This window comes from Streptomyces clavifer, from assembly GCF_036345975.1.
Taxonomy (GTDB): Bacteria; Actinomycetota; Actinomycetes; order Streptomycetales; family Streptomycetaceae; genus Streptomyces; species Streptomyces clavifer.
On the sequence record NZ_CP107793.1, the window covers coordinates 5664921 to 5722591 of the forward strand.

Genomic DNA, 57671 nt, shown 5'->3' on the forward strand with positions numbered 1-57671 from the left:
AGCTCCGAGGGCACCAGCGGCATCCGGTGGGTCATCGACCCGCTCGACGGCACGGTGAACTACCTCTACGGGCTGCCCACCTGGGCCGTCTCCATCGCCGCCGAGCGCGACGGCGAGCGGGTCGTCGGCGTGGTCGAGGCCCCGATGCGCCGCGAGACCTTCCACGCGGTGCTCGGCGGCGGCGCGTTCGGCAACGGGGAGGCACTGCACTGCCGCCCCGCGGCACCGCTCGACCAGGCCCTCGTGTCGACCGGCTTCAACTACGTCACCGAGGTACGCACCCACCAGGCCGCCGTCGCCGAGCGGATGATCCCGCGGCTGCGCGACATCCGGCGCGGCGGATCGGCCGCCGTCGACCTCTGCGACGTCGCGGCGGGACGGCTCGACGGCTACTACGAGCGGGGACTCCACCCGTGGGACCTGGCCGCCGGCGACCTCATCGCCCGGGAGGCCGGAGCGCTCACGGGAGGCCGCCCCGGACTGCCCGCGGACCGGGATCTGGCCGTCGCCGCGACACCCGGGGTCTTCGAGCCGCTCCAGGTACTCCTGGAGGAGCTCGGAGCCTGGCACGACTGACCGCCTTCGCGAGCCCCTGACGGGGGCTGCGGGGCACGGGCACGCGAAGAGGGCCCCGGATGCCGATGCCGGCATCCGGGGCCCTCTCGTGGCGGCTCAGACGCTTGCGGCGCTGATTTCGACACCGTGTTCGGCAGCGAGGCGGCGCAGGTCGTCCAGCTCTCCCTGCTCGACGTCCGCGAGGAAGTCGTCGCCCGTCTCACGTGCCTTCGTGAGATCGGATTCGGTGGTCCTGATTCGTTGCAGCAGACCTGCGGTGAAAGCGTCCATGGAGCGCCCCCTCATCGTGGGTCGGTGGCACGGGGGTGTGCCCGGATTCCCCCGGCCGGTGACCGGAGGGCGGGTGATCACGCAGTCCCTCTGTGAGTAGAGCGGGCTGTCGAACGCCACAGGCATGGCGTGATCGCGGGTGTGAAATCGTCCTCCCCTGGCCGGGTGCGGGGGAAACCTCAACTGGCCCGGGAATCCGATGTCTTCTCCGGGCCCGCGGGCCCGGCCGCGTCGTCTTACCGCCGGTTTATGCGCGTTACGGGCAGGATGGACGCGCACAGTCGGTGCCGCCGACGTGCAGCGAGCGGCCGCAACAGGGCCGCTCGCCGTATTTCTGGAGATCTAGGGAAGGACTGCGCCGTGCGCGTACTCGTCGTCGAGGACGAGCAGCTGCTCGCCGATGCGGTGGCCACCGGACTGCGCCGGGAGGCCATGGCCGTCGACGTCGTCTACGACGGAGCGGCGGCCCTCGAGCGCGTCGGAGTCAACGACTACGACGTCGTCGTACTGGACCGGGACCTCCCGCTGGTGCACGGCGACGACGTCTGCCGCAAGATCGTCGAGCTCGGCATGCCCACCCGGGTGCTCATGCTCACCGCGTCCGGGGACGTCAGCGACCGGGTCGAGGGCCTGGAGCTCGGCGCGGACGACTACCTGCCCAAGCCCTTCGCCTTCAGCGAGCTCACCGCCCGGGTGCGGGCCCTGGGGCGCCGCACCACGGTCGCACTGCCGCCCGTGCTGGAGCGGGCCGGCATCAAGCTGGACCCCAACCGACGCGAGGTCTTCCGGAACGAGCAGGAGATCCAGCTCGCACCGAAGGAATTCGCCGTGCTGGAGGTCCTGATGCGCAGCGAGGGCGCGGTCGTCTCGGCCGAGCAGCTCCTGGAGAAGGCCTGGGACGAGAACACCGACCCGTTCACGAACGTCGTGCGGGTGACGGTCATGACCCTGCGCCGCAAGCTCGGCGAGCCGCCCGTCATCGTCACGGTACCCGGCTCCGGCTACCGGATCTGAGGGCGGGATGGCAGCCTCGCCGGGGCCGGTGACCGTGCCCCCGAAGCCCACCTGGGAGCCCAAACAGCAGGAGGCCCCTTACCCGTGGCTGCGTCCGACCATCCGGATACGGCTCACGCTGCTCTACGGGGGCATGTTCCTCATCGCGGGCATCCTGCTGCTCTCGATCATCTACATGCTGGCCGCGCAGGCCCTCAACGACGCCGGCGGCCTCGTCTTCCAGGTCTCCGGGACCAACGTCCGGATCTCCAGCGACACGTGTGCCCAGCTCGGCTCCGCGCAGAACAACGGCCAGCTCAACGAGGCGATCAAGGAGTGCACCGCGGCCCAGCGGCAGCACGCCCTCGACAGCCTGCTGAACCGGGCGCTGCTGGCTCTCGTGGGCCTCAGCATCATCGCCTTCGCCTTCGGTTACGCCATGGCGGGCCGTGTCCTGTCCCCGCTGGGCCGGATCAACCGCACCGCCCGCAGGGTGGCCGGCACGGACCTGTCCCGCCGCATCGAGCTGGACGGCCCGGACGACGAGCTGAAGGAGCTCGCGGACACCTTCGACGAGATGCTGGACCGCCTGGAACGCGCCTTCACGGCCCAGCAGCGGTTCGTGGGCAACGCCTCGCACGAACTGCGCACACCGCTCGCGATCAACCGCACGCTGCTGGAGGTCCACCTCTCCGATCCGGACGCTCCGCCGGAGCTCCAGCAGCTGGGCAAGACCCTCCTGGCCACCAACGAGCGCAGCGAGCAGCTGGTCGAGGGGCTGCTGCTGCTCGCCCGCAGCGACAACCAGATCATCGAACGCAAACCCGTGGATCTGGCCGAGGTCGCCGACCGCGCCATCGACCAGGCCCGTGCGGAGGCGGCGGCGAAGGGCGTGGAAGTGCGTGGGGAGCGCGCTCCCGCCGTCGTGCAGGGCAACGGTGTCCTCCTGGAGCGGATCGCCCTCAACCTCGTGCAGAACGCCGTGCGCTACAACGTGCCGGAGGACGGCTGGGTGGAGGTCACCACGGAGCTCCAGCCCGGACAGGCGCTCCTGGTGGTGTCGAACACAGGTCCTGTGGTGCCCGCCTACGAGATCGACAACCTCTTCGAGCCGTTCAGGCGGCTGCGTACGGAACGCACAGGCAGCGACAAGGGGGTGGGGCTCGGCCTGTCGATCGCGCGGTCCGTAGCGCGGGCCCACGGAGGCCGTATCATCGCGGAGCCCCGCGAGGGCGGTGGTCTCGTGATGCGCGTCACCCTTCCGATCTGAGAGGCTTCGCCTGTGAAGCCGTATTGGATCGCTCTGTTCGCTTTGGGCGGAATTTTCAAGGCCAGTTTCCGTTCTGTCCCTGTGTGATCGATCACAGGAGCGATTTTCGGTCCTTCCACTCTCCGTGATCACGATTCTGCCTGAAAGCCGGGAAACGTCCGGGTTTTCAGGGGGCAATATCACGGGAAGTACACGGGGTGGCACCTGTGAAGCACCACAATCGGACCGTGTACGGTCCCCAACGCCACCCAAGCTGATCGCTCTCGAGAGGTCCGGTTGGGTGTCGATTGAGTAACAGACCTTGATGTGAGGCAAGATCTCCGCCTCAGGTCGGGCACAAGTCCGGCCTCTCACGCGTTACGTGCGCTGAGACACCGCAGCAACCCATGAGGGGGAGAGCGACATGGCAACGGATTACGACACCCCACGGAAGACCGACGACGACGTCGATCAGGACAGCCTCGAAGAGCTCAAGGCTCGTCGGAGCGACAAGACGGCATCCGCCGTCGACGTGGACGAGTTCGACGCGGCAGAAGGACTGGAGCTGCCCGGCGCAGACCTGTCCAACGAAGAGCTGGCCGTACGGGTTCTGCCCAAGCAGGCCGATGAGTTCACCTGCATGAGCTGCTTCCTCGTGCACCACCGGAGCCAGCTGGCGCGCGAGAAGAACGGCCAGCCCATCTGCCGCGACTGCGACTGAGGCAGGCCGGCCGTGGCAGGCGATACACCGTTCCGGAAGCGGCGCTTGCGGCGCACGAAGTCGTCGGAGGCGCATCAGGGCGGCGCAGGCCCGGCAGAGGGCGCAAGCCCCACTGCCGAGCATCAGGCCGCCCTGTCGGCCTCCGGCACGTCCGACGACGAGCGGGGCCTGGCGGCCTCGCTCGAAGCAGTCGGGGCAGCGGGCCCGCCACAGGGGCCCGGGCAGGACGGCCCGACGGGATCCGCGACAGGGTCAGGCCGTCTGCACACCGTGGGACGAGGCGTGCGCAAGGGCGGGGAGAGCGCCAGAGCCCTGGCCGGCCGGCTGGCCGACCGGATCATCGACGTGGCTCCCCGCATCCCTGTGCGCGACCTCGCGACCCTGCGCGGACAATTCCCGGGACTCGGTCCCGAAGAGCTCGCCGACAAGCTCGTCGCCGGGGCGTGCAACGCCACCGCGACCGTCGGCGCGGGTATCGGGGCGGCGGCCATGATGCCCGTACCCCCGGCCATGCTGGCCGAGCTCGCCGCCGAGATCACCGGCGTGGCCGCCATCGAGATGAAGCTCGTCGCCGAGCTCCACGAGGTCTACGGGCGGCGCCCGCCCGGCAACATCGGGCAGCGCAGCACCGCGTACCTGACGTCCTGGACGGAGGAGCGCGGCATCGACGTCACGCGCCCCACCACACTCAACGCCGCGCTCGGCGGGCAGATGAAGCGCGAGCTGCGCCAGCAGATCATGAAGCGCATGGTCCGCGACCTGCCGAACCTCATCCCGTTCATGGTCGGCGCCGTGGTCGGCGCGATGATGAACCGCCGGGACACCAGAAAGCTCGCCGACCGGGTCAGGAGCGACCTGCGGCGCCACCGGGTCGACTGGGACCGGCTCCCGGAGCTTCCGCCGCTGGAGCAGCCCGCGGTACCCGCCGAGGAGCTGCCCAAGGGCCTGGAGGGCCCCGGCCTCTAGACGGTCGGACGGTCAGGGGCGGATACGGCCGCGAGGGCCGCCACCAGGGCCTGCGGCTCCCTGGTCGACAGGTAGACGTACGGCGTCGGGTCGGCCGGGTCCGTGACCTTCACCCGCACCGCGGTGGGGATGTAGCTCCGCAGCACCATGAAGGCGCGGGCGTCCGCCTTGTACGAGCGCCAGGCGCGCGCTTCCTCCCCGTCCAGTGCCTCGGCGTCCCCGAGCGCCGAGAGCGGGATCCGGGCATCGCCCGCGACGAGGGCGCCCGACACGACCCGGATGCGCGCGGAGCCGTACGAACTCACGGCCACGGCCGCTGCCGCCGTGCCGCCCGCCAGGCCGCCGATCATGGGCAGGACGCCGAGCGGCAGGAGCATCAGGGCGCAGGCGATGCCCACCCCGAAAGCGATGAACCACCACGAACGGGGTGCGGTGAGACGTTCGTCGAAGGGCGCTGCGGAAGGCTGCATGGGAGCAAGCTTGGCACGGCGCGCCCCGCGGTCGGCCGCGCGGGTAAGGTCTGCGGCTGTGAGTGGAACATCTACACGTCTGACACCCCCGGCCGACGCCGTGGGGCCGGTCCGGCATCCCGACGCCCCGGCACCCGGTGAGCTCCTCGGCTCGCACTACGAACACTGTTTCGGCTGCGGCAACGGGCAGCCGCACGGGCTGCACCTCCAGGCGCGTGCCGGAGAAGGGGTGAGCGTCACCGCGGAGTTCACCGTGAAGCCCGCCCACCAGGGCGCTCCGGGACTCGCGCACGGCGGTGTCCTGGCCACGGCGATGGACGAGACGCTCGGCGCGCTGAGCTGGCTGCTGCGGGTGATCGCGGTGACCGGCCGGCTGGAGACCGACTACGTCCTGCCGGTGCCGGTCGACACGGTGCTCTTCCTGGAGGCCGAGGTCACCGCCGTGCACAACCGGAAGATCTACTGCCGTGCGACCGGCAGGACCGGAGGCCCCGAGGGGCCCGTCGCGGTCCGCGCCGAAGCCCTCTTCATCGAGGTCAAGGTGGACCACTTCATCGAGAACGGCCGGCCCGAGGAGATCGAGGCGGCGATGTCCGATCCCGACCAGGTCAGGCGGACCCGCGCCTTCGAGGTGAACCCCTGATGCGGCACCCCGTCGACGTACTGATCCGCCGTGTCGATCCGGACGTGCCGATCCCGGCGTACGGTCATCCGGGCGACGCCGGTGCCGACCTGGTGACCACCGAGGCCGCCGAACTCGCGCCCGGCGAACGGGCGGTGCTCCCCACCGGGGTGTCGATCGCACTGCCCGACGGGTACGCGGCCTTCGTGCACCCCCGTTCCGGCCTCGCAGCCCGCTGTGGAGTGGCCCTCGTGAATGCCCCGGGGACGGTTGATGCCGGGTACCGTGGGGAGATCAAGGTAATCGTGGTCAATCTCGACCCACGCGAGACCGTGCGATTCGAGCGGTTCGACCGGATTGCCCAACTGGTCGTCCAGCAGGTCGAGAAGGTCCGTTTCCACGAGGTGGCGGAGCTCCCCGGTTCGGCTCGGGCCGAGGGGGGCTTCGGGTCCACCGGCGGTCACGCCGCGGTGGATGGCGTCACGGGCGGTAACACCCAGGGTGGTAACAGCTACGCTTCGGTCGTTTCCGACCGGGAAGGACAGTGACGTGTTCGGACGTCGCAAGAACAGTGGTTCCGCCGAGGACAAGGCGGACGAGACGCGCGAGGCCGAGCAGGTCGCCGACGAGCTCGAAGGCACCGACGGAGCCGCAGGCAGCGGTCCGCGCCGGAGCAACCTCCCGCCGGCCCCCCGGCCGGACGGGCCGTGGGACATCTCCGAGGTCTCCCTGCCCGGCGAGGGCAGGGTGGACCTGGGCGGCATCTTCGTGCCCGGGGTCGAGGGCATGGAGCTGCGTGTGGAGGTGGCCGGGGACGCGATCGTCGCCGCCACCGTCGTGCTGCGCGACAGCGCGGTCCAGCTGCAGGCCTTCGCCGCTCCCAAGAAGCAGGGCATCTGGGGCGAGGTGCGCGAGGAGATCGCCTCGGGCATCACCCAGCAGGGCGGGGTCATCGACGAGGTCGAGGGCCCGCTGGGCTGGGAACTGCGTGCCCAGGTCCCCGTACAGCTCCCCGACGGGACGAACGGCGTCCAGCTCGTGCGCTTCATCGGAGTCGACGGGCCGCGCTGGTTCCTGCGTGGCGTGATCTCCGGTCAGGGCGCCGTGCAGCCGGAGGCCGCCGGACTGCTGGAGACGATCTTCCGGGACACCGTCGTCGTCCGTGGCGACGGTCCGATGGCCCCGCGCGACCCGATCGTCCTCAAGCTCCCCAACGACGCCCAGATGGTGCCGGAGGGTGTGCAGCAGGAGGACCAGGAGAGCTCGAAGTTCTCCGGTGGCATGGGCCAGCTCCAGCGCGGCCCCGAGATCACCGAGATCCGCTGACCGCTCGGACCGGTACGTTCCGGCCGGTGGGCCGTACCCCTGGACAGGGGTACGGCCCACCGGCCGTTCCGCGGCCCGCACGATGTGCCGGTCCGGGGGTACGGCCACCGGCGTCCCTGCGACCCGCGCCCCACCGCCCCGGCGGCTGCCCGGCCCCGCCGGCAGGGGGCCGGAGCCTGTCGGCGGCACCCCGTGGCACCGCCGTGACCTGCCGCATCGCGTCAGAATCCCGTCAATACGGACCACAGGTGCCCCCTCCGACCCATATGCCGGAAATTCTCGGGGTAGCTTCGGGGGTGGCTCCCCGAACGGCGGGAGCCGGTTCAGAGAAGACAATGGGGCCATGGCGCGCGGCAAGCTTCGGATCTACCTGGGTGCGGCACCCGGCGTCGGCAAGACGCACGCGATGCTGTCCGAGGCCCACCGCCGGGTGGAGCGGGGCACCGACTGCGTCGTCGCGTTCGTCGAGCACCACGACCGGCCCCGCACCGAGGTCCTGCTGCACGGCCTGGAGCAGATCCGCCGGCGCGACATCGAACACCGCTCCGCCGTCTTCCCCGAGATGGACGTCGACGCCGTCCTGGAACGGGCTCCGGCCGTCGCCCTCGTCGACGAGCTGGCCCACACCAACGTGCCCGGGTCCCGCAACGCCAAGCGCTGGCAGGACGTCGAGGAACTCCTGCGGGCCGGCATCGACGTCATATCCACCGTCAACATCCAGCACCTGGAGTCCCTCGGCGACGTCGTCGAGTCGATAACCGGCGTACGGCAGCAGGAGACCATCCCCGACGAGGTCGCCCGCCGGGCCGACCAGATCGAGCTCGTCGACATGTCGCCCCAGGCGCTGCGCCGGCGCATGGCCCACGGCAACATCTACCAGTCCGACAAGGTCGACGCGGCCCTGTCCAACTACTTCCGCCCCGGCAACCTCACCGCCCTGCGCGAGCTGGCCCTCCTCTGGGTCGCCGACCGCGTGGACGAGTACCTCCAGCAGTACCGCGGCGAGCACGACATCCGCACCACCTGGCAGGCCCGCGAACGCATCGTCGTCGGACTCACGGGCGGCGCCGAGGGCCGTACGCTCATCCGCCGCGCGTCCCGGATGGCCGCCAAGGGGTCCGGCAGCGAGATCCTCGCCGTGTACATCGCCCGCAGCGACGGCCTGACCTCCGCCTCGCCCAAGGAGCTCGCCGTCCAGCGCACCCTCGTCGAGGACCTGGGCGGGACGTTCCACCACGTCATCGGCGACGACATACCCACGGCGCTCCTCGCCTTCGCCCGGGGCGTCAATGCCACCCAGGTCGTCCTCGGCTCCAGCCGGCGCAAGACCTGGCAGTACATCTACGGGCCGGGCGTCGGCGCCACCGTCGCCCGCGAGTCCGGACCCGACCTCGACGTCCACATCGTCACGCACGAGGCGGTGGCCAAGGGGCGCGGACTGCCCATCGCCCGCGGCGCCCGGCTCGGCCGCACCCGGATCATCTGGGGCTGGGCGGTGGGCGTCGGCGGGCCGGCGCTCCTGACGCTGCTCCTGCACGGCATGGAGAACGGGCCGGGGCTCGCCAACGACGTGCTGCTCTTCCTGTTCATGACCGTCACCGCGGCGCTGCTCGGCGGTCTGGCCCCCGCGCTCGCCTCCGCGGCCGTCGGCTCCATGCTCCTCAACTACTGGTTCACCCCGCCCACCCACACCCTGACCGTGCAGGACCCGGAGAACTTCGTCGCCATCGTGATCTTCTTCGCGGTCGCGGTGGCCGTCGCCTCCGTCGTGGACCTGGCGGCCCGGCGCACCCATCAGGCCGCCCGGCTGCGCGCCGAGTCGGAGATCCTCTCCGCCCTGGCCGGGAGCGTCCTGCGCGGCGAGACGGCGCTGGACGCCCTGCTGGAGCGGGTCCGGGAGACGTTCGGCATGGAGTCCGTCGCGCTGTTGGAGCGGCAGAGTGACGTCGACCCGTGGACCTGCGCCGGATCCGTGGGGCCCGCCCCGGTGGCGCGGCCCGACGACGCGGACGTGGACATGCCCGTCGGTGACCACATGGCGCTGGCGCTGTCCGGGCGGGTACTGCCCGCCGAGGACCGCCGGGTGCTCGGCGCCTTCGCCGCGCAGGCGGCCGTCGTGCTCGACCGGCAGCGCCTGGTGGGGGAGGCGGAGGCCGCCCGACGGCTCGCCGAGGGCAACCGGATCCGGACCGCGCTGCTCGCCGCCGTCAGCCACGACCTGCGTACGCCGCTGGCCGCCATCAAGGCCGCGGTCAGCTCCCTGCGCTCCGACGACGTCTCCTGGTCCGAGGAGGACGAGGCCGAACTCCTCGAGGGCATCGAGGACGGTGCCGACCGGCTGGACCACCTGGTCGGCAACCTGCTCGACATGTCCCGCCTGCAGACCGGGACCGTCACCCCGCTGATCCGTGAGATCGACCTCGACGAGGTCGTCCCGATGGCCCTGGGCGGGGTGCCGGAAGGCAGCGTAGACCTGGACATCCCCGAGACGCTGCCGATGGTCGCCGTCGACCCGGGGCTGCTGGAGCGGGCCGTCGCCAACATCGTCGAGAACGCGGTCAAGTACAGCCCCGGCGGGGAACGCGTCACCGTCGCCGCCAGCACGCTGGGCGAACGCGTCGAGCTGCGGGTGGCCGACCGCGGCCGCGGAGTCCCGGACGAGGGCAAGGAACGCATCTTCGAGCCCTTCCAGCGGTACGGCGACGCCCCGCGCGGAGCCGGAGTGGGCCTCGGCCTTGCCGTCGCCCGCGGCTTCGTGGAGTCCATGGGCGGCACCCTGGGCGCCGAGGACACCCCCGGCGGCGGCCTCACCATGGTCCTCACGCTCAGGGCCGTACCGGGACAGGTACGGGACGGCCCCGGAGCGCCGGCGCAGGTCGTCTCCTGAGGTCCCCGGGGCGGGAGTCCCCTCCCCCGTACACATTCTCCGGAAAGGAAGGTCCGCGATGACCCGGGTGCTTGTGGTCGACGACGAGCCGCAGATCGTTCGCGCCCTCGTGATCAATTTGAAGGCGCGCAGGTACGAGGTGGACGCCGCGCCCGACGGCGCGACCGCCCTCCAGCTCGCCGCCGCGCGCCACCCCGACGTCGTCGTCCTGGACCTCGGTCTGCCCGACATGGACGGCGTCGAGGTGATCAGGGGGCTGCGCGGCTGGACCCGCGTACCGATCCTCGTGCTCTCCGCACGTCACACCTCCGACGAGAAGGTCGAGGCCCTGGACGCCGGGGCGGACGACTACGTCACCAAGCCCTTCGGGATGGACGAGCTCCTGGCCCGGCTGCGGGCCGCCGTGCGCCGGGCCGAACCGGTCGGCCCGGACGGCGCCGACGACCTCGTGATCGTCGAGGCCGAGGGATTCACGGTGGACCTCGCGGCGAAGAAGGTCCACCGGGAGGGCCGCGACGTGCGGCTCACGCCCACCGAGTGGCACCTGCTGGAGGTGCTCGTCCGCAACGCGGGCCGCCTCGTCAGCCAGAAGCAGCTTCTCCAGGAGGTCTGGGGCCCGTCCTACGGCACCGAGACGAACTACCTCCGGGTCTACATGGCGCAGCTGCGCCGCAAGCTGGAGACCGACCCCGCGCACCCCCGGCACTTCGTCACCGAACCCGGCATGGGATACCGCTTCGAGCGCGGATGACCCGCTTCCCGCTCATCGGATGACCCGCTTCCCCGTTCATCGGGGTCACCCGTTCGAGTGACACCCTCGGGGTCCGGCCCGTACCACAGGAGACCGGTACCCTTCGGGTATGAGCGCTGTTCCCCGATTCGAGAAGGCCGGCAAGGCGGACAAGCCCTCCGGGCGCTTCCGCCGCATGCTCGACCGGCTGTCCAGCTCCCAGGAGGACCTGGAGTCCGAGGAGCTGCAGGAGGACACGCACGCGTCGGGCTGCACGCGCATCTCCGAGTGCAGCGACCGCCAGATCGTCAAGGTGGCTGGTACCTTGCGGACCGTCACCCTGCGCCCGCGCGCCGGAGTGCCCGCCCTGGAGGCGGAGCTCTTCGACGGCACCGCGCCGCTCGACGTGGTCTGGCTGGGCCGTCGTTCCATCGTCGGCATAGAACCGGGCCGTAGGATCATCGCCTCCGGCCGCGTCGCCATGAGTCACGGGCGCCGGGTGCTGTTCAACCCCACATACGAACTCCGACCGCTCGGCAAGGAGTAGCCGGTGACGTCTCTCGACAAGCCGACACCCGACATGGACCACCCCCAGCGCACCGACCAGCAGGACGCCGAGGCGAAGGCGGTCACCGAAGCCGCGCTCTTCGAGGCCTTCGGCGGCGTGCGCGGGATGGTGGAGACAGTCCTGCCCGGGCTGCTCTTCGTCACGATCTTCACCATCAAGAAGGACCTCGGGACCTCGGCCATCGCCGCACTGGCGGTGTCCCTGGCCCTCGTCGTCGTGCGGCTGATCCGCAAGGACACCGTCAAGCACGCCTTCAGCGGCGTCTTCGGCGTCGCCTTCGGTGTGGTCTTCGCGAAGATGACGGGCAACGCCAAGGACTTCTACCTGCCGGGCATGCTCTACACGCTCGGCCTGGCGGTGGCCTATCTGGGCACGACCCTCGCCGGGGTGCCGCTGATCGGCCTGATCCTCGGCCCGGTCTTCAAGGAGAACCTCTCCTGGCGCACCAGGAACCCGGGGCGCAAGAAGGCCTACGCCAAGGCCAGTTACGCGTGGGGTCTGATCCTGCTCGCCAAGTGCGCGATCCTCTTCCCGCTGTACTGGTGGGCCGACACCACGCAGCTCGGCTGGGTGCTGGTCTCGCTGAAGATCCCGCCGTTCCTGCTGGCGGTCTACCTGACCTGGGTCTTCCTCGCCAAGGCACCGCCGCCCATCGACGTGTTCGCGGAGATGGAGGCGGAGGAGGAGGCCGAGAAGGCCCGCAAGGCCGCGCAGAGTGCCCGGGCGGCCGAAGTCCGCGACTACGACGCCTGACGGCGGCCACCGCGCCGGCACACGGCAGGACGGCAGCCACCGCGCCGGCACACGTCGGCACGCGGACAGCGGAGGGGCCCGGAACCGTGACACACGGTTCCGGGCCCCTCGCCGTGTCCCGTCTCAGCTGTCCGCGGGATCGCGGCGGACCGACAGCAGGTCCTCCAGCTGTTCCTCGCGCGCCTGGGCGGCCACGAACAGCAGCTCGTCGCCGGCCTCCAGGGTCTCCTCGGGGCTCGGCGTCAGGACGCGCGTACCCCGGATGATGGTGACCAGCGAGGTGTCCTCGGGCCAGGCCACATCGCCGATCCGGGTACCGGCCAGGGCCGACTCCGGGGGCAGCGTCAGCTCGACCAGGTTGGCGTCGCCGTGGCTGAAGCGCAGCAGCCGGACGAGATCGCCGACGCTCACGGCCTCCTCGACCAGGGCGGACATGAGACGCGGCGTGGAGACCGCGACGTCCACCCCCCACGACTCGTTGAACAACCATTCGTTCTTCGGGTTGTTCACCCGGGCGACCACCCGCGGAACGCCGTACTCGGTCTTCGCGAGCAGCGAGACGACCAGGTTGACCTTGTCGTCCCCGGTCGCGGCGATCACGACGTTGCACCGCTGCAGCGCCGCCTCGTCGAGCGAGGTGATCTCACAGGCGTCCGCGAGCAGCCATTCGGCCATCGGGACCCGCTCCACCGAGATGGCGGTCGGCGCCTTGTCGATCAGCAGCACCTCGTGCCCGTTCTCCAGGAGCTCGGCAGCGATGGAACGGCCCACCGCACCCGCCCCGGCAATCGACACGCGCATCAGTGACCGCCCTCCTCAGGACCTTCGGCAAAGGCCTCCTCGACCTTCGCGATCTCGTCCGTCCGCATCATCACGTGGACGAGGTCGCCCTCCTGCAGCACCGTCTGCGACGTCGGCAGTATGGCCTCGCCCAACCGGGTGAGGAAGGCGACGCGAACGCCCGTCTCCTCCTGCAGCGTGCTGATCTTGTGGCCGATCCAGGACGGCGTCGTGTGCACCTCCGCGAGCTGCACACCTCCGCTCGGGTCGCGCCACAGCGGTTCGGCGCCCGACGGCAGCAGCCGCCGCAGCATCTGGTCCGCGGTCCAGCGCACCGTCGCGACGGTGGGAATGCCGAGACGCTGGTAGACCTCGGCACGCCGGGGGTCGTAGATGCGGGCGGCGACGTTGTCGATGGAGAACATCTCGCGGGCCACCCGGGCCGCGATGATGTTGGAGTTGTCACCGCTGCTCACCGCGGCGAACGCCCCCGCCTCCTCGATCCCGGCCTCGCGCAGGGTGTCCTGGTCGAAACCGACCCCGTTGACCCGCCGGCCGCCGAAACCGGCACCGAGACGGCGGAACGCCGTGGGGTCCTGGTCGATCACGGCGACCGTGTGTCCCTGCTGCTCCAGGGTCTGTGCGAGAGCGGCGCCGACACGCCCGCAGCCCATGATGACGATGTGCACCGTGCGCCTACCTCGCCGTCCTGGTCGTCCGGATGACCTGCGAAAACACCCTGCTCACACTTCTTTCTCCGCTTGCGGGGCAGACCGATGGGGCAATGACCCCCGGCGTCGCCCGGGGATGAGCTTATGCGGCCGGGCATCCGCCGCCTCATCCGAGTGTGCGCATCCCCCGCGGCATCGGGCAAAGGGGGGCCCGGGAGGGGGCCACCGCCCGCTCGGCCCGCAAGGATTTCGTTAAGGATTCCATGGACTTTCGCGGTCGGCGCGGGTAAATATGAAGGTTTTCCCGCTCCCGAGCGGGTGGTGCCTCGGTAGCCCGTCACGCCAGCGCTTACGATCCTCAGCGTGTCCAAACTGACCGACCTGCCCAAACGGATCCTGATCGGCCGGGCGCTGCGCAGCGACAAGCTGGGGGAAACACTCCTCCCCAAGCGCATCGCGCTGCCCGTCTTCGCGTCCGACCCGCTGTCCTCGGTGGCGTACGCACCCGGTGAAGTCCTCCTCGTGCTGTCCGTCGCGGGTGTGTCGGCGTACCACTTCAGCCCCTGGATCGCGGCCGCCGTCGTGGTCCTCATGTTCACCGTCGTCGCCTCCTACCGGCAGAACGTGCGCGCCTACCCGAGCGGTGGCGGGGACTACGAGGTCGCCACCACCAACCTCGGGCCGAGGGCCGGTCTGACCGTCGCCAGCGCCCTCCTCGTCGACTACGTCCTCACCGTCGCCGTGTCCATCGCCTCCGGGGTGGAGAACCTCGGCTCCGCGATCCCCTTCGTCGTCGAACACAAGACGTTCTTCGCGATCGGGGCCATCGTGCTGCTGACGCTGATGAACCTGCGCGGTGTGAAGGAGTCCGGCAAGCTCTTCGCCATCCCGACGTACCTGTTCGTGGCCGGGGTCTTCCTCATGATCCTCTGGGGCGCGTTCCGGGGGCTGGTCCTCGGCGAGACGATGCACGCACCGACCTCGGACTACGAGATCAGGCCCGAGCACCAGGGGCTGGCCGGTTTCGCCCTCGTCTTCCTGCTCCTGCGGGCCTTCTCCTCCGGTTGCGCCGCGCTCACCGGCGTCGAGGCGATCAGCAACGGCGTGCCCGCCTTCCGCAAGCCGAAGAGCAGGAACGCGGCCACCACCCTCGCCGCGATGGGCCTGCTGGCCACCACCATGTTCTGCGGCATCATCGGCCTGGCCATGGCCACCGACGTCAAGATGGCCGAGAACCCCGCGAAGGACCTCATCCACAACGGCGCAGCGGTCGGCACGGGCTTCGTCCAGGACCCGGTGATCTCGCAGGTCGCCGCGGCGGTCTTCGGTGACGGCACCTTCTTCTTCGTGGTGCTGGCCGCGGCCACCGCCCTCGTGCTCTTCCTCGCCGCGAACACCGCGTACAACGGCTTCCCGCTGCTCGGCTCGATCCTGGCCCAGGACCGCTACCTGCCGCGTCAGCTGCACACCCGCGGCGACCGGCTGGCCTTCTCCAACGGCATCGTGCTGCTGGCCGGAGCCGCGATCCTCCTCGTCTGGATCTACGGGGCCGACTCGACCCGGCTCATCCAGCTCTACATCGTCGGCGTCTTCGTCTCCTTCACGCTCAGCCAGACCGGCATGGTGCGGCACTGGAACCGTCACCTGCGCAGCGAGCGGGACCCGGCCGCGCGGCGGCACATGGTCCGCTCGCGGGCGATCAACACCTTCGGGGCGTTCTTCACCGGCCTGGTGCTCGTCGTCGTCCTGGCCACCAAATTCACCCACGGGGCCTGGGTCGCGCTGCTCGGCATGGTGATCTTCTACGGCACGATGACCGCGATCCGTAAGCACTACGACCGGGTCGCCGAGGAGATCGCGGCGACCGACGCCCCGACCGACGACACCGTGCGGCCCTCGCGGGTCCACTCGATCGTCCTGGTCTCCAAGCTCCACCGGCCCACGCTGCGCGCGCTCGCGTACGCCAAGCTGGTGCGCTCGGACCAGCTGGAGGCGCTCTCCATCAGCGTCGACCACACCGAGACCAAGGCGCTGAAGGACGAGTGGGAGCGGCGCGGCATCGACATCCCGCTGAAGATCCTCGACTCGCCCTACCGCGAGGTGACCCGGCCGGTCATCGAGTACGTGAAGGGCCTGCGGAAGGACCGGCCGCGCACGGTGATCAGCGTCTACATCCCCGAGTACGTCGTGGGTCACTGGTACGAACACCTGCTGCACAACCAGAGCGCCCTGCGGCTCAAGGGACGACTGCTGTTCACCCCGGGTGTGATGGTGACCTCCGTGCCGTACCAGCTGGAGTCCTCGGAGGCCGCGAAGCTGCGGGCCAGGAAGCGCGCCGACTGGACCGCACCCGGGTCGGTCCGCCGCGGCCCCGTGGAGCGGCGGCACAAGGAACACGGCAACCGGCGCTGACCGGGCACACCCCGCATGTGGTGAGCGGCCGGCCGGCATCCACGTAGACTCGTGGGTTGTTGTCCGGCCGCTTTCCCTTTGATCTCTGGAGCCACCCCCTCATGCAGAACGAATCCACATCGTCGTCATCGGGGGAGTCGCTGATCGGCCGGGAGTACGAGGTCGAGGTCGGCCCCGTCGCACACGGCGGCCACTGCATCGCGCGTACCGCCGAGGGCCAGGTGCTCTTCGTGCGGCACACCCTTCCCGGCGAGAAGGTCGTCGCCCGCGTCACCGACGGCGAGAGCGACTCGCGCTTCCTGCGTGCCGACGCCGTACGGGTCATCGACGCGTCCAAGGACCGCGTCGAGGCCCCCTGCCCCTACGCGGGCCCCGGCAAGTGCGGCGGCTGCGACTGGCAGCACGCCAAGCCGGGCGCGCAGCGCCGCCTCAAGGGCGAGGTCATCGCCGAGCAGCTGCAGCGCCTCGCGGGACTCACCCCCGAAGAGGCCGGCTGGGACGGCACCGTCATGCCGGCCGAGGGCGACAAGCTCCCGCCGGGCGAGGTCCCGGCCTGGCGCACCCGCGTCCAGTACGCCGTCGACGCGGACGGTCTGGTCGGGCTGCGCAAGCACCGCTCGCACGAGGTCCAGCCGATCGACCACTGCATGATCGCCGCCCCCGGCGTCTCCGAGCTCGGCATCGAGAAGCAGGACTGGCCGCAGATGGCGACGGTGGAGGCCATCTCCGCCACCGGCTCCCACGACCGCCAGGTCATCCTGACCCCGCGAGAGGGCGGCCGGCTGCCCCTGGTCGAGCTCGACAAGCCGGTCTCCGTGCTCCGCGTCGACGAGAAGGACGGCGGCGTCCACCGGGTCCACGGCCGCGCCTTCGTGCGCGAGCGCGCCGACGACCGCACGTACCGCGTCGGCTCCGGCGGCTTCTGGCAGGTTCACCCCCAGGCGGCGAACACCCTCGTCCGCGCGGTCATGCAGGGGCTGCTGCCCCGCAAGAACGACACGGCGCTCGACCTCTACTGCGGCGTGGGCCTGTTCGCCGGCGCGATCGGCCAGCGCATCGGCGAGAAGGGCGCGGTGCTCGGCATCGAGTCCGGCAAGCGCGCCGTCGAGGACGCCCGCCACAACCTCAAGGACCTGGACCGGGTCCGCATCGAGCACGGCAAGGTCGACCAGGTCCTGCCGCGCACGGGCATCACGGAGTGCGACCTGATCGTCCTGGACCCGCCGCGCGCGGGCGCGGGCAAGGCCACGGTCAAGCAACTGGTCACCCTGGGCGCCCGCCGCATCGCGTACGTGGCGTGCGACCCGGCGGCACTGGCGCGGGACATCGCGTACTTCCGGGAGGGCGGGTACCGGGTGCGGACGCTGCGGGCGTTCGACCTGTTCCCGATGACGCATCATGTGGAGTGCGTCGCGATCCTTGAGCCTGCGGACAAGGGTGCCTGACCTGCAGTTTTCCCGGCGTTCTCAGGCATGGCGGGATGCGCTCGACATGTTTCCCACCGGACACGACGTGGAGCGCGCGGTCGTCCAGGCACTCTGCTCTGACCTGCGGTTTCACCCGAGAGCGCACTCACGCTCCGGGTTCTGGGCCGCGTCGTCGAGACCGGCCCAGCCGCGGGGGTCCGGAACCCGCGCCATCAGCGCGATGACATCAAGGACCCAGTCCTCGTGTCGGCGTGGGCCGGTGGCGTCGTACGGGTATGCGTCCTCGTACAGGTGGCGTACCGCGGCTTCCCAGGACTTCTGGTCGACGGGCATGTCGTGCTGGCCTTTCTCGGCGGAGCTAGGGCTTGTAGGGCATCGACGTCATGACGGTGAACGGTGGGTTGCGGTCGCTGTCGTACTGGATTCGCGTGTCGATACCGGTGACGTCGGACCCCGTGGCTTTCAGGCCACCCTGCTTGTATCCGGACATCGGGTCTTCCGGGTCCACCGGTTGCTAGCTCACGCTGCGGCCACTGGTCTCACCGTTGGGTGCTGTCGAGTGGAACGGCTCGACGATCGGAGAGTTTTGACGCTCATATGACGCTCGAATAGGACACCTTGACCGCCCGGAACTCGGCTTCACTTTCTTGCCCTGCTCGACGGCAAGTCCGACGGGCTGTCCGAGCGTTTTCCCGTCCTCGACACAGAGGTGGCCCCAGGTGCCGCTGGGCATCTGAGTGTCTCCCGTACCTCGGATATATGGCCCCGTGGCCCGCCCGGCCCACGGCTTCCTCACGGGACGGCCATGCGGCCTCGGCGGTAAGACGGGACCGGGTGTGCTGGGCGAGGCAGCGGTGGACGGCCTGCTCGTTCGCGGTCACCACCTGCTGGGTGGCCCATTGGGCGGTCTCCCGATCGGGACAGGAGGCGGAACGGGTCAGCGCGGGGGGATCCTCTCGAATCACCGGGGCGGGACCTTCGCGCGTGCAGACTCACTAGTCGGCGAAGCTCCAGAACAGGCCCACTTCGGTGTCCGAGACGATGACGAGGCCACAGTCTTCCACGTAGACACCCAGCGGGCTGTACCCGAAGCTCTCCAGAGTGAAGGCGATTGTGCCGGGGCGGCTGCCCTGTTTTTTTTACGTTCGTGTAGTACCTGGCCCCGTCCCCGTACCGAGCGAGGATCGTGCGCGCCATGGCCCGCAGTTCGTACGGGGATTCGGCGAAGTACTGGAGGTTGGCAAGGGTGCACCCGGACTCCGTGAGGGCCAGGAGCAGGTTCTCGGCGCTGCCCCGGTCGATCTCCTTGAGGCGCGGCGCGACGTACTCCGGGGGGTGGTCGGCGAATGGGTACTTGGGGTCTCCCTCACGCTCCGGGCTCTGCGCCGCGTCATCGACGCCGGCCCAGTCCCTCGGGTCCGGAACCCGGGCCATCACGGTGAGGACGTCGAGGGCCCAGTCCTCGTGGTGCCGGGGTCCTGTGGCGACGCATGCGTACGCGCCCCCGTACAGGTGGCGTACCGCGGCGTCCCAGGACGTCTGGTCGACGGGCGGCATGTGGTGCGGCCTTCCTCGGAAGACAATGAGGGCTCGTAGGGCATGGAGGTCATGACGTGAACGGTGGCTTGCGGTTGCTGTCGTACTTGCGAAGGCAGGGAGCACTGCGACGCAGGACTCATCGAGGCCAGGACTTCCTCGGCCGCCTTACCTGATCCGGCCCCGAAGCTCGGTCCCCCGGGCGGCACGTGGACCGGGCCGGTCGCCACCGGCCGCCCCCCTCAGGTGTTCTCCTCAGGTGTTCTCCTCGGTGGGGCGGACGTCAAGGCCCCTCAGCCCGTCGCGTGCCATTCCGTTCTGCCGGGGGTGGTCACCGGCTCCGGGCAGGGAGAGGGCGGTCCGGAATTCGTGCTGTGCCTCCGCGCGACGGCCCGCCGCGGCGTAGGTGGTGCCGAGACGCATGCGGACCTCCATCTCCAGCCATGTACTCGCGCTCGGCGTGAGCGTGGACAGGGCTTCCTGGTGGATGTCGACGGCAGAGCGCAGACTGCCCCGGAGGTGTTCCACGGTGGCGAGACGGGACAGACTCGCCGCGCGCAGCGGAAGGTCATCGGCGTCACGGGCAAGTTCGACGGCCCGCCGCAGCAGGTCGGTGGCCTCCGTGTGCCGGCCGAGGGCCAGGTGGGCATCGGCGGCGAAGGACAGTGCGTTGCTGATCGTTCTGGGGCGGCCGTTCTTCTCGGCGATGGCGAGGGCTGCGGAGTAGTACTCGAATCCCTGCTCGTGCCGCCCTTGCTGGGAGCAGATCGCACCGAGGTTGCAGAGCGCGATCCCGGTCAGCCAGTCGTCGCCGAGTCGGGTCGCCAGCTCCACCGCCTCGCCCAGGTGAGCAACCGCGTCCTCGACGCTGCCCAGCATCCACTCCGCTGCGCCCATCCCGGCGACGGTACGAGCCTGGTTCCGCAGATCGTCGTGACCGCAGCCGTGGCGTCCCGCCTCGGTGAAGGACCTCTGCGCCTGCTGGAACCGCCCCTGGTAGATGTCGACCATTCCCATGCAGTTGTGCAGAGAGGAGGGCATCCGCCGGTCGGCCGCCCGGTCCGCGCACGGCAGAGCAAGCTCCAGGGCGGCGCGGCACTCGTGGAACCGGCCCTGGTGGGCCAAGTGGTCGACCAGGGCTTCGGCGATCCGGCAGGCGTGGTCGAACTGGCCGGCGGCGGCCGCGTAGGCCACCACGTCGACCAGTTCGCCGCCCGCTGCCTTCAGCCATGCCGAGGCTTCCCGCCAACTCGGGAACGCGGAGCGACCAGAGACGTCTGAGCAACCAGACCCGTCGGAGTCGGCTGCGAAGCCTTCGGGGCCCCAGTCACTGGCGATGCGGCCCGCGGCCGTATAGAGGTTCAGGACGGCGGCCCGGTCCGCGGCGGCCTCCTCGGGTGTTTCGGTGGCGAGGCGTCGTGCGTGGGCCCGTACGAGATCGTGCAGTCTGTAGCGGCCGGGGTGCGGCTGTTGCAGCAGGCTCGCGTCGACCAGGTCTTCCAAGAGGTCCTCGGTGTCCTCACGGGAATTGCCCAGCATGGCGGCGAGGGTGAGCACGTCGAAGCGCGCGGTCGGAGCCAGGCCCAATGCGCGGAAGGCGCGCTGCAGTTCGGGCGTGAGCTGGTCGTACGACATGCGGAAGGCGGCCTCCACGCTGCGGTCCTCGGCACGCAGCTCGCCCAGGCTGCGCGCGTCGTCGGACATCCGGCCGGCCAGAAGGGCCAGGGTCCAGGACGGGCGGTTCTGCAGCCGGGCGCTCGTGATGCGCAACGCCAGGGGCAGCCCGCCACAACGCCGGGCAAGCTCAAGTGCCGCCTTTGGTTCGTGGTCCGCCCGGGACTTGCCGATGAGCTCCCGGAGCAGGCTGACCGCATCGCCGGTGCCCAGTGGCTCCACGGTGAGCCGCAGATCGGCGTCAAGGCCGGGCAGGCGCTGTCGGCCTGTCACCAGGACCCGGCTCCCCGGTCCGGCGGGCAGGAGCGGACGCACCTGCTCGGCGCTGCGGGCATCGTCGACGACAAGCAGCAGCCGCAGTGCACTGGTTGCCGCTCGCCAGGCCGTGACCAGGTCCGCCACATCACTCAGGTCGTCCGGGATCTCATCACCGCTGCCGCGGACGGCGCGCAGCAGCCGACGCAGAGCCCGCTGCGGGCCGACGCTCTCGTGGGCGGCGCCGTGCGAGTGAAGATCCACGAACAGACAACCGTCGGGGTAGGCGTCGCCGAGCGCCCAAGCGGCGCGCACCACCAAGGCGGTCTTGCCGACGCCCGCCGTGCCGTCGACTGCCACCACGGACACACTCCCTGCGGGCACGGGGGCGGTGAGCAGGGAGAGTTCCCGTTCACGGCCGACCAGACAGGCGGTGTCGCCGGGGAGGTCGTTGCGACGGGGGCGGGGACCGCCGGGGCGATCGGATGCGCCGGGGAGGCACTGCTCGGGCGGGGGTTCCTCGGACCGAGTGCCGTGGAGGGTCGGGGTGCCGGCCGCGGGCGGCCTCGCCGAACGGTCTGCCGGCAGTCGGCCGTCTCCTCGCAGGACTGCCTGGTGCACGCGGCGCAGTTCCTCCCCGGGCTCCATGCCCAGTTCGTCGAGGAGCCGGTGCCGCATCTCCTGGTAGACGGCCAGTGCCTCGGCCTGTCGCCCGCTGCCGTGGAGCGCGCGCATCCGCAGGGCGGCTGCCGGCTCGTCGAGCGGCCGCATCAGGGGCGCCGCCATGAGGGCGTCCAGGGCCTCCGGGTAGCGCCCGAGCAGCACCAGGCACTCCGCCCGGTCCTGGTGCAACACTCGCCGCTGCCGGGCGAGGCGTTGCCGCTCGGTGTCGGCGAGCGGCCCCGGCAGGCCTGGCAGTGGCTCGCCGCGGAGCAGCCCCAGGGCTCTACTGCCGTGGTCGAGCGCCGCGTCGTGGTCACCGGCGGCCATCGCACGCTGGGTGCGGGCGACCTGCTCGGCGAAGTCGGCGAGGTCGGTGCGGGCTCCGTCGGGCACGAAACGGTAGCCGCCGCTCCCCCCTTGAATCACCGACCGGGCCGTCCCGGCGCCCGCCCCGCTCAGCGTCCTGCGCAGCGCATAGACGTAGCTCGACAGGACCCGGTGGCCCGTCGCGGGAGGCTCGGTTCCCCATACGTCGTCCAGGAGTTGTCGGTACGTCACGAAATCCGGCGCCCTCAGAATCAGAGCGGCGAGAACCGCCTGCCGGCGAACCGGGCCGAGCGCGAGTGGCGATTCTCCGCGGCGGGCCCTGACCGGCCCGAGCAGGTCGATCCGCACGTGCCCGCTCGAATCGGCCGCACTCGCGCCCGGGGCCACTGCGTCTACGCCCACTTAGAAGTCCCCACGTCCCCGTTCGCCCCGGGCCCGCCGCTCCCAAGGCCCTGCTTCAGCAGGATTTCACCGGCATTTCAGTGCGTCGGGCCAGAGTTTGCCAGGTTGCGTCGGTGCAGACGACCTGGACGGGCAGTGAGCTGCCCCATGCGTGTGACCGGACAGTGGGGCCGTGGCGACACGGCAGCACCCCGACACACGGACGAGGCTACGGACAGGTGGCGCACGCGCGAACACCGTCGGTGCAGCCGTGGGCGATGCCCGCGGGCGGGGCTCCGCCACGCCGTCGGCAAGGAACCGTCAACCGTTCATCGAGAGAGGAAGAACACCATGTCGCAGGGCAATCGCATCCCCGGCACACAGCCCACCCGCCGCGGTGGGCGATGGGAACGCTACCGGGTCGCCCACCCCTTCTCCGCCCAGGACCAGGCGGGCCTGTGGGGGGCGATCGTGGGTGTCGTGGCACTGGCCCTACTGCTCGGCTGGGCACTCGACATGAAGGGCGGTGCTGTCATCGTCCTGGCAACGCCCTTCATCATCTCCTGGTTCGAGAAGCGACGCACCGCGTTCCAGTTCGACGCGGCCGGGGCCCGGTTCGGCCGGGTGCTGTTGCCGTGGACGGACGTCACCCAGTTCGTCGTGGCCACTCCGCCCAACGCCCCGCATGCGCTGATCGGGGCACGGCTGCGTCCCGGTGCAATCCTGCCGGCGGGTGCGACCGGCCCGTCGCCGGACCCGGCCATGCCCGCACCGATCCATGTCGCCGTCCCCCGTTCCAAGTTCGATCTGGCGAAGATGGTGCGCAAAGCAGGCAAGTACGCCCCGCCGCACATCGAGATCGTGGTCGCCGATCCGTCCGGTGAGCGTGCCGCAGCCCAGCGTGATCGCTGATCGTGGACATACCTGCGCGACGCGAGAAGAAGGAGGAGCGCGACGCTCCGAGCGCGGCGGCGCCGCCTGCCCGTGCCGTTGAACACCGCGGCAAGAGGCTCAGCGAGGACTCACCAAGCACCCCGGACGGGTTCGGACCTGCCAGGAGAGAAGAGCACTGATGCCGCGCACGCGACAGCCCTGGGACTTGCCACCTCCGGAGCAGCGACCGGTGCCGGGCAACCCTTACGCGACGGAGGGCTACGGCCCTCCGCTGCCGCCGAGCCGCCGCAGGCGCTTCGGCAGGAGGCCGACGATCGCCACGGCCGCCATCCTTCCTCTCCTGGTGGCTTGCGCAGGAGTGTATGCCGTCACCGTCGGCCGCTCGGACGGCTCCGTCGCGCCCGAGGCGGAGGCGACACCGCGCCCTTCCGGGACGCCGACCGCTCCCCGTACCCCCGCGGTCCGCACGCCTGAGCAGAAGGAGATCCCGACGTCGGAGCAGATCAACGCCGGGCGCAAACCGGGTGATGCCAAGGCGTGGGTCGTCGACGACCGGACGGATCTGCCTCGGCGCAACTTCAAGGTCCACGATCTGTGGACCGTCGGCGACACGGTCGTCCAGGCCGCGTACAGGAAAGTCACCGCCTACCGCCTCTCGGACGGCGCCGAGGTGTGGAGCGTGCCGTTGCCCGCCCCCGTCTGCGAGACACCGGTCAACCCGACCCCTGACGGCAAGGTCGTCCTGGTGTACAAGAGCAGCCAGGCCCGGAGAGGGGCCCGGTGCAACCAGCTCCGGATGATCGACCTCCGGACCGGGAAGGCCGGGTGGCAGAAGGAGCTCGTCGAGACCGGTTCCGCGGACGACACCTTCATCGTGAACAGCGCCATCAGCGGCGGCGTCCTCGCGATCGGCCAGAGCATGAGAGCCGCCGCGTACCGGGTCGAGGACGGCGTCAAGCTCTATGACATCCCCATGGAGAATCCCGGGAAGTGCTACCCCGACGACGTTGCGGGCGGCACCCGGCTCCTGGTGGCCTCCACCTGCGCGATGAGCGTCGACGGCAGCAAGTCCTACAGCCAACTCCGCGAGATCGACCCGCGCACCGGGAAGGTTCTCTGGCGCTTCCGGACCCAGCCGGGATGGCAGGTCGGCAAGGTGCTCTCCGTCGCCCCGGTCGTCTTCACCACGCTCCACAACGAGGAGCGCACCGACAACTGGCGGATCGTCGCCCTGGGGCCCGGCGGAGCGCTCCGCACCACTGTCGACCCCCGGTCGAAGGGCTTCACGCACTGCGCCGACGCGGGGGAATCGGGCGAGAACATCCAGAACTGCAAGGGCACCCTGGTCGGCAGGAACACCGTCTTTCTGGGGGGTACCAACCAGGCCGGTGCCTATGACCTCGGCACCGGGAAACTTGCCTGGGGCGTGAAGTCCGAGGACAGCACACTCAACCCCCTTCAGGCGCAGAGCGGCTCGTCCGCGCTCGTCTACGAAGCGGCCACGCCCAGCCGGCCGGGCAGGATCATCCGGTTCGGCCCGGGTGGCGTGGACACGGACAAGCAGGTGTTGCAGCATCCGGAATCGGCCACGGCCACGGAGTACGGAATGCTCGCCGGACACCTGGCCTACGCGAACGGCCGGATCGTCATCACGTCGGCCGACGTGAGCGGCGACGACACGAACCGACAGGCCCGCATGCTGTCCTTCGCCCCCGAGAGACCGCGTGCTCAGCGAGCCCGTGAGCCCCACGCGCTCTTGAGCCACGCGAGCCCCTGAGCCCGGAATCCGACGCCACTCCCTGGCCAGGTCCTCCGGTTTCCACCGGGAGAACGCGTCATCCCGTCGCGCAGATACCAGCCTGGTGTCATCGCTGTATGGCGATGACACTCCGACTCCCCGATGACCTTGACGCCAAGCTCACCGAGCGTGCTCGTCGGGAGCGCCGCAGCAAGCAGGAGCTTGCGATCGAGGCGATTCGTGACGCCCAGGACCGGGCCGAGCTGAAGGTCGATGACGTTCTGGCCGAGCTGATGGACAGCGATGCGGAGATCCTGGATTACCTGAAGTGACCGAGGTGCGCTACATCCAGATCGACGAGATCCTGGCCATAGCTCGTAAGGTCAACGGCACGGAGCACAGCGTGCGTGACATGGGGCTTCTGGTGTCTGCGATCGAACGGCCCCGGACCAACGTGTTCGGGGCCGAGCTCTCTCCCGCACTGCACGAGAAGGCGGCGGCGCTGCTGCACTCCGTTGCCCGCAATCACGCGTTGATCGACGGCAACAAGCCCACTGCCTGGCTCGCCATGCGTGTCTTCCTGCGGCTCAACGGCGTCAGCGCTCGTACTGCCCCGCCGCCTGTCTCCACTGCCGGACCGTTCGTCGAGGACATCGCGCAGGACGACATCGATGTCCCGGTCATCGCCAAGTGCCTCTCGGTCTGGTTCCCGATTCCTGACGCACGGTGACGGATGGGCTGGGCGCACGCGTGCCCTGCCCTCGCGCATTTCCGGCTGCCATTGCCGATCCCTGCCGTCCGGCCCAGGTCTACGTGATGCGACGTCTCCACACACTTCTGTCCGATACGGGCGGCCCACGGTGACGGCCTTCGGAGAAGGTCAGTCCGCGCGGCAGAACGTGTCCTTCGCGGGCATCTCGCCCTCGACGAGGTAGCGCGTGGCGGTGTTCAACGCGCAGGGGTTCTTGCCCAGGACGTAGACGCCGTGCCCGCTGTCGTCGACAGTGACCAACCGCGCCCGGTCGCCGAACTTCTCGCGCAGCATCTTCCCGCCCCGATGCGGGGTCGACGCGTCCCGCCGGTTCTGCAGGAGCAGCACGTTGCGAGGGCCTTCGGTGTCGACCTCCACGGGCGGTTCGGCGGGGGCGTACGGCCAGAAGGCACATGGTGTGATGTTGGCGGTGGCGGCGCCGAACAACGGGTAGCGTTCGCGGTCCTCGGTGACGCCCCGCCGGTAGGTATTGACGTCCTCGGGCCACTCGACGTCGTTGCAGGTGACGGAGAGGAACACGGTCAGGGCGTTGTCGGCCGGTGACAATGCCCTGTCCGCCGATTTCTTGGGAACGGGTGACAGGCTGCGGGCCGCCGCCTGGTCGCCTGCGAGCAGCGCCTGCCAGGTCTGCGCCAGCTCGGGGTACTGCGTCTGCTTGAACAGGTGGCCGAATGTCAGGAGCCGGAAGAGGCTGCCATCGATCCCGGCGACTGGAGCCTTGTCGAGTGTGCCGGCAATGGTGAGGTAGGTCGCCCGGACCTGTTCGGGGGTGCGGCCCAGGCCGTAGCTGTCGTGCCGGCGGGTGGCCCACCGTGCGAAGTCCGGCAGGGTCTGCTCCATGCCGAGCGCGTAGCGGCGCATGCTGTCGCGGTCGAGGTGGGTGTCTCCGATGTTGCTGTCGAGCACAATCCGGTCGGAGCGCTCGGGAAACATCGACGCGTAGGCGGCGCCAAGTGCCGTGCCGTAGGAGTAGCCCAGGTAGCTGGTCTTCTCCTCGCCGAGCGCGGCCCGGATCCGGTCCAGGTCGCGGGCGGTGTTCGCGGTGGTGAGGTGGCGCAGTCGGCCGTCGTCGTCGTTGTCAGCGCACTGCTCGGCCGCCCGCTCGGCGATCTTCGCCTGTGCGGTGACCGCGGCGTCGTCGACCGCGTAGGGCGGGATGTTGGAGTAGTAGGGGCTGTCCGTGGTGAAGCCGCAGCTGACGGGTGTGGAATGACCGATCCCGCGGGTGTCCATCCCGATCAGGTCGTAGCGGTCGGTGACGCTGTTGGGCAGGCCCTGGGCCACCAGCAGCGCGGACAGCGCCAGCCCGGACCCGCCGGGGCCGCCCGGGTTGAGCATGAGGACGCCGCGCCTCTTGCCCGGGTCGGAGGCCAGCCGGGAGACGGTGAGGTCGATCTGCTCGCCCCGCGGGGCGGCGTAGTCCAGCGGCACGGGCACGGTGGCACACTGCAGCTCGGTCGGAGCGGCTTCTGCCACGACGTCTTCGGGGCACTGGCCCCACTTCACCTGCGGCGTCTTGGGCTCCTCGGCGGCGGCGGGCACGGTGGCCAGCGAGCCGCCCAGGCCGAGGACCGCCAGGAGGGCCAGGCTCTGGCCGACGCTGCTTTGTCGTTTCATGTCAAAGTCTCCGCATGCCGGTTCGTGGTCGTGGTCGCGACCATCCCACTCCGTGCCCTTGGGGCAGGGTCAACAAGGGCCGGCGCGGAACCGGCCGGTGGTTGACCGTGCCCCAGGGGCACGGTTTTGAATGGCTGCCGGGAACGAGGCTGGAGAAAGGGATCCTGGTGGCGTGGAGTACGCGTCAGTTGGCGGAACTCGCGGGCACGACGACCAAGGCCGTCCGGTACTACCATGAGATCGGCCTGCTGGACGAGCCGGAACGGGCGTCCAACGGCTACAAACGGTACGGCGTCAGCCACCTGGTCCGCCTGCTGCGCATCCGGCGACTGACCGACCTCGGCGTGGCCCTCGCGGACGTCCCCTCTGTCGAGAGCGGCGACGAGAAGGCGCGGCAGGTCCTCCGGGGCCTGGACGCCGAACTCGCGGCGGACATCGAACGCCGTCAGCGGATGCGGCGGGAACTGGCGGCAGTCATGGAGAACCGGGCCGCGCTCGACATGCCCCAGCACTTCAGGACACTCGCCGACGACCTGCCCGAGACCCAGCGTTCCTTGTTGATGGCCTACTCCAGCATCCTGACACCCGTGGCGATGACCGCCCTCCAGGAACAGCTCGCAGGACCTCGCGGGGATCTCGACGCGGAATTCGCGGCGCTCGAGGAGGACGCTTCCGACGAGGTGCGGCAGCGGCTGGCGGAACGAATGGTGCCTGATGTCCGCCAACAGCACCGGGACCACCCCGGCCTGGCCGACCTGGCGTCGTCCTCGCACCGGGAAACGGCGGTCGCCGAGTCGGTCGTCGTGCACGCGCTGGTCGAGTACTACAACCGCGCCCACCTCGACGTGCTGCAACGCGTCCACGCGATCCTCTTCGAGGGCGACACCACGGAGAGCGAAAGCAACGACGCCCGGGGGTGAGCGGGTGAGCCGGTGTGCCGGTCTCTGGACGCGGGTCCCTGGGGCCTCGCCCCATCCCGATCCCACCCGGCGCGGCATCGGGATGGGCGGTTGCCCATACTCGCGCCAGCACGACCTGCCCGGTCGGACCGCGGCCGAGTCAGCACCCCTTCCGGCAACTCCGGTCAGGCCGACCTCTGGCGAAGCGCCTCGGCGTGGGTGGCAGAGCCGTTCCGGCACACGTACTCGCACCGGGACGCTCGCGCAGCCAGGTGGTCGGGGGAGGGGCTGAACGCGCGGCCCGGGGGTGCGCGGTTCCCGTGCAGGTCGCCGGGGCCCTTCGCCGGTGCGAGCATGGGACCAGGCGTCCGCGGTCGCTCACCCCGCCCGGCGGTGCCGGTCCACGCCTCCTGACCGGGAGAGGAGCAGCCCTCGTGGCCGACCATCCGACGCAGAGACCGGACGGGGAGCCGCGCAGGTCCGAGGACGTGGCGTTCGCGCGCCGGATGCGCATGGACTTCCAGCGCATCGAGATGGAGTACGAGTTCGCCGTCGACGAGGTGCTGACCAAGGTGTCGATCCTGCGCAGGGAATTCCTCCACCTGCACCGGTACAACCCGATCGAGCACGTCGGGTCCCGGGTCAAGTCCACCGGGAGCATCCTGCGGAAAGTGGCACGCCTCAACATCGCCCCCACGCCCGAGGCGATCCGGGCCGGCATCCAGGACATCGCCGGCGTGCGTATCACGTGCAGTTTCATCGCCGACACCTACCAGGTCCTGGAGGCGCTCATCTCGCAGGACGATGTGCGCGTACTCCAGGTCAAGGACTACATCGCCGCCCCGAAGCCCAACGGCTACAAGAGTCTGCACGCGCTCATCGAGATTCCGGTGTTCCTCAGTACGGGTCCGGTCCCCGTGACCGTGGAGGTACAGATCCGGACGATCGCCATGGACTTCTGGGCCAGCCTGGAGCACAAGATCTATTACAAGTACGAGGGTCAGGTGCCGCCCGGCCTCGTCGCCAGCCTGACCGAGGCCGCGCACCTCGCCGAGCAGCTCGACCAGCGCATGGAGGAACTGCACACGGAGGTGCGCGAGGGCGAGCGCTTCGAGGACGCCACGCCGGACATGGAGGAGCAGTTGCTCATGCGGCTGTGGGAGAGCACCCGCTCGGGGGACGCGACCGAGGGGCCGTCGGCGGGCTGACGTCGGTTCCCGCGACGCGGTGAAGGCGGCCGTGGACGCGCTCGCCGTGTCCGACGCCGCCGGGCCGGCCCGCTTCGACGTCGAGATGTCGATCATCGTCCCAGGCTCCTTCACCCGCGGCCACAGCCACTTCGCCACCGGCGGCCATCCCGGCGACCAGAGCTTCGTCCCCGACTACGGGGCGCACTACGCCGCGCTGGTGGACCAGGTTTCCCAGCGCCTGGCGGCGCTCGCCCCGGCCGACGCCGGCGTTTCCCAGGTAGCCGATGGTCACACCCTGCCCGCGATCATGGCCATCGCCCTCGACGCCGCCAACGCCCACGACTCCGACGGGTTTTCGGCCGGATCCGGCCGTGCCCCGTCGGGGTACGGGCCGCTGCGGGCCTCCATCCGCCGATCCGATACCGAGGCGGCGGACCGTGAACAGCAGGACGTGACGGAGTACCAGGTCGGTCTCGTCGTGGCGCAGTTCATGCAGGCGGCCCTCGACCGAGAGGTGCGAGCTGGCGTCCGCCGTGACGCGCGTGGCGAGGCGGCGGCCGGCCCGGGGGTCGGTCAAGGTGTCCGCGGTGCCGTGCGCGATGAGACACGGTGCCTGCCATCGCGGGGCGTCCGCCCAGACGTCTGCCGCGATGTCGAGGGACCTGGCGGCCACGAGCAGAGCGAGTCGCCGGTGTGCCACCAGCGGGTCCTGCCGCGTCTGCTCTACCACGTCCTGGTGACCGCTCACCGTGCCCGCCAACGCACCTGACCGGCGTTGCTGCTTCGGACCGTGGACGACCCGCTCAAGGAGCGAACGCGTTGCCCCTCGGTGCCGCACCGGCGGCGGCCGGAGACCCGGGGACGACCAACCGGCTCTCGTATGCGAGTACGACGAGCTGGGATCTCCTCGACACCGCGAGTTTGTGCATGATCCGGTTGACATGTGACTTGACGGTGAGCGGGCTCACGCCGAGTGCGTCAGCGATGGCGGAGTTGTCGGGCCGGGTGGCGACAAGGGCAAGCACTTCGCGTTCACGCCGGGTCAGTGGCGTCAGCGCGTTGTGCGGGGCCGGCGTCAAGGGTGCTTGGGCGGGTGCGGGCGAGATGACCATCGCCCCTCGGCAGATGACATCGAGTGCCGTGAGGAACTCACCGGCTTCGAGGTGGGGACCGAGCACGCCGCTGACTCCTGCGCCCGTCAGGGACGGCAGTTCGCTCGGAGGGATCTTTCCGAGCACGACGACTCGGGTCCGCGCGGCGGCCTGATGCAGCCGCACCTGGGCTGCCGCGGATGTGGGGCGATCGAGTTCCTGAGCCTCGACAATCAGAAGGTCGCAGGTCGTCGCGGTCAGAGTGGTGACGGCTTCGGAGAGGCTCGCGGTCTGGGCCGGGCGGGCGAAGGCCGGCGATGCGGCGATGATGTGCCGGTAGGCGTCTCGGACGAGTGCGGGGCCGCCCGCGAGGATTACACGGTGCATGGGCGTCCTTCGGGCAGGGGGGTGGGCCCGCGGTGCCGTGGCGACCGCGGGCCCCTGGGGCGAAGGCTGTCAGCGCTGGTGGTCCGCCGGGCCGGCGTAGCTCGGTTCGAGGACTGCGGGAGCGGCGGGGGCGTGCGTGGCGAGTTTCTCGCCTTCGATGTCGACGTTGGGCAGGATGCGGTCGATCCAGGCGGGCAGGGACCAGGCGCGCTTGCCGAGGAGGGCGAGGGCTGCCGGGACGATCGTCATGCGGACGACGAACGCGTCGAGGGCGACGGCGATGGCCAGGCCGACGCCGAGTGCCTTGATCATGGCGTCGTGGGAGCCGACGAAGCCGACGAAGACGCTGATCATGATGAGGGCCGCGGCGGTGACGACGGTGGCGCTGTGCTTGAAGCCCGTCTCGACCGCGGTGCGGGCGTCGGCTCCGTGGACGTATGCCTCGCGCATGCGGGTCACCAGGAACACCTGGTAGTCCATCGCGAGGCCGAACATGATGCCGACCATGAGGATGGGCATCAGGCTCATGATGGGGCCCGTCTGTTCGAGGCCGACGAGGTCCTTCAGCCAGCCCCACTGGAAGACGGCGACGAGGGCGCCGAGGGAAGCCAGTACGGAGAGCAGGAATCCGAGGGCGGCCTTGACGGGTACCAGGATGGACCGGAAGACGAGGATCAGCACGAGGACGGCGAGGCCGACGACGAGGGCCAGGTAGGGCACGATCGCCGCGCTGAACCTGTCGGAGATGTCGATGTTGAGTGCCGTGGTGCCGGTCACGAGGGAACGGGCGCCGGTGTCCGACCGGAGGTCGCCCGCCTCGGCCCGGATGTCGGCGACGAGGGCCTTGGTCGCTTCGCTGCCCGGTGCGCTGTCGGGGATGACGGTGATGATGGCGGTGTCGCCGGCCTCGTTGAAGACGGCCGGGACGACGGCGGCCACGTCCGGCAGGTCGGCGAGGGACGTGCCGAGGCTTTCGGCGCCGGCGCGGGCGACAGCCGGGTCCTGGTCGTCGACGGTCACGGTGAGGGGGCCGTTGAATCCGGGCCCGAAGGACTCGGACAGCATGTCGTACGCCATGCGCTGGGTGGACGAGGCGGCCTTGGAGCCGTCGTCCGGCAGCCCGAGTTCGAGCTGGGTGGCCGGCAGGGCGACCACGCCGAGGGCGACCACGGCCAGCAGGAGCATCCGGGCCGGCTTGCGCAGGACGTAGGAGATCCAGCGCTGCCCCAGCCCCGGCTTGGTGGTGTCGGCGGGGGCGGCCTTCTTGCGGTTCCTGCCCCGGACACGTTCGCCGGCGAAGCCGAGGAGTGCGGGAACCAGGGTGGTGGCGACGAGGACGGCGATGACGACGGCGCCGGCGGCGGCGAGTCCCATCGCGGTGAGGATGGGCAGGTTCACCACCGCGAGGCCCGCGAGGGCGATGACGACGGTCAGTCCCGCGAAGACGACGGCGGAGCCGGCGGTGCCGTTGGCGCGGGCGGCGGCCTCGCGGGCGTCGTGGCCGTCCGCGCGTTCGGAGCGGTAGCGGGACACGATGAAGAGGGCGTAGTCGATGCCGACCGCGATGCCCAGCATCGTGGCGAGAGCGGAGGCGTTGCTGTTGAGATCGAGCGGGCCGCTGAGAGCGGTGATGGCGGCGATGCTCACACCCACTCCGACGAGTGCGGTCAGCAGGGGCAGTCCTGCTGCGGCGAGAGAGCCGAAGGTGATGAGGAGGATGACGGCTGCCAGGGCGAAGCCGATGGCCTCGGCCGTGTGGCTCTCCTCCGGCGCGGCCAGCGCGTTGCCGGTGGCTTCGACCGTCAGCCCTTGGTCGCGGCCGGATTCGAGGGCCCCGTCCAGGCCCGCGTGGTCGCCGTCGGTGAGGTCGGCGTCCTTGGCGGTGTAGGTGACCTCGGCGTACGCGGTGGTGCCGTCCGCACTCAGTGCCTTGCCGACGAAGGGATCGCTGATCTGTGCGACACGGGCGGAGGAGCCCTTGACGTCGGCCAGAGTGGCTTCGAGGGCGGCCTTGTTCTCCGGGCTGCTGATCTTCTCGCCGTCGGGTGCGCGCAGCACGACGCGGGCGGTGGCTCCGTCGGCGTTGGCCGCGGGGAACTTCTCGCCCAGGAGGTCGAAGGCACGCTGGGCCTCCGTGCCGGGCAGAGTGATGCTGGAACTGGCGGGGCCCGAGCTGTTGGCGGCGCCGAAGCCCACGGCGCCCAGGACGAGCGCCCAGAGAAGAAGGACCAGTCGGCGCCGCGTGAACGCGGCTCCGCCGATCTTGTGGAGGAAGGTGGCCATGAGGGAGACGCTCCGGATCGATGGTGTTTTTGGACGTGCGGTGCCTTCGGCCCGGCATGTGGCCGGCGCGGGCCGTAGGAAGGCATGCGGACGTGGACGAGCGGCGCTACGCCGTTGTCAGGGTGTGCGGGGTCGCCGGCGCGACGGGAAGGAGCGGCCGGAGGGCGGTGAGGGCTGGGGTCGGGTCAGACGGTGGCGGGCCGTGCGGTGAGAGCCGGCAGGAGCACCTGCTCGACGACGTTCTCCATCAGTTCCTGGGTCGCCGGCATCCCGTGGAGAATGGTCTGTGCGAGCCACGGGCCGAGCAGGATCTGGTCAGCCAGGTCGATGACCGGGTGTCCGGCTTCGATCTCTCCCCTGGCCACCGCGCGCTCGAACAGCTGGGCCAGATCGCGCAGGATCGGGTGGATCAGGATTTCGCGCACGATGTCCATGAGGCCCTCGTCCTTGACGATGGCGGCCGGCACCGAGGTGAAGGTGTCCTTGACCAGATCATCGGCCACCAGGTACTGCGCGAACTCCATCAGGTCGCCACGCAGACTGCCGGTATCGATGCTGGACAAGTCCTTCCCCGTCTCCGCTGCAAGGGCGTTCCACGCTGAGATCACCAGACGCGGCTTGCTCTCCCACTGCCGGTAGAGCGTCGCCGTGCTGCACTTCGCCCGCTGCGCGACCGCGGCCATGGTCACCTGCTCGTAACCGACCTCGCCGACGAGCTCGGCGGTCACCGCCAGCAGCTCACGCTCCCGCTCCGCGGTGAGCTTGCGGCGGCGCGATGCCGCGGGTGCCTCTGCCATGACTGCTCCTGATCGGATCCTCGGCTGACACCAGAACTTTAGCCACTCGGCGAAGCGAAAATCAAGTTTTCGAAACTGTGGTTTTCGATACTGTGGTTTTCGATGTTGGTCCGGATCTCGCGCCGGTTTGACCGCTTCGTCATGCGATGCGCTCCGTGGCGTCGCATCTGCTGCCCCGCGCGGATGCTGCTTGCGTCCTCGCTCTTCCAGCGGATCTCGGTGTTGGCTCGTCGGGTTGCGTACGGGGCGGGGCGCGTGGAGTCGGATTGTTCCGGACCGGCTGCGGGAGATCACTGAGCCACTGGTCCCCCCGCCGCAGGGCGACCGCAGGGCGGGGGGACGCAGGGGCGGGCTCCACGAGGATCCTGCACCGCCTGGACGACGTCACCCTCCTCCACCTCACCCGGGCAGTCCTCGACTCCGCCCACGTGAGGGCTGAAAAGGGAGGAGAACTCGCAGGTCCAAGACCCGTGGAAGGGCTTGAGTTCTAGTGATGGTCGCAACACCTCGCTTCGAGAGCGAGATGTGCGAGATCCGCAAAGGGCGGGCCCAGGCGTTGGGGGCCGTAGGCAGCTGGTCCGCGAGCGGGAGGAGTGCTTCCGGCTCGTGGACCGGGCCGCATGCGCGGTCCAGTCGTCGAGCGAGTGGCGGGATGCATAGCCATCGACAGTGACACCCCGTTCAGAACGAGAGCGAGTGCGTCACCCTGTCCTTGTGCATCTCCCCGTCGCTGTCGATGACTTCAGTGGTGTCTCCTTCGTGGCTTCGCCGGCCCCGCGATCTGTCGGATCACCGATCACCGCAGCGAGCATGCCGATCGCGAGGGTCGCCGCCATTACGGCGACGACCCTGGACCATCAGCGATGTCCTCCTGGAGGGGCGGGCGAAGCCACACCGTAGGCCGTCATTGATTCGCCCTTCCGTTAGTGGCAGGTCTCCTCAGGTGCGGTTCCAGCGTTGGTTGCTGCCGTTCGAGCAGGAGTACAGCTGGATCAGGGTTCCGTTGGCGGTGCCGTTGCCGACGGCGTCGAGGCAGAGGCCGGACTGGACGCCGACGATGGATCCGTCGGAGTTGAGGCGCCATTTCTGGTTGTCGCCGCCCCAGCAGCTGTAGATCTGGACTTTGGCGCCGTTGGCGGTGCCGGCGGCGTCCAGGCACTTGTTGCCGTAGACCCGGAGCTCGCCTCCGGCGGGGGAAGTCCACTGTTGGTTGGTGTTGCTGTTGCAGTCCCACAGCTGCAGCTGTGTGCCGTCGGTGGTGCCGGCGCTCGGCACGTCCAGGCACCGGCCTGAACCGACGCCCTTGATCGCTCCGGAACCGGTCGGGGGTGTGGACGAGCCGCCGTTGAGTGCGTTGAGGACGGAGGTGTAGGCGGCCTTCTTGCTGCCGTCGTTGTTGAACAGCAGCGGCGACTGCTCCGATCGCCAGGAGTCGCTGTCGCGCACGCCCCAGACGGTGATGCCGAGGCAGCGCGGGACGGCCAGGCAGTCGTTGGTCACGCTGGCGTAGGTCGAGGCCGGGGCGCCCTGGATGTCGAGTTCGGTGATGGCCACGTCTACACCGAGGGCGGCGAAGTTCTGCAGAGTGGTGCGGAAGTTGCTGTTGTAGGGACTGCCACTGTTGAAGTGCGACTGGAAGCCGACGCAGTCGATCGGCACGCCGCGCTGCTTGAAGTCCCGGACCATGGAGTACATGGCCTGGGTCTTGGCCCAGGTCCAGTCCTCGACGTTGTAGTCGTTGTAGCAGAGCTTGGCCGCCGGGTCGGCGGCGCGCGCGGTGCGGAAGGCGACCTCGATCCAGTCGTTGCCGGAGCGCTGCAGGTTGGAGTCCCGCCGGGCTCCCGAGCTGCCGTCGGCGAAGGCCTCGTTCACCACGTCCCACTGGGCGATCTTGCCCTTGTAGTGGGCCATCACGCCGTTGATGTGGTCATTCATCGCCTGGCGCAGGGAGCTGCCGCTGAGGCTCTGCATCCAGCCGGGCTGCTGGGAGTGCCAGGCCAGGGTGTGGCCGCGCACCTGCTTGCCGTTCTGCACCGCCCAGTTGTAGACGCGGTCGGCGGAGGTGAAGTTGAACTGGCCCCGCTGCGGTTCGGTGGCGTCGATCTTCATCTCGTTCTCGGCCGTCACCGAGTTGAACTCACGGCCGGCGATCGTCGTGTACGCCGAGTCGCCCAGCTTGCCCGAGGCGATGGCGGTGCCGAAGTACCGGCCGCTCTGCGCCGCCGCGGCGCCGAGCGTGTTCTCTGCGGCGTGCGAGGTCGGCGGGGCCACCAGTGTGGCGACCGCACCGAGGACGCCGACGACCAGCGCCAACAACAGGTTACGGATCTTCCGGCGGATAACGGGTCTGGGAAGGACGTACGAGCCCATGACTATGCCTCCAAGGTAGAAATCACGGAAGGGCTGGAGCGCAGGGGAATGCGTCGTTCGCTCCCGTTCGGCAGACGGACGGGGCGGGGCGGAGCCCGGGCGGCACGGCTTCACCGGACGCCGCGGTCATGGGACGGGACGAAGTTCGGCACGGGCACGGGTACTCCATCGCGGCTCAGCCGGGGGACCGCCACGCTGCGTCGCTTACCTCATCGACTGCGTGCCGAAGAGCCAGGATGCGCTGGTGCGAACCTCACCGGAACGGGGTGACGCAGGTGCTTCGGTGCGCGGATCTGTGGTGCCTTTCTGTGTGGAGGTGCCGTGCCGCACGGACTGCCCAAGGCTGCTGCGGTCCGAAGTGTCGAGCTGTGGCCGGTGTCTCCGACAGGAATGATTGAGGTCTTGACGATGCATCGTCAAGACTCCTCACGGGAAAAAGTTTCTGCGCTTCGATCGAAACTTTCGAACGCGGACCAGGGTCGGGGGCTCGCGAACATGTCGCCCCGCACCGGGCCTTGGCCCGAAGGGCAGCGGATTCGCCAGCCGTGTGGCGTGGTCGGCGGGCCGGCGGGCCGCGCACGTCGTCGATCAGCTGATCCGCGGTGTCGCACCGGGTGGGTGGGTCTCGCGGTCGCGGCTGGGCGGCAGTGCGGCGGTGCGGTGCAGTGCGGTGTCGAAGCCCTGCTCGCCGATTCGTCACTTCGGCGCGCGTGTCAACGCCTTGGTGTGCGAGCCGCGCTGGACCGCCCCATTCCTGGCGCCGAGCGTGGTGACTCGGCCGTCACCGGTGCGGCGTGCGGCATTTCGGGCACGGGAGTCTCCTAATGTTTCGGCATCCTTGGCGACACATGCGAGAGGTATTGACGCCGTTCGCCGACTCCGTAACATGGAGGACGCTCGACATCCCGACCCTTGTTCGATATTGCGAACGTGCGCAGACGTTCCATCGCGCAGTGGGGGAAGCGCCGGTTGCTCCGCCCGTACGAGGTGCCGCAAGAAGCCGTGCGACACGTGTGTCATGACCTCGACAATTCGGTCGCCCTGTTCGTCGTGCCACCTGGGCGCTCGACCGTCTGGGCCTCCACCCCGGGCACCCCATGCCGTCCCGCAGGTTCCGGGGGCCACCGGTCTCTCAGGAGGTCGGGAAGGACGGGGGAGTCACAAGCGGTAAGCCGTGGTGCTCACCGACCGCAGCCCGCCGCACCACACCGACAGTCCGGGCGACCTTTGACGAGGTGAACCGGAGCCGTCTACTCAAGGTTGAGGAAGTCCCCATGCATGGAGGAAGTTTCAGCCGCAGGCATCCGTCTGCGGTGCTCGCCGCCGTGGTCGCGGCCCTGGCCGCGCTGGCTGCGATGCTCGTCGCCACCCCGGCCCAGGCGGCTGCCAGTGGCGCCTTGCGCGGTGTCGGTTCGGACCGGTGTCTCGATGTGTCGGGCGCCGTCCAGACCGACGGCGCGTCCCTGCAGCTCTACGACTGCTGGAGCGGAACCAACCAGCAGTGGACGTTGACGGACGCCAACCAGCTCACCGTGTACGGCGGCAAGTGCCTGGATGTTCCGGGCCACGCCACCACGGCAGGTACCCGGGTGCAGATCTGGAGCTGTTCAGGCGGTGCGAACCAGCAGTGGCGGGTGAACTCCGACGGCGCGGTCGTCGGCGTGGAGTCCGGGCTGTGCCTGGAGGCCGCGGGTGCCGGTACGGCCAACGGCACGGCGGTGCAGCTGTGGACGTGCAACGGCGGCGGCAACCAGAAGTGGACCGGTCTCACCGGGACGCCGCCGACGGACGGCACGTGTTCTCTTCCGTCGACGTACCGCTGGACGTCGACGGGTGTGCTGGCGCAGCCGGCGAACGGTTGGGCCGCGGTGAAGGACTTCACCACCGTGACGCACAACGGCAGGCACCTGGTCTACGCGTCGAACGTGTCGGGATCGTCCTACGGCTCGATGATGTTCAGTCCCTTCACGAACTGGTCGGACATGGCGACGGCCGGCCAGAGCGGGATGAGTCAGGCCGCGGTGGCGCCCACGCTGTTCTACTTCGCACCCAAGAACATCTGGGTGCTGGCGTACCAGTGGGGTGCGTGGCCCTTCATCTACCGCACGTCGAGCGACCCCACCAACCCCAACGGCTGGTCCGCCCCGCAACCCCTGTTCACCGGGAGCATCTCCGGCTCCGACACCGGCCCGATCGACCAGACGCTGATCGCCGACGGTCAGAACATCTATCTGTTCTTCGGGGGTGACAACGGCAAGATCTACCGCGCGAGCATGCCGATCGGGAACTTCCCGGGCAACTTCGGATCGTCGTACACGACGATCATGAGCGACACGAAGGCCAACCTCTTCGAGGGTGTGCAGGTCTACAAGGTCCAAGGCCAGAGCCGGTACCTCATGATCGTCGAGGCGATGGGCGCGAACGGGCGTTACTTCCGCTCCTTCACGGCCTCCAGCCTGAACGGGTCGTGGACCCCGCAGGCCGCCAGTGAGAGCAACCCCTTCGCGGGCAGGGCCAACAGCGGCGCCACCTGGACCAATGACATCAGCCATGGTGACTTGGTCCGCGACAACCCCGACCAGACCATGACCATCGATCCCTGCAAGCTGCAGTTCCTCTACCAGGGCAAGGCCCCGGACGCGGGCGGTGAGTACAACCGACTGCCGTGGCGGCCGGGCGTCCTCACCCTGCAACGCTGACCTTCCCGATTCACGGCGACCGTGCTGTGGTGCGGTCTGCAGGCGTGTATGCGAGCGGTCGACGGCGGGTTCGATTCCGCCTGCCGGCCCGCATCGAGGAACCCCAGCCGTGCGGCGGCGGGGGTTCCTCGTCTGTGCCTGATCGACCTGGCCGAGGAGCAGCCGGGCCGTCGCCCCTGACCGCCCCGGGCCTCTGCCGCTTTCCGGCCTTCTGCGAGAGCCGGACAGCACCCGCCGTCCGGACTCTGTTCAACATCCGTCTCTGCTGGTTACGTTACCTCTGGTAACAGTAGCGGGCGCGCCTGCCGGCGCCCCGCCCCTCTGCCTCAGGAGTTCACCGTGACGCGTTCCTCCGCCCGTCGTCCTCGCCGCCGTCGCCCCTTCTGCACGGCCGCTCTCGTCGCCGCCGGACTCACCGCGGGCGTGCTGCCTTCCGTACCGGGCTCGGCCGGCGCCACCGAGGCGTCGAAGCAGACACGGCAAGCCGCCTCGGGGGAGCTCAAGGAGGTGTTCTTCGTGGGCAACAACTGGGAGGGCACCGCCGACGTCATCAACTCCCGCGGCGACTACGCCAAGATCGGCCGGATCGACATGATCCCCGACAAGGAGGAGCGCCTGTGGGAGATCTACCTCAACCCCGTCAAGCTCGCCTTCTTCCTCGGTATCCGGCTCGGCCCGGGCGAGGGCCACGACCAGTACGTCGACGACATGTACACCACGAAGGACGGCAAGTCCGTCGTCGCCTCCCGGCCGAGCTTCGCCGACGTGGTCTCCATCGACGTGGAGAGCGGGAAGATCAACTGGCGCTTCCCGGTGTCCGGCTTCCGCTCCGACCACATGGCGGTCTCACCCGACGGCACCCAGGTCGCCGTCTCCTCGTCCACCTCCAACACCGTGCACGTCCTCGACATGGTGACGGGCAAGGAGGCGGGTAACTTCAAGACGGGCGACAAGCCGCACGAGAACGTGTACACCGACGGCGGCAAGTACCTCTGGAACATGGCCATCGGCGAGGTCAACACCGACATGGACGCGCCCTGGCAGGACTTCACCAAGGGCGACCGCCGCATCACCGTCGCCGACGCGAAGACCTTCGAGGTCAAGAAGATCATCGACATGCGCGAGCGGCTCGACGCCTTCGGCCGCAAGGACCTGTCCGACGCGCTGCGGCCCGTCGCCTTCACGCCCGACGAGTCGAAGATGTACTTCCAGGTCTCCTTCTTCAACGGTTTCGTCGAGTACGACGTGCGCAACGACAGGATCACCCGGGTGAAGACGCTGCCGAAGAACCCGGACACCAGCGACGAACGCACCACCTACGTCAACGACTCCCGGCACCACGGCATGTCCATGAGCCCTCGGGGGGACAAGCTCTGCATCGCCGGGACCATGGACGACTACGTCACCGTCGTGAACCGCGAGACGCTGCAGGAGGGCCCGCTCGTCGCCGCCTCCAAGCCCTACTGGGCCACAGTCAGCGGAGACGGCAAGCACTGCGTGGTGTCCGAGAGCGGTGCCGACCAGGTGACGGCGATCGACTTCGCCACCGGCAGGAAGGTCGTCTCGATCCCCGTCGGAGACCACCCGCAGCGGGTCCGCCTCGGCCACGTCCCCGCGGACTGGACCGGCCCCTCCGGCAGCTGAGATCCCTCGGGCCCCGCCTCTCTCCCGATCGCGTTCTGTCGGGCCACGGCCTCCAGGGCGTCGAGAGGCGGGTTCGTCCGGAGACCCGATCTCCGGAGCGCAGCCCTGCGGGCTCGCGTGCTCCGGGGCGGAGTCGCTCGATTTCCCCTGGGACCGACCTCGTGGAGGGCTGCGTGCCTGGCCGGTGCACAGCCGCCCTGGGTTCATATCCCGGCGAAGAGGTACACAGGGCTTCATGAGCAGTATCGACGAACGGGCTTGGTTCACGAGCAGCTGGGCACCGCTTGGTGTCTCCAGCCGCGCTCACGGCCGGACCAACTCGCAAGCCCTGCCGGTCTGGATCCGCGATCACAATGACCGATGAGAGGGATACGGGGCACCCGTCTGCTGTACGTTCCTGGCATGGTCACGGGACAAGTGAGCGAGAACTCGGAGTCGCGCTTCTCCGCTCTTCTGGTCGGCGCAGCAAGGCTTCCTGGCGTGCGAATCGACAGGGAGGCGTACCTCCGGACGGCGCTGGCCCGTCATTGCTCGGAGGATCAACTGCGCCAAGCGATGGAAGAGAACCCCGCGGCAGCGGGTATTCCTCTGGATGTTCTGGACAGGGTGGCCGACGCCGCCATTCGCTACGAGACCGCCAAGGTGAGCGCGCTCTCCGCGGCTGCCGGGATTCCCGGATTCATCGCCATGCCCGCCACGGTGCCGGCCGATCTTGCCCAGTACGTCGCCCACATGCTGCGCATCGCGCAGAAGCTCGCCTACCTCTACAGCTGGCCCGATCTGTTCTCCACCGACAACGACGACCTTGATGACGCCACCAAGGGAGTGCTCACGCTCTTCTTCGGAGTGATGTTCGGGACCCAGTCCGCGAACGCCGCCTTGGGGAAGGTGGCGGAGGCGATGGCCGAGCAGGTCGCCAGGAAGTTGCCTCAGCAGGCACTGACCAAGGGTGTCGTCTACCCCATCGTGAAGAAGGTCGCCGGGTACCTCGGCGTCAAGATGACGAAGGAGACCTTCGCCAAGTCCGTCTCGAAGGCGATTCCCCTCGTCGGGGCCGCGGTGTCCGGCGGGCTCACCTATGCGACCTTCCGCCCCATGTCCAAGAGGCTCAAGACGCATCTCTCCGGCCTGGAACTCGCCAAGCCGGTCGGGGGCCAGGTCATCATCGGTGAAGTCATCCAGGACGAGGACCGCCAGACCGCAGACGAGGTGAAGATCCCGAAGCCGGGCCGTGAATGGCGTGTCCTGAAGCATCGGTAGGTCGCGACTCGGGTCCTCGTCGAGGACGGTCAGGTGTCGTCGGGTTCACCGCGACGCCGTCGTGGTGGTGCGGTCGCCGTTCCGGCGCTCGGGTCTCGAATCTCGGGGTCCGAGCGTCGTGGAGCCCTGCTCACTCGTTCGGGGGGCCGGTGCGGGGTCCGGGGCCGACGCTTGAGCTTCGGGTCCCGAGGGCCAGGCGTTGGGCTCCGGGATTCGAGCCGTGTTGTTCATCCGGGAGGTAGGTAAGGGTTTTCGGGGAAACCGAACCTCCCCTCCCTCCCCACCCCGTCACGGCCAGCAAGTATGACTAATCGTGATCGAGTTGCAGCGGAGAGTCGTGACTGCTTACGGTGCCCACAACGAGACGACCCCGACACGGTGTTTGGCGCACCGGCCGGGGTCTGACCCAAGATCGATACCCAAGAAAGACGATCTCGTGGCTATCCAGCACCCTAACTCCGCGCTGCCCGCCCCCGCAGCCTCACGCCCGTACCGCACGGCCCGTACCGGTTACGGCAAGCAGTCCCTCCCCGGCCAAGGCCAAGCCCACCGCGCCGACTTCACCCTCCTGCCCGCACGCGAGCGGTATGTCGCCGGGTATGTCGACCACCTGCCCGACGGCGCCGCCATGGACATCAAGTCGCTGGCCAAGGACCTGCCCCTGTACGGCCAGATGGCCATCGGCACCGCCCTGCGCGCCCTCGCCGTGGCCGGGCATCTCCGCCGTGTGCGCTGCCGGGTCGAAGGGGACGGCCAGTGCCGGTGGGTGACGCTCACCTACTGGTCGCGCGCCGCCCACGACAACGAGTGGTGGACGGCCAGGCTCGCAGGGGAAGCAGCCGCCCCGGAGCAGGCACCCGCGCCCTCCGCCCGGCCGGTCGTGCCCCAACAGCGCGCCGCACGGGCGGACATCATGGTGCACCCCTTCCCGAACCCGCCGCAGCCTCCCCCGGCACCGGCAGGTGAGCCGGGCACAGACTCCCCACAGCCCGCCGAGGCCCCTTCCCCCGCCTACCGGGCCCTCGCCGAACTCGGCCGCCGCGAACCGCGCCTGGCGCTCTCCGCCGCCGACTGCGCCGCGCTGGAGCCACTCGCCGCCGCCTGGTTCGCGCGCGGTGTGAGCGCCGACTACCTGACCTCGGCGCTCACCGCCGGGCTTCCCGAACAGGTCGGATCACCCATCGGCCTGGTACGCCGCCGCCTCACGGACAAGATGCCGCCCCGGCTCCCTGCGGCAACCGCACCGACCCAGGGCCCGTCCGGCACTCCCGTGCGCGGTCTCCTGGTCGAGTGCACCGAATGCGGCCGCCCCGGCCCGGCCGAGGCGCTCCCGGACGGCCTCTGCCGCCCCTGCCGTACCAAGCACCAGAAGCAGGAATCACCCGAAACGGCGGCCCCGGAGCAGGGCGGACGCGACGTTCCGGCCCTCATCGCCAGCCTCCACAACCTGATGCGCAGCCCTTGAAGGGTCCACGGGCTCCTCGCGGTCCGAGATCCATCACGTGGTCGGTGAAGGCCCGTCCGCCGGCGGGGTCACCGACGAGGAAGCCCGGCGAGGCGGAGGTCCGGGCCCGGCCGGAGGAAGTACGGAGTCGGCGTCGGCACCGAACCGGCCTGGCTTGACTCTGTCGGGGGTCTTGGACGGTCCGGCCTGCGCCAGAGGCACCGTCCGGCCCTCTGACGTCGGCAATGCCGCAGGGGTAGCGGACTGGCTCAGGCGCCAGAGGTCTCCAGTCCGGGCGCATCGGAGCAGTCGTCGAGTCATCGCTCGGCAGTGGTCCCCGACGCGGCGGAGGCATCGGCGAGGTCTGCGCCGGTGTCGGCGTCCCGCCGGGATTGGTCGACGCCGTGCCAGTCCAGGCATATGACGGTCGCGTCGTCCTTCAGGTGACCGCCGTTGGCGTCAACGACCGCTGCGATGAGGGTACGGGCGGCCTCACGGGGATGCAGGGTGCGGGTGCGGACGATCAGGTTCGACAGATCGAGGCTGTCTGCGTTGTGCTCCAGCATTCCGTCGGTCAGCATCACCAACCGGTCCCCCGGCCGCAGGTCCAGCGACTGGACTCGGTAGCTGTGAGGGATTGCCAGGCCGAACGGCATATCGACACGCGGACGGATCTCCCGCACCGCTCCGTCCCGCATCCGCAGCGGCCAGGGGTGCCCGGCGTTGATGAACTCGGTCTTGCCGTCGTTCAGGTCGATGCGGAGCAGCTGGCCGGTCACGTAGCCCTGGAAGCCGTGCTCGCGGACGGCCTGGTCGGCCTCATAGGCCTGTACGGCGAGGTCGGCTCCGGCCCGCCGCGCCCGGCGCAGGGCGCCCACCAGGAGAGTAGCCAGTAGCGCTGCGCCGACATCGTGACCCATGGCATCTGTGACGGAGAGATGGACCCTGTCCCGGTCGATCGCGTAGTCGAATGTGTCACCCCCGACGTGGTCGGCCGGCTCCAGCGCCCCGGCCACCGCGAACTGCGCCGCCTCACAAGCCAGCGACGTCGGGAGCAACCGGTGCTGGATCTCCGCGGCCAGACTCAGCGGGATGGTGCGGCGGCCCCACTGGTACACGTCGGTGAAGGCCCGGTTCGCGATGACGATGTAGGCCAGGGCGTGCGCGGTCTCGCCGATCTCCCGCATCACCTCCGCGTCGGGTGCCGCGGGCAGGAACAGTTCCAGGAGCCCGATGGCGTCCCCGCGATTGGTCACCGGGGCGACGACCCGTACCAGCGAGCCGTCGCCCCTGTCCTCCTTGCCCGGCCGCTGGGTGCGGATCACGTCGTCGTAAAGGGTGCCGTGCAGTGTGATGCGACGGGCGGGCTCATCGGTCTCCACGCTGCCGGCCGCTCCCAGCCGTACGACCGAGCCACCTGTGAAGTCGGTGATCAGGAACGACACCGACGCGGCCCCGAGGCGCTCCTTGAGCATGCGCGCGACCACGTCGAGCGACTCCACGGGCGCTGCTGTCTCCGCCGCCGCCAGTGTCTTCGCCAAGGTCATCTCTCTGCCCCGGCCCCCCTCGGTCCCGGGAAGACGTACGGTCGGCCCACCGCCCGCGTCAGGCCCGCTTTCGGTCACTGTGGCTCCTCGCTGTACGCGGCGTTCAGGGTTCCGCCCCCGGTGGGCGCTGGGCGGACGACAAGCCCGGTGCCGGGCAGATGCTATTGCACCGTGGAGCCCACGAGCGGTATTCCGTGTCGCACGGGCACCCGTTGCCTCGTCGGCCCGGCCCGTCCGCCCCGGGCTCCTCCGGGGCGGAGTCGCTCGGGTGGTCATGGCATGCGGCTCGCTGCGTTCCAGGGAGAGTTCGCCCTGCCGAAGGTGATCACTCCCGCGCCGCCCGCCGCCGAGGCGTTCGCCGACCTCGGCGCCGCGGCAGCTGTTGGCCGCGTGCACCGCGAGGGCGTCCCTTCGTCGATCCAGGACGCGACCGTGCCCAGCACCCCGGGCCGCGACGTCCTCGGCCGCGGGCGCACCGGCTCCGGCAAGACCCTTGCCTGCGGCCCGGCTCTGCCGGCCTGCACCGCCGGACAGTGCGCCGTGCCCCGCCGGCCGCTCGCCCTGATCTCCTCGACGTCGTCGGGCCGCGCGCCATGGGTCAACCGGAGGTGTTCCCGCTCGCCGTCGACGGGGTGGTGGCCGAGTCCGTGAGGGTGTCGAGTCGGGTGACGAGCTCGGGGTGGGTGGTCAGGTGGGGGCGGGTGGCGTTGAGGGGCTGGATGAGGGTCGCGGGGTCGTCGTTCGCGAGGGCTGCGTCGAGCGCGCCGAGGGACTGGCGAGCGGCGGTGGGCAGGTCGGTGAGGGCGGTGATCTGTCCGGCGAGGCGGCGTAGGTCGGCGGCGTGGTGGCGGGCCCAGGAGGTCACGGTGCGGTCGGCGGCGCGGCGCTCGCGGGTGGCCTGGACGCGCTGTTCGCCGGTGGTTCCGGCCGCGCCGGGACGGTTGCGCAGGTAGCGGCGTTCGGCGGCCTGGCGACTGGCGACACCGAGGGGGTGGGCGAGGTCGGCCCAGCTGGCGCCTGCGTGACGGGCGGTTTCGATCAGACCGGTCTCCCAGCCGGAAAGCTGCTCGCGGATCTGCCGCAGCAGCAGGAGGGAGGCCAGGGCCTGCTCAGGTCCGGCGACGGGGGCGCCTTGGGCGCCCGCAGTCTCGTGCCGGGCGGCGCCGAGTTCGCCGTTGATGGCCTCCAGTGCTGCGGCGGCGGCGAGAAACGAGGCAGGGCTCCGGCCGTCGTCACCGGGTGGGGCGGGCTGCTGCTCGGCTGCGGTCATGGGCTTTCCTTCCGGACTGTCATCCATTGGATGACTCGAGGTTTGTCATCCGATGGATGACATGATACAACGGTTCCAGTGCAGCGCATTGGCAGCTACTGCCCGAACCTTCTGGAGGTGTTTCGCGATGTTGATGCGCACTGACCCCTTCCGCGAGCTCGACCGTCTCGCCCAGCAGCTGACCGGCTCCGGTACGTGGACGCGACCGTCCGCGATGCCGATGGACGCCTATCGCGAGGGTGACGAGTATGTGGTGGCCTTCGACGTTCCGGGCGTCAGCCCGGAGGCGATCGACATCGACGTCGAGCGGAACATGCTGACCGTCAGGGCCGAGCGCCGGCCCGCGGTGAAGGCCGACGATGTGCAGATGGACCTGTCGGAGCGGCCTCTGGGTGTCTTCTCCCGCCAGATCGTGCTGGCCGACACGCTGGACACCGAGCACATCACGGCCGACTACGACGCCGGGGTGCTGACGCTGCGCATCCCGATCGCCGAGCGCGCCAAGCCCCGCAGGATCACGATCGGCCGGGAGTCCTCCCGCAAGCAGATCTCCGGCTGAGTCCGCCCGGCGGCCAGGTCGATGCCGGTGCAGGGCGGGCACGTCCCCTCGCCCGTCCTGCACCGCATGGGCCGGCCCGGCGGGGTGCTACCCGGGTCGGCCGTACGTCCGCCGACCGTCCGTTGTGCGGGAGACACGCGGATTCGCCCCTGAGTCCTTCCCGCCGTCACGGAGGGCCGAAGTCCTTCCGTCGGGGCGCTTCCCGAGGGCGGTGGAGGCCTGGATCGAACGCACCACCGCAGCGACTGCGGCCACGGACGTGAGCGCGATCGGTCCGGTCGCCGACGACTTGTTCCAGCAGTCCAGCAGTTCAGCCCCGGCTTCCCGCTGGGATGCGACCCCTTCTTCGGTTACCCCGGCCCCCGTGGCCACCCCACGCCGGCGCCCGCACTCCGCCGGGGGCCGGTACCACCACTCCGGATACAGAAAGGCAGCCACCGCAGTGATGTCCGACCTGCGCGTACCACTCCCTCACCAGCCCGTGATGACCTTCGAGCAGATGCTGGAGAAGGTCCGCTACGACGGCGCCTACCCCACTCGCGAACGGGCGGAGGAGGTCGTTCGCCTGGTCCTTTCGGGACTCGGACGCCAGCTGACCGGTGAGGAACGCGTCGAGCTCGCCGCCCGCCTTCCCTTCGAGGCGGCCTCGATCCTCACCGCCCAGGTCCCCGGCATTCAGCCTCTGACCGGCTGGGCCTTCGTCAAGGAACTCGCGGCCCGCACCGGCGCCACCCCCGCCACCACCCGCTGGGACACCGGTGCCGTCCTCGCCGTCGTGGCAGCCCTGGCCGGCCCCGATCTGCTGACCCGCATCCTGAACCGGCTCCCCACCGGTTACGCGCTCCTGTTCGGCCGCGCCGAGCTCGTCCAAGCCGCCTGACGGAGCGCCGTCGTCCGCACCGCCCCCGTGCCACCCGGCGTGCCCTCCGGACCTGGCCGGACGGCCGGGCGAGTGAAGGCGGCTCCCCGCTCTTTCCCCCTGGTCGCCCGGAGGGTGACTACCTCCTTGTCGAACGCGCGAAAATCTGTGCCGACGGGAGTAGACATTGGGTGGTGGGCGTGAGTATGGTTTCTCATGTAGTCGAGATCGAGCAAGGCCCGGCAGGGATGAACTGCCGGGTAGCGGTATCAGTAGGTGCAGTTCGCAGGACGGTGCGGTGGTGGAGTTCCGAAGCCAGGTTTGTTGCAGACGGCGACGGGACTGACGACCGGACCGGGTGGCCCGCAGTGATCAGGGGCCGCCACCGGCAGTAAGTAGTACGCAGTACCAGCAGTACGCAGTACAGGTTCGGCTAATGATTGGGTTCAGAGGGAAAGAACGGAGGAGTTGAGCGCCATCAGGATCGCCCGGGCGGAAGCCTTGAGCCCGGGTACCGCAGGACATCGATAGTGAGGTGGTCTCCGGTCGAGCAACCGCGATCCCCGTACCCCCGACGCCTTTCAGGCCGGGGACACGGACACAGAAGGCCGACGCAGGACCAAGGTCGGCAGATGGTGTAGCAGTTCCTTCGGGGCCCTGGTGCCGGTACGGCACCAGGGCCCCTCCACGCGTTCCACAGAGAGGTGCAAGTGACAGCAGACGACTCGTTCGGCCGTCTCGACGACGACGACTACCCCGCCTACACCATGGGCAGGGCCGCCGAGATGCTCAATACCACCCAGGGCTTCCTGCGCGCCATCGGCGAAGCCCGGCTCATCACCCCGTTGCGCTCCGCGGGAGGCCACCGTCGCTACTCCCGCTACCAGCTGCGCATCGCCGCCCGCGCCCGTGAACTCGTCGACCAGGGCACACCGATCGATGCCGCCTGCCGGATCGTCATCCTCGAGGACCAGCTCGAAGAAGCCCAGCGGATCAACGCCGAATACCGCCGTGGCGCCGGATCGTCGGGTCCGCCCGCAGCCTGAGGCGGCGTGCGTGTCGCGTATCGGCGGGCTCCCGCACGACAGCCTGGGAGTCCGCCTTCGCCCACGCCATCGCCCACGTCCTGGCGTGGGCGTTCTGCTGTGCCGCAGGAATCAGTGCGACAGGCTCCCGGCGCGCTGCGCGAAGCCCGGTGCCCCCGAGGCCGTCCGGCCGGCGGAGCGGCACGGGCCGCCTTCGTGGCGACGCCGGGGGCACGACCGGTGTGCGCCGGTCGTGCCCCCAGCGCGTGCCCAGGGTTTCCTGAGCGGCAGGTGGTCAGTGGTTGGAGTAGCTGAAGTCGCCCATGGTCCAGGCGCTGACGTCCTCGATGGCCACGCGGTACATTCCGCCCGTCTCCGGGATTCCCACCTCGCCCTGCAGAATCCGTGCCACGTGGAAGTGGAGGTGCGTGGGCGGCCCTTCCCTGCGGTTCGCCGCGGTGAACACGGCGGAGAAATCGCTGAGGCTGGCCGAGTCCGCCAGGACCTCCGACACCCTTTGCCTCCAGACGGCCTCGGGGGCGAGCCGTCCGGTGATGACGGCGCCGCTGGCGACCACGGTCAGAGACATCTGATTGCTGTGCCCGGACTCCACCAGGGCGGCAACGTCAACGAGCAGTTCGTCAGGCTTCGACATGAGAGTGGATTTTAATCACCGTCACGATCCGCTGCCCGCCGCCCCCGGCACCCGGTCCCGCTCCGGTCCCCGCAGCCCGGTCCCGCTCCGGTTCCCGGCGCCAGGGAGAGTCGGCCCCGCCCGCAGGCCGGTCACCTGAACGCAGGCGGGTCACCTGAAGGCCGGGCGGTACCGGACGCGCCGCCGTACCGGGCCACCGGCGGGCTGCCGGCCGGGCGGTCACGCGGAACGTGGCCGCCCGCAGCGGGACGACAGGGCAGAGGGCGCCGCGGTCTCAGGTCGACCAGACGACATTGCCGTTGTGCACGATGACCACCTTGGCGTCGGCCCGCAGGATCAGCTGGGCGCCCGGGAAGTCGTGGGTCTTCGAGGCCCAGATCGGGCGGTCGTCACCGTTGTGGATGACGAGGTTGCCGTCGTGCTGGAAGATCGCCCGGTGGTTCTGGCCGAAGGTCATGGACGCCCAGATGGGCTTGCCGTGTTCGTTGAGGAGCACGAGGTTGCCGTCGGTCTGCATGACCAGGCGGATGCGGTTGGTGGTCCACGCCTGATTGACCCCGAGAACGCTGGGCGCGGAGAAGGTCACCGTGGTCCAGTCCGGCTTCGGGGCCGGCTTGGGTTTGGGTGTGGACTTGGGCTTCTTCTTCTCGGCCGTAGCGCTCGGCTTCGGTTCCGGCGCGGGAACGACCGGAGCGGGGACGACGGCCTTCGGGGCCTCGACCTTCTTCGGCTTCTCCTTGCTCGGGGAAGGGCTGGGCTTCGCGACCACGTAGTCGTCGGCGGCCACGGGGGCGGAGTTCGGATGGAGGACGGTGTCCGCCCCACCCGCGACCGGCCCCTTCGCGGAGTTGTCGCGCCCGTCGTCGTTCGCGCTCCCGATGAGCAGCAGGGGTATGGCGATCAGGGCGGCGCCGGCGATGGCCGCCCCCGCCAGGACCGGCGTGCGCGGGCGTCCTCTGTCGAGGCCGGTGGCCGTCCGGGTGTCCGGCGCCGTCCCGACGGCCGCCGCCACACCTATGCCCTCCTCGGGCGCCTCGGCGGCACCGGTGGGGGCCGGGGGCTGGGGCGGGGTGACAGCCGTCTCTCCGGCCGGGGCGGTGCCGGACTTCGCACCGGGGGCGGCGGTGGTACCCGCGGCAGGGGTGGTGCCGGACTCCGCCGCGGGGGTGACAGCGGTCTCCCCGGCCGGGTCGCTGCCGGCCTTCACGTCGGGGGCGGCGGCCGGAGCCGGGGCCTTCTCGGGCGGCGCGGTGCCTGGGGCCGGGGGCCCCGCCTCCGGTGCGTCGGGGGCGGCGGCTGCCGCGTTCGCGCCGGGGGTGGGTTGCTGGGGGGACATGCGGTTACTCCTCCTCGGTGACGGAGCTGCCGTTGGCAGCGGTCGGGCCGGGTGAACGCCGGGATCTCAGGGGCGGGCCGCGTCGCAGTGGGCCGTGCCGGCCCGGACCCGCCGCCGGATCCGGACCTCGTCGTCGGACTCCGCGCGACCCGGCGCGGCAGCGGCCGACGGCCGATCCGACACCTTTCCGAGCTGCGAGGAATCCCCGTACGACTCCCGGCGGGGAGGTCCGGGCCGGAGGGAGCCGACTGTACGACGAAGAGGCCTATGGTGGACCCAACTTAGCCCGTCGCGGGGCGTCGACTGCTCGTACGTACCAGAGTTCTCCGTCGCTTTGTCCTCCAGTGCCTCACTGCTACCGGAAAGTTCCCTGTTCGGGCGGTGAACGGGCACGCCGGAGGCCGATACGGGCTCTGCCCGGACCGATTCGGGTGGGGCTCATGTGACATCCTGTTGACTCCCCGATCCGATCGTTCTCGGTGTGCGCGCACGGCGCCGGCACCCGAGAACGCGAACAGACCCAAGAGTTCAGGTGGAGATGCGGCCCGGAGAACGGCAAGAGGTCCGGAACGACGCACAGTTGGTCGTCCCCGATGCCTCGGATCCGCGCGTCGACCCCGGGCCACCGGTCCCGGACAGCACGGCGGACACCGACGTCCCGGGGATACCCGAGGCCGTGATGGACGCTGCCCGCCGGGCGCCGGGGCACTGGATCGGAGTGGTGGATCCGGAGTGGACCGAAGAACGGACACCGCCCGAGTGGGCGGTGCTGGGGGAGTGGCAGTCCGACGAGGGCGGGGGCGTGGGCGAGTACCGCGCCAACCCGGCCTACCGGCCCTCGGCACGCGTCCTCGGCTGGCCGGAGCCCACCGACCCGGTGGACGCGGCGGCACAGCGGGCCGCCACCGGCTACGGCACGGTGGAAGCCGCGGTCGCCGCACTGGCGGAGGCGGACGTCACCGTGATGCGCGGGCCGGACGGCGGACCGCTCACCGCCACCGGGCGGGACGGGGCGCCGGCGGTCCTGTTGTTCACCTCGCCGGCACACGAGTTCATGTCCGCGGCACTGCGCCATGACACCCTGTCCGCACGGGAACTGGCCCGCTCACTGGGAGGGCCCGGCACCATGCTGATGGTCAACGCCGGGGCCGCGGCGCCCCTGCTCGTCCCGGCGGACAGCCTCCTCGGCCCCGTACGCACCACGGGCGACGAGAGGACTTCCGCTGCGGGCGCCTCCGTGGGGGAGGGCGCCGGCGGCCCCTCCGGTACGGCTGACCGGACCGGCGCTCCGGCAATGTCCCCTGCCGCGGACCGCACCGACAGCTCATCCGAACCCAGGCCTCATATGACAGGGAGGACCCCGTGACGCGATCGTCCCAGCAACCCCCCGCCTCTCCGAGGGCTCACACGGAGCCGGCTTCCGAGGGCGAGAAGACGGGTGCGGGCAACGCACCCGACGCCACCACGCAGCCCACCACCACCACGCAGCCCACCACCGCCGAGCGGCCCACCGTCACCGCCGAGCCGGAGTCCGAGCCGGCGGAAGCGCAGACCCGGGCCCGAGAGGCCGGTGCGGAGGCCCCGGAGAGCGTGAAGACGCCCGGCGCGTCAGGGAGCGGGCCCGCGGAGGGCAGCACCACCACCGAGCCCGGGACGTCCGCCGGTGCCGTCCACGCCGAACCCGAGGCCGCGTCCGGCGAGCCGGCGGCCTCCGCGGGCGCCCCGTCCGACCCCGACGCCGACCCCGGTGCCGCCGCGGCCGCCCAGAGCCGGCTGCCCGCGTTCGTGCGGACCATGACCGCGACCGCGATCGGCAAGCCGGAGCAGGAGGCCGGGCCGGTGGGCCGGCCCGGCAGGGCGGTGCTGGCCGGGGCCGCGGTCGCGGGGGCGCTGCTCGTGTCGGTGCCCTTCCTGATACTCGTCGGGAACGACGACAAGGGCCCCGAGCAGCCGTCGGTGGCGGCGGCGGGGACCGTGCTCGACGGGAGCGGGCAGGAGGCGCCGGGTGATTTCGCGGTGACCCCCGCCGAGACCAGCAGTGCCCCGTCCGTCGACAAGAAGAAGAACGCGGACACGCCGGTACCCGAGAAGGCGGCGCAGAAGGTCCCGGCGCCGGACACGGCGAAGGACGTGCCGAAGAAGGCCGCAGAGCAGGAGGGCCGGCCGAAGAAGGAGACCACGGAGAAGGAGAGCGCGGCGAAGAAGTCCGACGTCGCCAAGAAGCAGCCTGCGAAGGCCGCTCCGGCCGTCACCTTCAGTGGCCCCGTCTCCTTCCGCAGTCACCTCTCGGGCCGGTGCATCGACGTACCGGGCCACGACTTCAGCGACGGCAAGGCGCTGCACGTGTGGGACTGCAACGGCGCTCCCGCGCAGAAGTGGCAGTTCGCCTCCGACGGCACCATCCGCATCCAGGGCAAGTGCCTGGACGTGGCCAACGCGAACTTCAGCAACGGCACCCCCATCCAGATCGCCTGGTGCAACGGCAACGCCGCCCAGAAGTTCGCCCTGAACGGCAGTCACGATCTGGTCAACACCGTCGTCGGCATGTGTGTCGACATCGCGGGCGCCAACCGGAACAGCGGGGCAGCGCTGCAGCTGCTGACCTGCACGGGCAACTCCGCCCAGAAGTGGAGCACCTGACCGCACCGCCTCGACGCCGGGAGCACCGCTCCGGGGACCCGTACGCACCGGGGACGAGGCATGATGGCATCGTCGGCTCGCCGACACGCGCCCCCGGCACATGGGGGAGTTCGCAGAAGACGCCGCCGTAGCAAGGAGGTTGGTGCGTGTCGCGCCAGGTACTGTCGGTCGGCCCCGCTGACCGCTTCTCGACGATCGGTGAGGCACTCGCCGCAGCCCGTACCGGAGCGCTCATCAGCGTCCGGCCCGGGACGTACACGGAGAACCTGGTGATCCACACCAGGGTCACCCTCACCGCCGCCGAAGGGCGGGGCACGGTCGAGATCCGGCCACGTTCGGGCAGCGTGATCTCGCTGCGCGCCGACGCCGTGATGCTCTCCGAGCTGACCCTGCGGGGCGGTGACGCCGAGCTGCCGGCCGTGGACGTGCGGCGCGGCCAGGCCGCGTTCGACGGCTGTGAGATCGTCGGCGCCGCCTGGACGGCGATGCTGGCCGGGGGGACGGGTTCCCTCGCGCTGCGGAACTGCCGGGTGAGCAACCCGCAGGGCGCGGGCATAGTGGTGACCTCCACCACGCCCACCACGGTGGAGTCCTGCACGCTCGAACACCTCGGCACCAGCGGTCTGGTCCTCGCCGAGCAGGGCGAGGCCCGCATCCGCGACTGCACGGTGCGCGACGCCCGCGGCAACGGTCTCCTCGCCAACGGGGACACCCGCGGCACCGTCGAGGACTGCGACATCTCCTCCACCGACAAGCCCTCCATCGCCCTGGAAGGGAACTGCGCCGTCTCGGTGGTCCGCACCGTCGTGCACGACACGAGCACCGGCGTGCACCTCAGCAGCACCGGCCGTACGACCCTCGAGGACGTCCGCGTCACCGGTGCGTCCGGGAACGGGATAGCCCTGGCCGGGGGTACCGACCCGGTCCTGAAGCGCTGCCGCGTCTCGCGGGTCCGTGGCCACGGAGTAGTGGTCACCGACCGGGCACGGGGGACCTTCGAGGACTGCTGGGTGGACGGCGCGCAGGGCGCGGCGCTGCGGGTCGCCGGGGCCGCCTCCCCGGCGCTGACCGGTCTGACGGTCCGCGACTGCGACGCGGTCGGACTGCTCCTCGAGGAGGACTCGGCGCCGGAACTGGACCGTCTGGAAGTGATCGGCGGCTCACCCGCGGTCGCGGTGTCCGGCGGTGCCAACCCACTGCTGCGCCGGGCCCGGCTGGTGGAGCCCACCGGTGACGGCATCGCCGCCACCAGGGAGGCCCGGGGCCGCGTCGAGGACTGCGAGATCGTACGGCCGACGGGCGCGGGTGTACGCGTGGCTTCCGGCAGCACGCTCTACATGGCCGGCGGCGGGGTCTCCGACACCGTCACCAGCGGCCTGGTCGTGGAGGACGGCGGCAACGTCACCGTCCGCGACTTCCGCATCGAGATGTCCGGCGAGGAGGGCGTGGTGGTCGCCGGTGGCGGCGAACTGACCGCCAACCGCACCGCCGTGCACGCCCCGAAGGGCCACGGCTTCCTGCTCCATGAGGGTGCGCTCGTGTCGCTCAGCGGCTGCGAGGTCACCGGCGGGGCCCAGGACGGCTTCCGGGTGGAGTCCACCGCGCCGGTCTCGATCGTCAACTGCCTCGCCCGGGAGAACGAGGGCGGTGGTCTGGTGCAGACCGCGCCCGGCGAACGCCTCGCGGTCGAGAACCTGAACAGCACGGGCAACGGCAAGCGCGACGCCTGGGGGACCGGCAGCGCCGAGAACACCGACCCGGCCGGCTCCGGCGCGGCGGACGGGCCCGCGACGGACCGCGCGGACGGCCCGCTCGGCGCCCTCAACGCGCTGATCGGCCTGGAGAACGTCAAGCAGCAGGTGGGCACCCTGGTCAACCTGACCCAGCTCGCCCAGCGCCGTGAACAACTCGGCATGCCCGCACCACCGATGAGCAGGCACCTGGTGTTCGCCGGCCCGCCCGGCACGGGCAAGACCACCGTCGCGCGTCTCTACGGCTCGATCCTGGCCGAGCTGGGGTCGCTTCGCAGCGGGCACCTGGTGGAGGTGTCCCGGGCCGACCTCGTCGCGCAGGTCGTCGGTGGTACGGCCATCAAGACCAGCGAGACCTTCCAGCGGGCGCTCGGTGGCGTGCTGTTCATCGACGAGGCGTACACGCTCACCTCGGACAGCGGCAACGGCGGTGCCGACTTCGGCCGTGAGGCCGTGGACATGCTGCTGAAGCTCATGGAGGACCACCGCGACGACGTGGTGGTGGTCGCGGCCGGCTACTCCCGTGAGATGGAGTCCTTCCTCGGATCGAACCCGGGCCTGGCCTCGCGCTTCTCACGGACCGTGGAGTTCGAGAACTACTCGGTGCCCGACCTCGTCGCGATCATGGAGAGCATGTGCGCGCAGCACCAGTACGAGCTGGGCGAGGGGACGGCGGAGGCCCTGGCCGCGCACTTCGCGGCGATGCCGCGGGACGCCGGCTTCGGCAACGGCCGCGCCGCCCGCGGGGTGTTCGAGGAGATGGTGGACAGACAGGCGGTCCGCCTCTCCGCGCAGCCGCAGGTCAGTGAGCGCGACCTGCGTCTGCTGCTGCCGGACGACGTGTCCGCCACCGCCGCCGCCACGGCCGCGGAGACCGCCGCACCGGACGACGACCCGCTGACCCGCCTCGGTGACATGATCGGGCTGGCCGGGGTCAAGCGTGAGGTCGCCGACCTGGTGAACCTCATCACCACGGCCCGTCACCGGGCCGCTGCCGGGCTGCCGGTGCCCTCGCTCAGCAACCACCTCGTCTTCACCGGTCCGCCGGGCACCGGCAAGACCACCGTCGCCCGCCTCTACGGGGAGGTGCTGACCCAGCTCGGTGTCCTGGAGCGGGGCCAGCTGGTCGAGGCGGCCCGCGCCGACCTCGTCGGCCGCTACATCGGGCACACCGCCCAGCTCACCCGCGAGGTCTTCGAGCGGGCCCGCGGCGGCGTGCTGTTCATCGACGAGGCGTACACCCTGACCCCGCGCGGCAGCGGCGCCGACTTCGGGCAGGAGGCGGTGGACACCCTTCTGAAGCTGATGGAGGACCACCGCGACGAGGTGGTCGTCATCGTCGCCGGCTACACGGACGAGATGGAACGGTTCCTCGCCTCCAACCCGGGCCTCTCCTCCCGGTTCCCGCGCCGGATCGCCTTCGCCGACTACTCGTCCGAGGAACTGGTCACCATCGTGCGCACCCAGGCCGCGAACATGGGCTACGAGTGCGGACCCGGCACCGGCCCGCTGCTCAAGGAGTACTTCGACGCCATGCCCCGGGACCGTTCCTTCGGCAACGCCCGCCTGGCCCGCCAGGTGGTCGAGTCGATGGTCACCCGTCAGGCGGGCAGGCTCAGTTCAGTGGCCGTGCCGACCCTGGACGACCTGCGCATCCTCCTTCCCGCGGACGTCACGGCGGCGCAGGTGGCGCCCCGATGACGCCGCCCGCCCGCGGGGCCGGCCGCCTGCTGTCCGGCGCCGGCCTCGCAGCCGCACTCCTGCTGCCCACGGCCGTTCCGGCCACGGCGCAGCCCCTCGCACGCGTCCCGGCCGCCGACGGGAAGAAGGGCCAGGAGCTGCCCGGTATGCCCTCGGCGCTGGACCCGGAGGCCGAGGAGGTGGTCTGCACACCCGGCTCACGCCAGAAGGCGGAGAAGCAGGACTGGTCGCGCCAGCGCCTCGACCTGGACCGGCTGCACCAGCACAGCACCGGGGCGGGCGTGACGGTCGCGCTTATCGGCACCGGTGTCGCCCCCGACGCGGCCGGTCTCGACGGCCGGGTCACCGCCCAGGGCGAGGCCGAGGACGACTGCGTCGGCCAGGGCACGTTCCTCGCCGGGCTGATCGCGGGGAACGGCGGGGACAGCCCCCGACTGGCCGGAGTCGCACCGGGCGCGAAGATCCTGGCCCTGCGCGGTACCGACCGCCGGGGCCAGGCGAGCTCCGCCCTGGTCGTGGAAGCGCTGCGTGCGGCGACCGAGGCCAAGGCCGAAGTGATCGCCGTTGCGGTGGCCCTGCCGCGCCAGGACGCGGCGCTGAGTAGCGCGGTGGCCGAGGCCCGACGGGAGGGCGCGGTGGTGCTCGCCGCGGCCACCCCGGATCCGCCGTCCCGGATCGGCACCGACGAGATACCGGCGCGCACCTACTGGCCGGCCGGCGAGCCCGGCGTCCTCTCGGTCGCCGACATGCTTCCCGGCGGCACCCGCCCGGACAGCTCCCTGCCCACCGACGGGATCGACCTGGCGGCCCCGGGCGCCGGGGTGGTCTCCGGCGGCCCCAGCGGCGACGGCCACTACCTCGGGGGCGGCGCCGCGGTGGCCACCGCCTACGCCGCGGGGGCGGCGGCGGCGGTCCGTGCCACGCGCCCCGACGACTCGCCCGAGGCCGTCGTGCGCCGTCTGACCTCCACCGCCTACCCCGCCGAC

Annotated in this window: 49 protein-coding genes and 2 pseudogenes (2 of these 51 cut by a window edge); 33 read left to right on the top strand and 18 right to left on the bottom strand. The window is 70.4% G+C overall.

Annotated elements, in window-relative coordinates; all coding sequences use genetic code 11:
- Window positions 1-576, top strand: partial view of an inositol monophosphatase family protein gene (locus tag OG927_RS24855; RefSeq protein WP_056790706.1) — the 3' portion only. Its footprint begins 225 nt before the window's first position; the window shows 576 of its 801 coding nt (coding positions 226-801); the start codon falls outside the window, past its left edge; it ends in the stop codon at window positions 574-576.
- A gap of 96 nt (window positions 577-672) precedes the next feature.
- On the opposite strand, the gene OG927_RS24860 is transcribed toward OG927_RS24855, so the two are convergent.
- On the bottom strand, window positions 673-846 hold the full coding sequence (locus OG927_RS24860) for a hypothetical protein (RefSeq protein WP_164494117.1): 174 nt from the start codon (window positions 844-846) through the stop codon (window positions 673-675).
- Between the two features lie 360 nt (window positions 847-1206).
- Between OG927_RS24860 and OG927_RS24865 the strand changes: the two genes are divergently transcribed.
- From OG927_RS24865 to OG927_RS24880, 4 genes are all read left to right on the top strand, one after another.
- Window positions 1207-1860, top strand: a complete 654-nt coding sequence (locus OG927_RS24865) for a response regulator transcription factor (RefSeq protein ID WP_056790703.1) — start codon at window positions 1207-1209, stop codon at window positions 1858-1860.
- 7 nt (window positions 1861-1867) lie between these two features.
- Window positions 1868-3109 carry a sensor histidine kinase gene (locus OG927_RS24870; protein ID WP_056790701.1) on the top strand — a complete coding sequence of 414 codons (1242 nt, stop codon included), beginning with the start codon at window positions 1868-1870 and terminating at the stop codon, window positions 3107-3109.
- Between the two features lie 403 nt (window positions 3110-3512).
- Complete coding sequence (locus OG927_RS24875; protein ID WP_003965732.1) at window positions 3513-3809, top strand: DUF4193 domain-containing protein; 297 nt, start codon at window positions 3513-3515, stop codon at window positions 3807-3809.
- 12 nt (window positions 3810-3821) lie between these two features.
- On the top strand, window positions 3822-4775 hold the full coding sequence (locus OG927_RS24880; RefSeq protein ID WP_209469594.1) for a hypothetical protein: 954 nt from the start codon (window positions 3822-3824) through the stop codon (window positions 4773-4775).
- Here OG927_RS24880 and OG927_RS24885 read toward each other — a convergent pair.
- Window positions 4772-5245: a DUF3093 domain-containing protein gene (locus OG927_RS24885; protein WP_209469593.1), complete on the bottom strand. Its 474-nt coding sequence runs from the start codon at window positions 5243-5245 to the stop codon at window positions 4772-4774. The genes OG927_RS24880 and OG927_RS24885 overlap by 4 nt on opposite strands.
- Before the next feature lie 58 nt (window positions 5246-5303).
- Between OG927_RS24885 and OG927_RS24890 the strand changes: the two genes are divergently transcribed.
- The 7 genes from OG927_RS24890 (at window position 5304) to OG927_RS24920 (ending at window position 12131) form a co-directional block, all read left to right on the top strand.
- Window positions 5304-5888 carry a PaaI family thioesterase gene (locus OG927_RS24890; RefSeq protein ID WP_056790692.1) on the top strand — a complete coding sequence of 195 codons (585 nt, stop codon included), beginning with the start codon at window positions 5304-5306 and terminating at the stop codon, window positions 5886-5888.
- Window positions 5888-6415 (top strand): dUTP diphosphatase, encoded by a 528-nt coding sequence (dut, locus tag OG927_RS24895; RefSeq protein ID WP_124280989.1) that lies wholly within the window; start codon window positions 5888-5890, stop codon window positions 6413-6415. The genes OG927_RS24890 and dut overlap by 1 nt, the downstream gene beginning before the upstream one ends.
- Window position 6416: 1 nt before the next feature.
- Complete coding sequence (locus OG927_RS24900; protein WP_056790686.1) at window positions 6417-7193, top strand: DUF3710 domain-containing protein; 777 nt, start codon at window positions 6417-6419, stop codon at window positions 7191-7193.
- A gap of 343 nt (window positions 7194-7536) precedes the next feature.
- Window positions 7537-10080: a sensor histidine kinase gene (locus tag OG927_RS24905; protein ID WP_124280987.1), complete on the top strand. Its 2544-nt coding sequence runs from the start codon at window positions 7537-7539 to the stop codon at window positions 10078-10080.
- A 58-nt stretch (window positions 10081-10138) separates the two neighbouring features.
- A complete protein-coding gene (locus OG927_RS24910) occupies window positions 10139-10831 on the top strand; it encodes a response regulator (RefSeq protein WP_056790682.1) in 693 nt (230 codons plus the stop codon).
- Between the two features lie 109 nt (window positions 10832-10940).
- Window positions 10941-11357: an OB-fold nucleic acid binding domain-containing protein gene (locus tag OG927_RS24915; protein WP_056790679.1), complete on the top strand. Its 417-nt coding sequence runs from the start codon at window positions 10941-10943 to the stop codon at window positions 11355-11357.
- A 3-nt stretch (window positions 11358-11360) separates the two neighbouring features.
- Window positions 11361-12131, top strand: a complete 771-nt coding sequence (locus OG927_RS24920; protein WP_056790676.1) for a DUF3159 domain-containing protein — start codon at window positions 11361-11363, stop codon at window positions 12129-12131.
- A gap of 123 nt (window positions 12132-12254) precedes the next feature.
- Here the strand turns inward: OG927_RS24920 and OG927_RS24925 are convergent, their stop codons facing one another.
- On the bottom strand, window positions 12255-12932 hold the full coding sequence (locus OG927_RS24925) for a potassium channel family protein (RefSeq protein ID WP_056790673.1): 678 nt from the start codon (window positions 12930-12932) through the stop codon (window positions 12255-12257).
- A complete protein-coding gene (locus OG927_RS24930; protein ID WP_056790670.1) occupies window positions 12932-13600 on the bottom strand; it encodes a potassium channel family protein in 669 nt (222 codons plus the stop codon). The genes OG927_RS24925 and OG927_RS24930 overlap by 1 nt, the downstream gene beginning before the upstream one ends.
- Window positions 13601-13945: 345 nt before the next feature.
- Here OG927_RS24930 and OG927_RS24935 point away from each other — a divergent pair, with 345 nt between their 5' ends.
- Together OG927_RS24935 and OG927_RS24940 are read left to right on the top strand one after the other, a co-directional pair.
- A complete protein-coding gene (locus OG927_RS24935; protein WP_209469592.1) occupies window positions 13946-15994 on the top strand; it encodes an APC family permease in 2049 nt (682 codons plus the stop codon).
- A 101-nt stretch (window positions 15995-16095) separates the two neighbouring features.
- On the top strand, window positions 16096-17439 hold the full coding sequence (locus tag OG927_RS24940; RefSeq protein ID WP_056790664.1) for a class I SAM-dependent RNA methyltransferase: 1344 nt from the start codon (window positions 16096-16098) through the stop codon (window positions 17437-17439).
- 111 nt (window positions 17440-17550) lie between these two features.
- Here OG927_RS24940 and OG927_RS24945 read toward each other — a convergent pair whose 3' ends face one another.
- The 4 genes and pseudogenes from OG927_RS24945 to OG927_RS24960 all read right to left on the bottom strand — a co-directional run bounded on the left by OG927_RS24945 (window position 17551) and on the right by OG927_RS24960 (window position 22278).
- Window positions 17551-17754 carry a hypothetical protein gene (locus tag OG927_RS24945; RefSeq protein WP_330320795.1) on the bottom strand — a complete coding sequence of 68 codons (204 nt, stop codon included), beginning with the start codon at window positions 17752-17754 and terminating at the stop codon, window positions 17551-17553.
- Between the two features lie 25 nt (window positions 17755-17779).
- Window positions 17780-17911 (bottom strand): hypothetical protein, encoded by a 132-nt coding sequence (locus tag OG927_RS24950; protein ID WP_330320796.1) that lies wholly within the window; start codon window positions 17909-17911, stop codon window positions 17780-17782.
- Between the two features lie 286 nt (window positions 17912-18197).
- A pseudogene (locus OG927_RS24955) lies at window positions 18198-18383 on the bottom strand (RNase A-like domain-containing protein); the annotation flags it as partial.
- Window positions 18384-19212: 829 nt separating this feature from the next.
- Window positions 19213-22278, bottom strand: a complete 3066-nt coding sequence (locus OG927_RS24960) for an AfsR/SARP family transcriptional regulator (RefSeq protein WP_330320797.1) — start codon at window positions 22276-22278, stop codon at window positions 19213-19215.
- A 330-nt stretch (window positions 22279-22608) separates the two neighbouring features.
- Between OG927_RS24960 and OG927_RS24965 the strand changes: the two genes are divergently transcribed.
- The 4 genes from OG927_RS24965 to OG927_RS24980 all read left to right on the top strand — a co-directional run bounded on the left by OG927_RS24965 (window position 22609) and on the right by OG927_RS24980 (window position 25619).
- Window positions 22609-23169, top strand: coding sequence for a hypothetical protein (locus OG927_RS24965; protein WP_330320798.1), 561 nt, complete (start codon window positions 22609-22611; stop codon window positions 23167-23169).
- Between the two features lie 325 nt (window positions 23170-23494).
- Window positions 23495-24928, top strand: a complete 1434-nt coding sequence (locus tag OG927_RS24970; protein WP_330320799.1) for an outer membrane protein assembly factor BamB family protein — start codon at window positions 23495-23497, stop codon at window positions 24926-24928.
- Window positions 24929-25026: 98 nt separating this feature from the next.
- Window positions 25027-25221, top strand: a complete 195-nt coding sequence (locus OG927_RS24975; protein ID WP_031089472.1) for a ribbon-helix-helix protein, CopG family — start codon at window positions 25027-25029, stop codon at window positions 25219-25221.
- Window positions 25218-25619, top strand: coding sequence for a type II toxin-antitoxin system death-on-curing family toxin (locus OG927_RS24980; protein WP_330320800.1), 402 nt, complete (start codon window positions 25218-25220; stop codon window positions 25617-25619). Before OG927_RS24975 ends, OG927_RS24980 begins: the two co-directional genes overlap by 4 nt.
- 150 nt (window positions 25620-25769) lie before the next feature.
- Here OG927_RS24980 and OG927_RS24985 read toward each other — a convergent pair whose 3' ends face one another.
- Window positions 25770-27278, bottom strand: coding sequence for an alpha/beta hydrolase (locus OG927_RS24985; RefSeq protein ID WP_330320801.1), 1509 nt, complete (start codon window positions 27276-27278; stop codon window positions 25770-25772).
- 167 nt (window positions 27279-27445) lie between these two features.
- On the opposite strand from OG927_RS24985, the gene OG927_RS24990 reads away from it, so the two are divergent.
- Window positions 27446-28198 (top strand): helix-turn-helix domain-containing protein, encoded by a 753-nt coding sequence (locus OG927_RS24990; protein WP_330320802.1) that lies wholly within the window; start codon window positions 27446-27448, stop codon window positions 28196-28198.
- A 413-nt stretch (window positions 28199-28611) separates the two neighbouring features.
- Complete coding sequence (locus OG927_RS24995) at window positions 28612-29385, top strand: GTP pyrophosphokinase (protein ID WP_330320803.1); 774 nt, start codon at window positions 28612-28614, stop codon at window positions 29383-29385.
- Here the strand turns inward: OG927_RS24995 and OG927_RS36015 are convergent.
- The 4 genes from OG927_RS36015 to OG927_RS25015 form a co-directional block, all read right to left on the bottom strand.
- Window positions 29324-30205 carry a serine aminopeptidase domain-containing protein gene (locus tag OG927_RS36015; protein WP_408058093.1) on the bottom strand — a complete coding sequence of 294 codons (882 nt, stop codon included), beginning with the start codon at window positions 30203-30205 and terminating at the stop codon, window positions 29324-29326. The two genes, OG927_RS24995 and OG927_RS36015, sit on opposite strands and share 62 nt — an antisense overlap.
- Window positions 30171-30845, bottom strand: a complete 675-nt coding sequence (locus tag OG927_RS25005; RefSeq protein ID WP_209469584.1) for a response regulator transcription factor — start codon at window positions 30843-30845, stop codon at window positions 30171-30173. The genes OG927_RS36015 and OG927_RS25005 overlap by 35 nt, the downstream gene beginning before the upstream one ends.
- 69 nt (window positions 30846-30914) lie before the next feature.
- The gene (locus tag OG927_RS25010; RefSeq protein ID WP_330320805.1) at window positions 30915-33128 is read right to left on the bottom strand and encodes an MMPL family transporter; all 2214 of its coding nucleotides are present in this window, start codon (window positions 33126-33128) and stop codon (window positions 30915-30917) included.
- 185 nt (window positions 33129-33313) lie between these two features.
- Complete coding sequence (locus OG927_RS25015; RefSeq protein WP_056789200.1) at window positions 33314-33925, bottom strand: TetR/AcrR family transcriptional regulator; 612 nt, start codon at window positions 33923-33925, stop codon at window positions 33314-33316.
- Window positions 33926-34160: 235 nt separating this feature from the next.
- Between OG927_RS25015 and OG927_RS36020 the strand changes: the two are divergent.
- Window positions 34161-34401: pseudogene (locus OG927_RS36020) on the top strand (hypothetical protein); the annotation flags it as partial.
- Window positions 34402-34864: 463 nt separating this feature from the next.
- Here OG927_RS36020 and OG927_RS25025 read toward each other — a convergent pair.
- Entirely contained in the window at window positions 34865-36295 is a 1431-nt protein-coding gene (locus tag OG927_RS25025; RefSeq protein WP_330320806.1) for an endo-1,4-beta-xylanase, read from the bottom strand.
- A 1274-nt stretch (window positions 36296-37569) separates the two neighbouring features.
- Between OG927_RS25025 and OG927_RS25030 the strand changes: the two genes are divergently transcribed.
- The 4 genes from OG927_RS25030 to OG927_RS25045 all read left to right on the top strand — a co-directional run bounded on the left by OG927_RS25030 (window position 37570) and on the right by OG927_RS25045 (window position 43363).
- The gene (locus tag OG927_RS25030; protein WP_330320807.1) at window positions 37570-38994 is read left to right on the top strand and encodes a non-reducing end alpha-L-arabinofuranosidase family hydrolase; all 1425 of its coding nucleotides are present in this window, start codon (window positions 37570-37572) and stop codon (window positions 38992-38994) included.
- Window positions 38995-39333: 339 nt separating this feature from the next.
- Window positions 39334-40638, top strand: a complete 1305-nt coding sequence (locus OG927_RS25035; protein WP_408058094.1) for a YncE family protein — start codon at window positions 39334-39336, stop codon at window positions 40636-40638.
- A 402-nt stretch (window positions 40639-41040) separates the two neighbouring features.
- Window positions 41041-41898, top strand: coding sequence for a hypothetical protein (locus OG927_RS25040; protein WP_319104335.1), 858 nt, complete (start codon window positions 41041-41043; stop codon window positions 41896-41898).
- Between the two features lie 436 nt (window positions 41899-42334).
- Window positions 42335-43363, top strand: coding sequence for a MarR family transcriptional regulator (locus OG927_RS25045; RefSeq protein ID WP_330320808.1), 1029 nt, complete (start codon window positions 42335-42337; stop codon window positions 43361-43363).
- Window positions 43364-43659: 296 nt separating this feature from the next.
- Here OG927_RS25045 and OG927_RS25050 read toward each other — a convergent pair whose 3' ends face one another.
- Window positions 43660-44889: a PP2C family protein-serine/threonine phosphatase gene (locus tag OG927_RS25050; protein ID WP_056789224.1), complete on the bottom strand. Its 1230-nt coding sequence runs from the start codon at window positions 44887-44889 to the stop codon at window positions 43660-43662.
- Window positions 44890-45168: 279 nt separating this feature from the next.
- On the opposite strand from OG927_RS25050, the gene OG927_RS25055 reads away from it, so the two are divergent.
- Window positions 45169-45540 carry a DEAD/DEAH box helicase family protein gene (locus tag OG927_RS25055; RefSeq protein ID WP_209469580.1) on the top strand — a complete coding sequence of 124 codons (372 nt, stop codon included), beginning with the start codon at window positions 45169-45171 and terminating at the stop codon, window positions 45538-45540.
- Here the strand turns inward: OG927_RS25055 and OG927_RS25060 are convergent.
- Window positions 45488-46159, bottom strand: coding sequence for a hypothetical protein (locus OG927_RS25060; protein WP_056789231.1), 672 nt, complete (start codon window positions 46157-46159; stop codon window positions 45488-45490). The two genes, OG927_RS25055 and OG927_RS25060, sit on opposite strands and share 53 nt — an antisense overlap.
- A gap of 127 nt (window positions 46160-46286) precedes the next feature.
- On the opposite strand from OG927_RS25060, the gene OG927_RS25065 reads away from it, so the two are divergent.
- From OG927_RS25065 to OG927_RS25075, 3 genes are all read left to right on the top strand, one after another.
- Window positions 46287-46718 (top strand): Hsp20/alpha crystallin family protein, encoded by a 432-nt coding sequence (locus OG927_RS25065; protein WP_056789236.1) that lies wholly within the window; start codon window positions 46287-46289, stop codon window positions 46716-46718.
- A 442-nt stretch (window positions 46719-47160) separates the two neighbouring features.
- Window positions 47161-47598, top strand: coding sequence for a DUF2267 domain-containing protein (locus OG927_RS25070; RefSeq protein WP_124281640.1), 438 nt, complete (start codon window positions 47161-47163; stop codon window positions 47596-47598).
- 689 nt (window positions 47599-48287) lie between these two features.
- Window positions 48288-48623: a MerR family transcriptional regulator gene (locus OG927_RS25075; RefSeq protein WP_056789247.1), complete on the top strand. Its 336-nt coding sequence runs from the start codon at window positions 48288-48290 to the stop codon at window positions 48621-48623.
- Between the two features lie 274 nt (window positions 48624-48897).
- Here the strand turns inward: OG927_RS25075 and OG927_RS25080 are convergent, their stop codons facing one another.
- Both OG927_RS25080 and OG927_RS25085 read right to left on the bottom strand, forming a co-directional pair.
- Window positions 48898-49257, bottom strand: coding sequence for a hypothetical protein (locus tag OG927_RS25080; protein WP_330320810.1), 360 nt, complete (start codon window positions 49255-49257; stop codon window positions 48898-48900).
- Between the two features lie 274 nt (window positions 49258-49531).
- The gene (locus OG927_RS25085; protein ID WP_056789254.1) at window positions 49532-50593 is read right to left on the bottom strand and encodes a mannose-binding protein; all 1062 of its coding nucleotides are present in this window, start codon (window positions 50591-50593) and stop codon (window positions 49532-49534) included.
- Window positions 50594-51131: 538 nt separating this feature from the next.
- On the opposite strand from OG927_RS25085, the gene OG927_RS25090 reads away from it, so the two are divergent.
- From OG927_RS25090 to OG927_RS25105, 4 genes are all read left to right on the top strand, one after another.
- Window positions 51132-51959 carry a type VII secretion system-associated protein gene (locus OG927_RS25090; protein WP_056789795.1) on the top strand — a complete coding sequence of 276 codons (828 nt, stop codon included), beginning with the start codon at window positions 51132-51134 and terminating at the stop codon, window positions 51957-51959.
- Window positions 51956-53233 (top strand): ricin-type beta-trefoil lectin domain protein, encoded by a 1278-nt coding sequence (locus OG927_RS25095; RefSeq protein ID WP_209469579.1) that lies wholly within the window; start codon window positions 51956-51958, stop codon window positions 53231-53233. The genes OG927_RS25090 and OG927_RS25095 overlap by 4 nt, the downstream gene beginning before the upstream one ends.
- Window positions 53234-53379: 146 nt before the next feature.
- Complete coding sequence (locus tag OG927_RS25100; protein ID WP_056789262.1) at window positions 53380-56685, top strand: right-handed parallel beta-helix repeat-containing protein; 3306 nt, start codon at window positions 53380-53382, stop codon at window positions 56683-56685.
- Window positions 56682-57671 carry the 5' portion of a S8 family serine peptidase gene (locus OG927_RS25105; protein WP_056789264.1) on the top strand. The gene runs 264 nt beyond the window's last position, so the window shows 990 of its 1254 coding nt (coding positions 1-990); it begins with the start codon at window positions 56682-56684; its stop codon lies beyond the right edge, outside the window. Before OG927_RS25100 ends, OG927_RS25105 begins: the two co-directional genes overlap by 4 nt.

Coding starts and splice junctions, on each gene's coding strand:
- OG927_RS24860 (WP_164494117.1), bottom strand. CDS start 846: ATGGACGCTTTCACCGCAGGTCTGCTGCAACGAATCAGGACCACCGAA.
- OG927_RS24870 (WP_056790701.1), top strand. CDS start 1,868: ATGGCAGCCTCGCCGGGGCCGGTGACCGTGCCCCCGAAGCCCACCTGG.
- OG927_RS24875 (WP_003965732.1), top strand. CDS start 3,513: ATGGCAACGGATTACGACACCCCACGGAAGACCGACGACGACGTCGAT.
- OG927_RS24885 (WP_209469593.1), bottom strand. CDS start 5,245: ATGCAGCCTTCCGCAGCGCCCTTCGACGAACGTCTCACCGCACCCCGT.
- dut (WP_124280989.1), top strand. CDS start 5,888: ATGCGGCACCCCGTCGACGTACTGATCCGCCGTGTCGATCCGGACGTG.
- OG927_RS24905 (WP_124280987.1), top strand. CDS start 7,537: ATGGCGCGCGGCAAGCTTCGGATCTACCTGGGTGCGGCACCCGGCGTC.
- OG927_RS24910 (WP_056790682.1), top strand. CDS start 10,139: ATGACCCGGGTGCTTGTGGTCGACGACGAGCCGCAGATCGTTCGCGCC.
- OG927_RS24915 (WP_056790679.1), top strand. CDS start 10,941: ATGAGCGCTGTTCCCCGATTCGAGAAGGCCGGCAAGGCGGACAAGCCC.
- OG927_RS24925 (WP_056790673.1), bottom strand. CDS start 12,932: ATGCGCGTGTCGATTGCCGGGGCGGGTGCGGTGGGCCGTTCCATCGCT.
- OG927_RS24940 (WP_056790664.1), top strand. CDS start 16,096: ATGCAGAACGAATCCACATCGTCGTCATCGGGGGAGTCGCTGATCGGC.
- OG927_RS24945 (WP_330320795.1), bottom strand. CDS start 17,754: ATGCCCGTCGACCAGAAGTCCTGGGAAGCCGCGGTACGCCACCTGTAC.
- OG927_RS24950 (WP_330320796.1), bottom strand. CDS start 17,911: ATGTCCGGATACAAGCAGGGTGGCCTGAAAGCCACGGGGTCCGACGTC.
- OG927_RS24965 (WP_330320798.1), top strand. CDS start 22,609: ATGTCGCAGGGCAATCGCATCCCCGGCACACAGCCCACCCGCCGCGGT.
- OG927_RS24975 (WP_031089472.1), top strand. CDS start 25,027: ATGGCGATGACACTCCGACTCCCCGATGACCTTGACGCCAAGCTCACC.
- OG927_RS24985 (WP_330320801.1), bottom strand. CDS start 27,278: ATGAAACGACAAAGCAGCGTCGGCCAGAGCCTGGCCCTCCTGGCGGTC.
- OG927_RS25005 (WP_209469584.1), bottom strand. CDS start 30,845: ATGCACCGTGTAATCCTCGCGGGCGGCCCCGCACTCGTCCGAGACGCC.
- OG927_RS25010 (WP_330320805.1), bottom strand. CDS start 33,128: ATGGCCACCTTCCTCCACAAGATCGGCGGAGCCGCGTTCACGCGGCGC.
- OG927_RS25015 (WP_056789200.1), bottom strand. CDS start 33,925: ATGGCAGAGGCACCCGCGGCATCGCGCCGCCGCAAGCTCACCGCGGAG.
- OG927_RS25025 (WP_330320806.1), bottom strand. CDS start 36,295: ATGGGCTCGTACGTCCTTCCCAGACCCGTTATCCGCCGGAAGATCCGT.
- OG927_RS25030 (WP_330320807.1), top strand. CDS start 37,570: ATGCATGGAGGAAGTTTCAGCCGCAGGCATCCGTCTGCGGTGCTCGCC.
- OG927_RS25040 (WP_319104335.1), top strand. CDS start 41,041: ATGGTCACGGGACAAGTGAGCGAGAACTCGGAGTCGCGCTTCTCCGCT.
- OG927_RS25050 (WP_056789224.1), bottom strand. CDS start 44,889: ATGACCTTGGCGAAGACACTGGCGGCGGCGGAGACAGCAGCGCCCGTG.
- OG927_RS25055 (WP_209469580.1), top strand. CDS start 45,169: ATGCGGCTCGCTGCGTTCCAGGGAGAGTTCGCCCTGCCGAAGGTGATC.
- OG927_RS25060 (WP_056789231.1), bottom strand. CDS start 46,159: ATGACCGCAGCCGAGCAGCAGCCCGCCCCACCCGGTGACGACGGCCGG.
- OG927_RS25065 (WP_056789236.1), top strand. CDS start 46,287: ATGTTGATGCGCACTGACCCCTTCCGCGAGCTCGACCGTCTCGCCCAG.
- OG927_RS25080 (WP_330320810.1), bottom strand. CDS start 49,257: ATGTCGAAGCCTGACGAACTGCTCGTTGACGTTGCCGCCCTGGTGGAG.
- OG927_RS25085 (WP_056789254.1), bottom strand. CDS start 50,593: ATGTCCCCCCAGCAACCCACCCCCGGCGCGAACGCGGCAGCCGCCGCC.
- OG927_RS25090 (WP_056789795.1), top strand. CDS start 51,132: ATGCGGCCCGGAGAACGGCAAGAGGTCCGGAACGACGCACAGTTGGTC.